Source organism: Ensifer sp. EB106-05-01-XG146 (assembly GCF_058791875.1).
The window spans coordinates 2,221,599-2,277,752 of sequence record NZ_JBYTDX010000001.1; the positions used below are offsets into that span (position 1 = coordinate 2,221,599).

The following is a 56,154-nucleotide window of genomic DNA, read 5'->3' on the forward strand; positions in this document are numbered from 1 at the left end:
AGCGGATCGGCTTGCCGGTGGCCTCCACCATTTCGAGCGCCCGCACGATCCGCTGGCCGTCACCGGGCTTCAGTGTCACCGCCGTTTCCGGATCCCTGGCTTCGAGGTCGCGATGCAGCGCCTCCGCCCCTTCCGCCTTCAGCCGCTCGCGCAGCCTTTCCCGGATCGCCGCCGGGATCTCCGGCATGTCCGAGAGACCACCGGTCAGCGCCTTGAAATAGAGCCCGGTGCCGCCGACAAAAACCGGCAAGCGTCCCTCGCCCTTGAGCTGAGCGACCAATGCCTGCGCTTCACGCGCCCAGGCACCGGTGGAATAGGCGGATGCCGCCGGCACATGGCCGTAAAGACAGTGCCCTATGCCGCCCATGTCGGCCTCGTCCGGCCGCGCCGTCAACAGCCGCAGCGTGTCATAGACCTGCATGCTGTCGGCATTGACGACCACGCCGCCGTGTCGGCGCGCCAGTTCGACGGCAAGCGCGGACTTGCCGCTGGCGGTCGGCCCGGTTATCAGGATCGCGTCGCTCTCGGTATCAAGGTTGTTGTCCATGGCTCTCGTTGCCACGCTTATCGCCAATCCGTCAAATCCTGTTCTGACGCCAGCACTGGCGGAAGCAGCCGCTGACGCCGTCAAGGCATCCGGCCTCTATTGGCTCGCCGATGGCATCGCCTGCGATATCGCGCTGACCGACGGCACCGATCCGGATGCCGCCGAAACCCTGCTGCGCGGCGTGATCGGCGATGCACCGGTCGATGTCGCCGTGCAAGACGCCGAGAGCCGCCGCAAGAAACTGCTCATCGCCGACATGGACTCGACCATGATCGGCCAGGAATGCATCGACGAACTCGCCGCCGAAGTCGGCCTGAAAGACAAGGTGGCGGCGATCACCGCCCGCGCCATGAACGGCGAGATCGCCTTCGAGCCGGCGCTGATCGAACGCGTAGGACTTCTGAAGGGCCTGCCACTTGGCGTCGTCGACGAGGTCATCGCCAAGCGCATCACGCTGACGCCGGGCGGAAAACAACTGATCGCAACGATGAAGAGCAAGGGCCACTATACCGCGCTCGTCTCCGGGGGTTTCACCGTCTTTACCGGCCCGATCGCCGAGATGCTCGGCTTTGACGAGAACCGCGCCAATACGCTGATCGCCGAAGACGGCATCCTCACTGGCGAAGTCGCCAATCCCATCCTCGGCAAGCAGGCCAAGGTCGATTCGCTGATCGAGATCGCCGACCGCCTCGGCATCTCGACGGACGATGCCCTTGCTGTCGGCGACGGCGCCAACGATCTCGGCATGATCCAGCTTGCCGGCACCGGCGTGGCGCTGCACGCCAAGCCCGTCGTTGCCGAGCAGGCCAAGGTCCGCATCGACCACGGCGACCTCACCGCCCTTCTCTATCTGCAGGGCTATCGCAAGACGGATTTCGCCGGATGATCATTGCCGAGACTGAGCGGCTGCGCATCCGCGCCTGGAAGGAAAGCGATCGCGATCTCTTCTTCGCGATCAACAGCGATCCCAAGGTGATGGAATTCTTTCCCTTCCGCCGCAGCCGCGCGGAATCAGACGCGCTGTTCGATCGCGTCGGCAAGGGCATCGCCGAAACCGGCTTCGGCTTCTTCGCCGTGGCGCTCAAGGCCGACGACAAGCCAATCGGCTTCTGCGGCCTCGCGCTCACGGATTTGGAGCCGCACCTGCCCAAAGGAACGGTCGAAATCGGCTGGCGACTGGCTCCGCCCTACTGGGGCAAGGGCTACGTCACCGAAGCGGCCAACGCCCTGCTGCGCTACGGCTTCGAGGAAAAGGGCTTGAGCGAGGTCGTCTCCTTCGCGGTTCCCGCCAACACCCGCTCGACCGCTGTCATGCAACGGATCGGCATGCACCGCGACCCAAGCCGCGACTTCGACCACCCCCGCGTCCCAACCGATCAGCCGACCCTGGTTCGGCATGTGCTCTATGCGATCAGCGCCGAGGAATGGCGGGCGCATCGTTCAAAGGCCGGGAAATAAGCTGCCGCTTCGTGAGTTGCCCTCTCTGTCTGCCGGACATCTCTCTCCGCAGGCGGGAAGAGAGACGCCAGCCGCACTAGCACTACCCAACCACCTCTGAAGAATGGCGGGCGTTCGCCATATCTTTCCGTCTCCCCGCGTGCGGAGAGACGGTGCCGGCAGGCGGAAGAGGGGCAAGCGCTCGCCCTGAGGATAAGGGCCTCCTCACCGCTTTCGCCCCGCCCCCGGGTAGCTCCGTTCGATCCAGTCGACAAAGGCCCTGGCCGCCTCCGACAGCGCCTCGAAGCGCCGCGCCACGATAAAGAACGCGCCATAGGGCACTGAGGCGTCGAACGGCTGGATCAGCCGGCCGGCGGCGATGTCGTCGCGGGCATGGTCGCGGTCGATGAGGCCGACGCCGCTGCCGCGCAGCGTCGCCTGCAGCACCATCGAGCCATCGGCGAAGATCGCGCCGCGTGCAAGCTTCACCGGCGCGGTGCCGGCCGCCGCAAACCATTGTTCCCAGAGTTGCCGGTTATCCTCATGCAACAATGGATGCTGCAACAGGTCTTCGGGTCGGTCGAGCGGCCGCCCGGCGCCGGCAAGCGCAGGCGTGATCACCGGGACCATCTCCACCTCGGCAAGAGGCCGCGTCTCCACCCGCGACCAGGAGCGCGCGGTCAAGCTGTGGCGGATGGCGATATCGGCCTCGCCGCTTCGAAACTCGGCGAGCCGCGACTCCGCATCGATCACCAGATCGATCTCCGGATGCGCCTCCTGAAATTCCTGCAAATGGGGCACCAGCCAGCAGCCGGCAAAGGATGGCTCGGCGCTGACCTTCAGCGTCTGCGACAACCGCCGCCCCGAGAGCGCGTCGAGGCTTTCGCCCACCATGTCGAAGGCAGACGTCAGCGTGCCGAGCAGCGCCTGACCATCGGCCGTCAACCGCACACTGCGGTGGAGCCTCTCAAACAGCGGCCGGCCGATCAGCTCTTCGAGCTCGCGCACCTGCCGGCTGATGGCCGCCTGCGAGACGAAAAGCTCCGATGCAGCCAGTGTGAAACTCTCCAGTCGCCCGGCCGCCTCGAAACTCCGCAACGCTGTCAGGGGCAGTCGGCCGCGCTTCATGCATAACCTCAAGTTATCCGAAGGAGACTGTAAACTCGTTTGAGGGGTGCCGGCAAGTGGAGTGAAATGCTTGCAAGAAAGGAGGTGCGGCAATGCATACGATTATCGAAATTCTGTTCGAAGCCCTCAGGCTGATGACCTTCCAGCCGGCGCGCAAGCCGTCCCCGCACCCCAGGCAAGCGAGCGACGACTGCTGAAAGAAGTGCACCTCACCACTTCTCGAATGCCCCTCACCCTAACCCTTTCCCCCGCAAGCGGGGAGAAGGTCGCGGCAGCGGGATGAAGGGCCGTGTCTGTGCCCATCATGAGCACGCTGCGGCCCGTCGGCCGGACCGCAGCGTTGAATCAAAACCTGAGCATGTGGATTCAGCCTCTCAGCCCCAGGGGCGATAGCACTGAAAAGATTCAGACAATCGGCGTCGACCGAAAGCGGCGCTGCGGCATCGATCCGATGCCGCAACCGCAACTGCCGGAAGGCGCGATGCGCCCTACTCCACCCGAACGGTGACGAAGCGCAATTCGCCGGACTTGTTGGAGATCAGAAGGGCGGCGTGGCGACGGCCGCTGGATTTCAGCTCCTCGACCCGGTCGGCCACGTCGGCGGGCGTCTCCATCGCCTCCTGACCGACCTCGACGATGACGTCGCCCGCCTCTACGCGCCGCTCTGCCGCGACCGAATTCGGCGCGACCTCGGTGATGACAACGCCGTCCACGTCTTCGGCAATGCCGTATTTCTTGCGCGCCTCTTCGTTGAGCGTCGCAAGCTTCATGCCGAGCACGACGTCGGTCGCTGGAAGCGGCGCAGCCTCCGGCTTGTCAGCCTTCGACCCCTCGTCGCCGGTTGCCGCGTCGGCACTTGCAAGCGCGCCATCCTCGAGGCGTCCGAGGGTCACCTTGACTGTCTGTTCCTTGCCGTCGCGGATCACCACGACATCGACCGCCTTACCGACGGGGCTTTCGGCGACCACGCGCTTCAGGTCGCGCACCTCGCCGACATCATGGCCGTCGAATTTGACGATGACGTCGCCGGCCTTGATCTCGCCGTGCGTGATCGGCCCGCCTTCGATGATGCCAGAGACGAGCGCGCCGCGCGGCGCGTCCATCTTCAGGCTCTCGGCGATATCGTCGTTCACAGGCTGGACGCGCACGCCGAGCCAGCCGCGACGCGTCTCGCCGAAGTCCTTGAGCTGAAGTACCACATTGGCGGCAAGTTCGGTCGGCACGGAGAAGCCAATGCCGATCGAGCCGCCCGTTGGCGAGATGATCGCCGTGTTGATGCCGATCACTTCGCCGGCCATATTGAACAGCGGCCCGCCGGAATTGCCGCGGTTGATCGCAGCGTCCGTCTGGATGAAATTGTCATAGGGGCCGGCGTTGATGTTGCGGCCGCGCGCCGAGATGATGCCGACCGAAACGGAACCGCCAAGGCCGAACGGGTTGCCGATCGCCATCACCCAGTCGCCGATGCGCATCTTGCGCGAATCCCCGAAAGGCACGGCCTTCAGCGGCGCCTTCGGCTCGACCTTCAGCAGCGCGAGATCGGTCTGTGTGTCTTTGCCGACGAGCTTCGCCTTCAGCTTGCTGCCATTGGCGAAGTTGATCTCGATGTCGTCGGCGCCCTCGATCACGTGGTTGTTGGTGACGATGTAGCCAGAGGGATCGATGACGAAGCCGGAGCCGAGCGATTCGACCGTGCGCTGGCGGTTACCGCCCTGATTGCCCTGGCCCTTGAAGAATTCGTCGAAATAGCGCTGGTAGGGCGAGCCCTCCGGCACCTGCGGCGCCGGCGCATCATCGTCGTTCTTGACCTTCTGCGAAGTCGCGATGTTGACGACGGCATCCAGCAGTCCGGCGGCCAGATCGGCGACGGAGGCCGGGCCATTGCTCGGCGGCCGGATCGCCGTGTTCTGGGCGAGCGCGGTGCTGCTGAAGGCGAGCGCGCCTGCGAGCGCCAGAACGCCGAGGGAGGCGCCAAGCGAGTGTACTCGGGATTTTGATCGCGTGGACAATTCGCTTCAGCTCCTCTGGCTGTGTGCGGTGACACCGGCACACCATAGCACTTTGATTCTTCGCATAATTCCGCCTCGACCGAAACCGCCGGCCGGGCTTATGCGGCAGATTTGACAAACGCAAGCCGCAAGACCGCGACGTCCGACTTTCCTCTGAAGATAAGGCGGAATTCGGAAGGGTCCAAACACGATTTCCTGATCCTTGCGCGCAAGGGTGCGAAAGGACGGACGTTCCCTGCCAAGCCTTTACGTCGAGGCCGGGCGTGGCTGATCAGGTGGTGAGCTCGTGACCGTGGTCTTTCAGCGCCTGGACCGCCTTGTCGAGATCGGAGCCGGCAACGAAGATGTAGTCGGTGCTGAAGGTCGAATTGGCAAAGACGCCGACGCCGGCATCCGAAAGCGGCCGGAGCACCGAGGCGAGCACGCCGGGCACGTCAAAGGCAAAATGCTGCTCGACACGGAAGCAGCGCCAGCCGAGCGAACTCTGGACGCTGGACGGCACGCGGGCGGCCCGGCAGACCAGCGTCATCTCCTCGCGCGAGCTCGACACGGTCCAGAAGCCCGGCCCCGGCAGCCATTCCGGCATGCTGGAGCCGATATTAAGGCGGGTGATGGCGTATTCGGCATCGACCAGCCGGATCAGCAGTTTATGTGGCATTTCGCATTATCCTCGAAGCAACCATACAAGTCCGACCCCGGCAGCCACGCAAACGAGCCCCGCCAGTCGAAGCTGATGTTCGGGGACATACGGCAAACGCTTCGCCATTTCCACCAAAACCAAAGGGGCCAGTGCGTACACCAGCCCCTCGATGATCAGGAAGAAAGCGAATCCTGTCAGAAAGTCTGACATCGCCCGCCTAGTTTCCGGTCGCTGCTTGAGGTGCCGCGGCCGGCGGAGTGCCTTCCGAGTTATTGAAGTAACGGAAGAATTCCGAATGCGGCGAAAGCACCAGCGTCGTGTCCGGGCTACCGATCGACTGCGTGTAAGCGGTCATGGAGCGATAGAACTCGAAGAACTTCGGATCGCGCGCAAAGGCGTCAGCAAAGGTCCTTGTGCGTTCGGCTTCGCCTTCACCGCGCAGGATTTCCGAATCGCGCTGGGCTTCGGCCACGATTTCGACGACCTGACGGTCGGCAATCGCGCGGCGGCGCTGGCCCTCTTCGTTACCGCGGGCGCGGATCAGTTCGGCTTCCGCCAGACGCTCGGCCTTCATGCGGTCGTAGGTCTGTTGCGAGACCTCCTGCGTCAGGTCGGTGCGACGGATACGGACGTCCTCGATGTTGAGGCCGAGCGACTCCGCGTCGGTTTTGAGGTCGGCGCGCACTTCGCGCATCATCGACGCACGCTCGTCCGAAAGAGCAGCCTCGAAGCCACGCAGACCGTAGACACGGCGCAGCGACGCGTCGAGACGGGTCCTGAGACGCGATTCCGCCGAGTCGCGATCGCCCGAGACCGTCTCGCGGAAGCGGCGGGGATCGGAGATCTTGTAGACGACGAAGGCATCAACTTCATAGAACTTGCCGCCCGAGACCTGGACACGGATGTTGTCGAGGTCGAAGCGCAGTGCCTGGTCTTCGACGTACTGGACGCGGTCGGCATCCATGAAGGCGAAGGGCAGCTTGAAGTAGAGGCCCGGCTGGCTCTTGACGTCCTTGATCTGACCGAAGCGAACGACGATCGCCTGCTGACGCTCGTTGACGACGAAGACCGAGGAATAGATGCCGACGAAGACGACGGCGAGCAGGATCAGGATAACGGAGGTACGATTATTGATCACTGGCCTGCTCCCGAAACTGCTGCGGCACCCGACGTCGTCGGACGACCGATTTCATTCAGCGGCAGATATGGCAGTACGCCCTGCCCGTTCTTCTCGTCGATGATGACCTTCTTCGACTTGCCGAGAACGCCCTGCATGGTTTCGAGATAGAGACGCTTGCGGGTAACGTCAGGCGCCTTGGAGTACTCGTCATAGACGGAGATGAAGCGCTGCGCCTCACCCTGTGCTTCCTTGACGACACGGTCCTTGTAGGCGGCCGCTTCTTCGCGGATCTGCGCACCCTGACCGCGTGCCTTACCGAGCACCTGGTTGGCATACTGGTTGGCTTCTTCGACGAAGCGATCCTCGTCCTGCTCGGCGCGCTGCACTTCGTCGAACGCATCGGCCACTTCGCGCGGCGGTGCGGCGTCCTCGATGGCGACCGTGTTGACGGAAACGCCGGTGCCGTAGGTGTCCATCGTTGCCTGGATCGTGCTCTTCACGTCCGCGGCGATCGCCTGACGGTTGTCACGGAAGATGTCCTGCGCCGGACGGCGACCAACGACTTCGCGCATCGCGCTTTCGGCCACCTGCTGCAGCGTGTCGGACGGGTTCTCGACGTTGAAGAGGTAAGCCTTCGGATCGGTGACCGAGTAAAGAACCGAGAACTGGACGTTGACGATGTTCTGGTCGCCGGTGAGCATCAGGCCGGAATTCGACTGGCCGCTCGAGCGCCCGCCGATGTTCTGCTGCTGCTCGGTGATCTTGACGAATTCGACGGTCTCGAATGGCCAGAAATGATAGTGCAGGCCAGGCATCGAGATCTCGTCCTTCGGCTTGCCGAAGCGCATCTCGACGCCGCGCTCGTCCGGCTGCACCGTGTAGATCGAATTGATCAGGACAAAACCGACGATCAGCAGGCCGATAATGGCGAAGACGCCACCATTGAAGCCGCCGGGAACGACGTTCTTGAGCTGGTCCTGGCCACGGCGAATGATCTCTTCCAGATCCGGCGGGCCGCCCTTGCCGCCACGCGGCCGGTTTGGCCCCTGGCCCCAGGGACCCCCCTGATTGCCGCCGCCACCGCCGCCGCCCCATGGGCCACCGCCGCCGCCATTCTGATTGCTCCAGGGCATCAAAACCTCTCTTTTGAATACTTCCCACGCTGAACGGCCGCGCCACCGCACGGTCGTTCATGATGTGAAACCGTTATAGGTATCACCCGCACCGCTTTCAACGCGATAGACCCGAGTTCACCGTAAATGGTTCAAAATAGTTGACGATCCGCCGCGTCAGGCTGTCGCACGCCGCTTAAAGGTGACGAAATGCATGGCGTGGCTGTCCTTTTCACCCTGCGGCAGGTCCTCTTCGAAGACCTTCTCGAAAATGCCGGGATCGATATCGGGGAAGCGCGTGTCGCCATCCACGGTCGCCTGCACCTCGGTCACATACAAGATATCGGCACGCGCGATCGACTGGCGGTAGATCTCGCCGCCACCGATCACGCAGATCTCGTCCACGCCCGCGGCCTCCGCCTCTCGGCCGGCAAGCGCTACCGCCGCATCGAGCGACGGGACGACGCTTGCCCCTTCCGCCACAAAATCCGCGTTGCGGGTGATGACGATGTTGGCGCGGCCGGGAAGCGGACGCCCGAGCGACGCCCAGGTCTTGCGCCCCATGATCACGGGCTTGCCGATCGTCAGCGCCTTGAAGCGCTTGAGATCGGTCGAAAGCCGCCAGGGCAGATCGCCGTCGCGGCCGATGACGCCGTTTGCGGCAACGGCGACGACGATCGATATCTTCGGGTGGGTGGTCTTCGTTTCAGTCATGGAACCCGTTCGGTTTGCTGTCGATTTCTCTGGCGCGGTCATAGGCTGCCCGGTCCGTCACCACGCGGATGTAGCGATCGACGACCGTGCTTTCCGGCAGGATCTTGCGCATCCACTGCAGCGCGCTTGCCAAGAGCAGATCGGCGGCACTCATCGTCTCGCCGAGCAGATAGGTCCGTCGGGTGAGCACGTCGATCACATGGGCGCACATTTCGCTGTAGAGCCGCGCCTGTGCCGGGTTGTTGATGGTGGCGCCGGAGATATGGGCAAGCGCCGTCGGCTCGATCACCCCCGCGTAATAGGCAAGCCAGGAGAGATAGGCGCCACGCTCCTTGTGGCCGGGCGGCCGGCCGAGGCTGCAATCGGGATAGAGGTCGGTGAGATACTGCACGACGGCGGCCGACTCCCAGATCACCGCGCCATTATGGATGAGCGCCGGCACCTGCTTGTGCGGATGCGGGTTGTTGTCGTCGGGCTCACCCGAGCCGTCCCAGCGGCGGATCGAGACGTAGCGGATCTCGTATTCCGCGCCCAGCTCCTCAAGCAGCCAGACGATGCGCGAGGATCGCGACAGCGGCGCATGAACGAGTGTGAGCATCGATACCTCCCTTGGACGACAGCCCTCCCCGGCCGCCCCTCACCTTGGATTGCCGGCCCCTGCGCGTGCGGGCGACGGAAGCTCCTGCCTCGCCCGAAGGGTGGCGCGGCATCGGCATCGAGAAGAATTCAGAAATGCGGACCGGCCACCCGCAGCATCAGGATATGTCAGACGGCGATCGGCGCCTTGATGGATGAATCGGCTTCGTAGCCGACGAGCGTAAAGTCTTCGAAACGGAAGGAAAAGAGATCTTTCACGTCTGGATTGATTTCCATCCGCGGCAGCGCCTTCGGCGTGCGGGTGAGCTGCAGCCGGGCCTGCTCGAAATGGTTGTGGTAGATGTGCGCGTCACCAAGCGTGTGCACGAAATCACCCGGCTTCAGGCCCGTCACCTGCGCCACCATCATCGTCAAGAGCGCATAGGAAGCGATGTTGAAGGGCACGCCGAGGAAGATGTCGGCCGAGCGCTGGTAGAGCTGGCAGGAGAGCTTGCCGTCGGAGACGTAGAACTGGAAAAGGCAATGGCAGGGCGGCAGCGCCATCTCGTCAACGAGCGCCGGGTTCCAGGCCGAGACGATGTGGCGGCGGGAATTCGGGTTGGTCTTCAGGCTCTCGACGAGGCCGGCAATCTGGTCGATATGGCGCCCGTCCGGCGCCGGCCAGGAGCGCCACTGGTAGCCATAGACCGGGCCGAGGTCGCCGTTCTCGTCTGCCCATTCGTCCCAGATGGTGACGCCGTTTTCCTTGAGATAGCGAATATTGGTGTCGCCCTTCAGGAACCACAGCAGTTCATGGATGATGGAGCGCAGGTGCAGCTTCTTGGTCGTCAGCACCGGGAAGCCCTCGGAGAGGTCGAAGCGCATCTGGTGGCCGAAGACCGAGCGCGTGCCCGTTCCCGTCCGGTCGCCGCGGTCGGATCCGTTGGTCATCACATGGTCGAGAAGGTCGAGATATTGCTGCATGATCTGGCGCCGCCGATTCGTACTTTCGCTAAATTTAGGACGAAGCCGGCGGCGAACCAATGACCACGGGACGATTATCCCGGATAATTCGGCGGGGAGCTACAAGGTCTGCAGCTTGCCGAGGTTCTTGGCCACCAGATAATAGAAGGTGACGCGCGATTTCGACCGGTCCGCCGACATCGCCTTGACGGTGGCGTCGATCGCGCTGTCCGCATCGGCGCCGCTGATGCCGAGCTTCTTCTCGCACCATTTCTCCTTGACCCGCTCGAGCTCTTTCGGATCCGACGCCGAAACGAGCGAGGAATCCCGGTTGCGAAGCGCAATGCCAAGGTGACGCACGATCTTGTTCACGATCGCTTCGTCGGCGCCGCTGTCGTATTTCTGCACATCTGCGAGGTAGTCCGTCATGAGGCCTCCAGCTTGCTTTGCTTTTCGAAACTGCGGCCGGAGATTGCCGGCCGCGTGGCAGCAGCGGGAGTTTTTCATGGATGTCGGTCAAGTCAAGGCGGTTCGGCACCGGGCAGTCCGGGAGAAAGTCATATATCCGACACATCCCCCTTTTCTTGGGGCCCGGAAAGACCTATATGAACTCTGCCGTCTTCGGGCGGCTATGGCAATAAACGGGCGATGAAATAAACCCATTGGACCCGGGGGCGGTACCCGGCGCCTCCACCAAAAACCGATCAGAATCGATCGGCTTTTGATGGGGGCGAAATAGGATCGACAAGGGCGTAAAGATCGACTTTTTGCTCGGCATTGTACCACCGTTATCGGGCTAAACTTATAGTTGCAAACGACAACTATGCTGAAGCACGTCTCGCTGCTTAATCGCGGTGCGACACTTCAAATCAAGTCCTTCCGGGTAGCACCGTAAGGCGGGGTCCGAAGGCACCTGGCAACAGAAGCCTTCACCTTCTCCCCCGCTTCGAAATGGTCTATAGATGCTTGAATAATTGACTCGTCTGCTTCAGACGGGCAATGAAAAGCTGACGGCTTGACCTCCAAGCCGGCAGCAGACAGTAGATTGAGTTCGAGGAAAGACGGGACGCTCATGGGCCAGGACCACATCCGCTACGACATTCTGGCACAGGACGCACTGCGCAGCGTCATCCGAAAGGTCCTGACGGAGGTTGCCACCACCGGTCACTTGCCGGGAGAGCATCACTTCTTCATCACCTTTCTGACCGGCGCGCCGGGCGTGCGCATCTCGCAGCACCTGAAAGCCAAGTATCCCGAACAGATGACCATCGTGGTCCAGCACCAGTTCTGGGAGCTGAAAGTCACCGAAATCGGCTTCGAAATCGGCCTCTCCTTCTCCGACACGCCCGAACGGCTGGTGATCCCGTTCAACGCCATCCGTGGCTTCTACGACCCGTCGGTCAATTTCGAACTGGAGTTCGACGTGGCGGCCGGCGAGGAAGAAGAACAGGAATCGGCGGAGATCACCGCCTATCCCGTTCCGGAAGACAATGCCGAGACCTCGGCCAAGGACGACAAGCCCACCGAGCCGAAGAATGGCGGCGGCTCCGTCGTCTCGCTCGATTCCTTTCGCAAGAAGAACTGATCCGAGGAGCCGCGGCTCATGACCGGAGACGTCGTCAATCTGCGCCAGTTCCGCAAGCGTCGCGAGCGCACGGAAAAGGACAAGCAGGCCGAGCAGAACCGCATCTCCTTCGGCCGCACCAAGGCCGAGAAATCCCTGACGAAAGCGCTGAACGACAAGGCGGAGACCCGCCTTGACCAGGGCCGCATCGAGCGCCCTGCCGAAGGCGACGTCGACAAGGACTGAGCCCGCAAAAGTGATTCCGGAGCAAGGACTTGCGGCAGCTTCCGGACTCGAAATGCCAATTCCTTGAATCAGTCTCTAAGGCCGGGCGATGATCCGTAAGCATTCCGCAACGCTCCACGGCCACCGCACCAGCTTCTCGCTCGAAGACGCCTTCTGGCAGGAACTGAAGACGATCGCCGAAACGCGGGCGGTGCCGCTTGCCCAGCTGATCGCCGAAATCGACGACCAGCGCACGCCTGACAGCAACCTCTCCTCGGCACTGCGCGTCCATGTGCTCGAATGGCTGAAATCGCAACGCTCGACGCTCTTGCCCGACGAGACCTGAGCTCCCGCCGTCGATGGCCAGCACGGCCAGAATTCGCGGCCAGAACTCGCCCAAGGCCTTTCACATCAAAGGGCTAGTCGCGAGACCTTGAGCCCTTGTTCTCACGCCGTTGCCGCACGAGCGCTGTACAGTGTCGGGCGACAGGCATTGGCGGATCCAAGGCAACTGTGTGGCCGATGCAACAGCGCGCGGCATTTGGCATGTCCCGCTTCGCCGTTTCGGGCCAAAACAGTTGTATTCGAATAAACTTATATAACAATACCCACATCGGGAGGCGGCGACTTTCCGCTGCCCTTGTGTTCGAGAGTCTGTAGTGCGCAATTCCAGACGGGCCCGTCTCTCGTTTCAGGGATTGTCTCAAGCGGGAGGCGTTTCATGAGTATCCCTACACGACTGGGCCTCACGGCCTGCCTTGGCCTGTTGTTCGCCCTGCCGACCCACGCGGCCGACATCACGCCGCTGATGGCGCCCGCGGCCCCCGTGGAAGAAACCGAGAGCGGCTGGCAATTCACCTTCGCGCCCTATTTCTGGATGGCGGGCCTCTCCGGCGACACAGCGCAATTCGGGCTCCCGACCGTTCACATCGACTCCAGCTTCAGCGACATCTGGAGCAATCTCGACTTCGCCGCCATGGCCACCGTCGAAGCGCGCAAGGACCGCTTCAGCGTCTTTGGTGACTTGATCTATACGAAGCTCTCCGGCGACGGCAAAGCGCGCGGCGTCTTCACCGATACGGTCGATGTGGAATCGGAGACCTTCGCCGGCCTCATCGGCGTCGGTTACACGGTGTTTGAGGATCAGAACTCGCATCTCGACGTGGTCGGCGGCGCCAGGATCTGGTCGGTCAACACCACCATATCCTTTCAGGGCGGCCCGCTCGACGGTATCAGCCGCGATGACCGCAAGACTTGGGTCGACGGCATGGTGGGCGTGCGCGGCAACTACTTCTTCACCCCGGAGATCTACCTGACCGGCTGGGGCCTGGTCGGCGCCGGCGGCGCCGACATCGACTGGGACGTCGGCCTTGGCCTCGGCTACCGTTTCAACGACACGATCTCGGCGATCGCCGGTTATCGTGCGCTGGGCGTCAACTACGACAATGACGGCTTCATCTTCGACGTGGTCCAGCAAGGTCCAATCCTCGGACTGTCCATCCGCTTCTGAAGGCAAGGCGCGCCTGGACACCGGCAAGCGATCACGCCGCCGGCCCAACGGCCGGAGGCAAGACGCGTCCGTCATTATCGCACCAGCCGGATCGCGCCGGGGTTGTTGATCGTGGTGTTGGCCAGCACCGCCTTGCAATCCAGCTTGAAGCTGCTGTTGCCGATCATGGTGATTTCCTGGGCGACGATGCGCACGCATTCACCGCCGGTCGATCCGTTGCCAGCATACTGGATCTCGCGCGACGCCGGCATGTAGATGATGCCGGCGAGCGACGAGGCGCTGTTGCCGTTGATGGTGGCGCTGGCCGTGTTGTTGCGCCCGGCGACGATCGAGAAGCCGGCCCAGTCGCCGGTCGTCGGCGCGCTGACCTGGAAGGTCGCCCCGCCGTGAATGTCGAGCTGGGCGCCGTTCAGGAGGAAGAAGGTTACCCCTTCGGCGCTCACCACCGACTGGCTGGTGAACTTCAGGCTACCGCCGTCGATGATGTAGTTGCCGGGTCTCAGAAGAACCTTGCCCTTGATTTCGAGATCGCCATAGGTGCCAGGCTTCAGCTCGACGCGGTAGGTGTCGGGCGCGTTGTTCGGCGTCTTGCCGGTGCCGTTGCAGTCGCCGTTGCCGCCACCGCCGCCGACGAAATTCTGCCCGCAGCCAGCAAGGCTCACCCAGCCTGCCGTGGTCGGCATCTTCTTCGACCGGAAGGGGTCGGCAATTGGCGTCACCTCCTCTACCGCCTTGCCACAGGCAAGCTGCAGGTTGGCGAGCGTCGCGGACACCTTGCCGGCGGCGTAGAGACACTCGGCCTTGAGCGTGGCCGAGCCGCTGAGGTAGATCGACTGCGCGTCGGTCGAGTTCGACGTGATCGTACAGCCGGATGTGTCGACGCTCGCCCCGCCGCTGACCTCGAAGGCCCGGCTCGCCGTCGGGTGCAGCGCCAGAATGCAGGCCTCTCTCCCGGGCATGCGCGCGGCAACACTTTCCCGGTCGATCGTATAGGGCTGCAGCCCGAAGAAGAGCGGATTGTATTTCAGCGCGTAGGCCGCGGTCGCCGTGGTCTCGACGCCGGCGGCGCCGAAGGCGATCTGCACCGGCGTGGCCGCCACCGCCACACCGCTCTCCGGGCCGAGCTGATCGACGATCTCCGGCTGGCCGAAATTCGCAAAGAAGACGTTGTTGGCGAGATCCCTGGCACTGGCCTCGGTCTCGCCCTCGCCGTAGGATTTGACCGCCGAGAAGGCAGCGGCATCGAGCGCCGTCTGCATCTTCGCGGCCTCGAGATTGATCCGCGCCAGGTTGATGGCGATCGACGCGGCACTCAACAACGGCACCGCTATCAGCGCGGTCAGAACGGTAAAGTTGCCGCGCTCGTCCGCAAAGATACGGGCGGCTCTCTTCCTCAAATTGTAGCGCATCTCTGATCGTTGCCCCCTCAGCAGACGGCGACGCGCCGCTCGGGTCAATCCGGAGCGATCGACGTCGTCCTTCCCATGCGCCGATTAAAGACGCGGCCCGCAAGCCGCACCCCCTGCCCCATCCAACGCAAATTGCTAATTTAGCGATCAATAGTGGAGGATGTGCTTCAGAATTCGTTAAAACTCTGCCGATCCCGTTCGCGCGCCACGATGCGCCGGAAACCAAGAGAATGCCGCCCGATAAAGGTACGTTCAAAATCTGAAGCCAGAGCATGTCGCGCAAAAGCGCGCAGCGGTCTTGGGATATCGACATGCGAAAAATCAAAAGCGCAGAGAGCGAAGCTGAAAGATCGCGACGCTCTTCAGGGGGCACAAGCCAAGGATGGGATCATGGCCGGATGCGAAATTGGAAGCGCATCTCCGGCCCCGAAAGCCAGGGAGCGTCGTGCTCCGGCATAGTCGCCGGCTACTGTACGGTAACGTCGGGCAGGACGTCGAAGTTGAGCCTCTGTCCGGGAGGGGTGCCGGTGGCACCGTCCGGTACGGTCTGGGGGGTCGGTCCCGTCTGCGGGATCGGCTGGCCCTGTCCGGCGCTGCGCGCTGCCTCTGCCGCCCGACGCGCGGCTTCCGCCTGTCGCTCCGCTTCGGCCTTGCGCTCGGCCTCTGCTCGCGCATCTGCTTCCGCCTTGAGGCGGGCGGCCTCGGCAGCGCCGGCTGCGCGCCGGCGTTCCTCGGCAACGGCGCGTTTGCGCTCCAGTTCTCTTGCCTCCGCCCGCGCCTTGTAAAGCGCAAGTTCGCGGCGCAGACGCTGCTTCTCCAGCACGTTCGCCTGCAGGATCTCGACCCGCCGGCGCTCGCGCTCGAAGGCGCGAAGCGACAGGAAGTTCGCGAGATCGGCAACGTTGAGATCGACGCCCGGTGCTTCCAGCAGGCCGGCATAGCCGATGCGCACACGCGGCTCGGCACCGGCAAGCGCCTCGTCACCCGGCCGGAAAGTCAGATCGATGCCGGCGTCGATCCGGCCCGCCGCAAGGTCCAGCGAAGCCTCGCCGGTCATCGCGGCATTGCCGTCGCCAGCCGTCACGTTCTGCGCCCGGAGCACCCCGCCGGCGATGCTGAAGGGTGCCTTGACGACGCCGACCAGCGATTGACCCGAGAAGATCGTCGCCTCCGCCGCACTTCTGATCGCGTCCGCCGAGATCTGCGTCTTCAGCGCATCGGCTGCCGCGATCAACTGCGGCAGAGCTGCGCTGTTGATGCCGGCGAGCGTCATGCCGTTGAAGGTCGTGGTACCCGAGCCGCTTGCCGAATGCGCCATCGCCTCGGGCGTTGCACCCGATGCCTCAAGTGCTACCGAAAGATCGAAAGTCCCGGTCGCGACCGGCGTGCCCGCATGGGCCCAGCCCGCCTGGGCAAGGTCGCCGCCCTTGACGTCCAGGCGCGAGCGCAGGAAGCCCGAGCCATTGGCATTGCCGATCTGCACCCGCCCGGCGAGCTTGCCGCCCAGCCAGTCGCCGGCCGCATCGGTCAGCGCGACCTCGTCGCCCTTCCATTCCATCTTGCCGGCAAAGCTCGTGACCGCGCCATAGACGCCCGGCCAGAATTTCTGCGCCTGCACGTCCAGCGCCACGTTGAGCCCGGTCCAGGCAGGCTGCGCCAGAGCCCCCTTCGAGAAGGCCCCGTTCGTATCCTCGATCGGTCCGAGGACGCCCTCGCCGAGCCAGGCGAGATCGAGCGCGTCGAGCGTCAGCTGTCCGCTGGCCGCCCCCGGTGTCTTGCGGTCGATCGTCAGATTGCCGGTAAAGCCGTTGTGGTCGGCCTTGCCCTCGACAGTGGTCAGCGCAATTGTTTCGGGCGTCGTCGCGATATCGGCAGAGACGGTCAGCGGCAGGCCGCTGCCCATCTGCGGCAAGGCCACGCCCTGGAGCAGAAGATAGGGCTCCAGGTCCTGGGTCTGCAGCGTCACCTTCGCCTGACCTTCGAGGAAATGATCGCGGGAAAGATCGACGCTGCCCTTGGCGGCGAGCGACGTCTTCTCGGTCGTAAAGGTCACCGTGCCGTTCGCCGTCGGTCCGTCGGTGCTTTGCAGCTTGACGGAGAGAATGCCGTTGGCATCCGCATCGAAGGGCAAGGGATCGAAACCCGTCTGGCCGAGCAGGAGCCGCGTCTCGGGATTTTCGAGCGTCGCTTCCAAAAGCATGGCCTTGCCGGTCAGCGCCTGCGCCATGTCGGGCGCCTGGTAGCTGGCGGCGATCTTGGTACCGTTCGCGGTCCCGAAGATGCCGAAGGTCGCGGGCGCGTTGCCTTCCTTGTTGCCGGCCGTCAGCGTCACGTCGAAGGCCGTGTCGCTGTAATAGGGACCGGCCTTGATCAACTGCCGGAGCGCTGGATGATTGACCGCGTGGCGGCCGATCATTTCCAGGAACGGCGTCAGGTTCTTGGCGGCAAGCTTCATCTTGGCCGAGACGACGGGCTTTTCGAGGTCGCCGCTGGCCCGGCCGGAAAAGGCGAGCTGTGCGCCGGCGAGCGAGCCGATCGCCACGCGTTCGGCCTGGAGCTGGCCGTTCTTCAGCGTCAGCACCGCCTGCACGTCCTGCGCTTGCTCGCCGAAGGCGGAAAACTCGTCAGCCGAAAGATCGGCGGCAATCGCGTGCTGCAGCAAGGTGTCGGTGGAAGCGTCGCCCGCCACCAGCCCGGTCAGCGCCTGCAAGGCTTCGAAGTCGATGCGATTACCCTTCAGCTGCAGCGAAAGGTTCGGCTGCTGGTCGGCGAAGGACTGTCGCTCCAGCCGCCCCTTGAGGCTCGCCTCGTCGGCCGCCACTTCGAGGTTCTCGAACTGCTGCAATGTATCGGTGAGGTTCACCTTGGCGGAAAAGCCGGCGGTCCTCAGCTTGCGGATCGCCGGATCGACCGAGCCCGCCAGCCAGTTGGCAAGGCCGGAAGGCTGGTTGGAGGCCAGCAGAAGGTCGCCGCGGAAAGTGCGCTGTCCCTTGAGGTTCAGCCGCCCCTTGGCTTCGAGCTGCGTGCGCCCCGGCAGCAGCGCCACGACATTGTCGATCACCCAGCCGGCGCCATCGGGCTGTACGTCGATCCGCACGTCGCGGACCGTCGTATCGCCGACGACGATCGCCGGCAGCTTCAGGCTGGCGCGGCCGGGCACCTGCGGGATGGGAATTTCGCCGGCGATCGCCAGCATGGCTTCGAGCCGCTGGCGCATCGAGATCGCCGGATCGCGGCCGGTCTTGTTGTTGCGGCTCGGGCCGATGCGGCTGACGTCGATCTGCTGGCCGTCGGCGATCAGCAGGAACTTCTGGTCCTTGCCGGTATCGAGCGTTGCCTCGCCGGTGACCACATAGGGATCATCCGACGGGCCGATTTCGAAGCGATATTCCGGGACGCGGATGCTCTCGTTGGTCAGCTGGAAGTTGCCGTTTATGCGCAGCGGCGCCCGCCCATCCGCATCCTTCGTCTCGGCGTGCGGGCGGTTCTCCGTCAGCGTGAAGCGGCCGCTATAGACCGGCCTGAAATCGACGATGCGCAGCGAACCGTCGGTCTCGACGCCGAAGGGACGCTTGTCGGGCGTTACCCGCGCCTTCAGGCTGAGCGTACCCGCCTCGTCCACTTCGTTGCTGGTAAAGGAGAAACTGCCGGCTTCGCCATCGAGCGCGGCGCGCCCCTCAACCTTCCAGGGCCCGGCGAGCGTGCGGGCCGAAATGTCTGCGGCAAGTCCGCTCACGCGGCGGGTGCGGCCGGTCTGCTCGTCGACGAATTCGACCTGGCCATTGGTGATCTCGACGTTTTCAAGCACGACGGTCTTGGCCGGGATCGAGGCCCGGCGGCCCCTCGCCCAGTCGAGCGTACCGTCGGGCAACAGGCGCACCTTGGCCCGCGGACGATCGAGCTTCATGTCGAAGATCAATGCCTCGCCGCTCAGGAACGGCGCAAGCTCGGCGCTCATCGAGAACTGCGCCACCTGGATCAGCGGGTCGCCGTCCTCGGCGGCGCCGACGCGCACGTCGTTGAGCGTCACGGTTGGGAATGGGATCAGCCGCGCATCGACGCTGCCATGCACGACGACGGGCTTGCCCATGATGCGGCTTGCCTCGCGCTCGAACTCCTTGCGGAAACCCGTCCAGTCGATGAACCACGGGGCGATCAGCGCCGCAAAGAGCGCAACGACCACAAGTCCGCCGACGGCAAGAAGAATTCGCGAAAGCACCGTGCCTATATTCCCATTCCGTTCATCGGCGCATCCGCGCCGCAAATCGATTTAAGCGCCAGAAACCGGCGCCCGGCTGCAGCGCCGTTGATGGCGCCGTAGCATCTTTGATTTGCCGCATAATTCCCGAGGGGTCGATTCCGACTTTGAGAATTATGCAGTATCACACTTTGTCGCCGGCGCATTGTCCCAAAAAACGGCCCGCCGCGCGTATCTCTCCTCAAGCGAAAATCTTGCCCGGGTTGAAGATATTGTCCGGATCAAGCGAGTGCTTGATCTGGCGCATCAGATCGAGCGCGTCGCCGAGTTCGGCCTCAAGGAACGGCATCTTGCCCTGGCCGATGCCGTGCTCGCCGGTGCAGGTGCCGTCCATGGCGAGCGCCCGCGCGTTCAGCCGCTCGACAAAGGCCTCGGCCCGCGCCACGTCCGCCGGATCCTTGTCGTCAAACAGCAAGCCGACATGAAAGTTTCCGTCGCCGGCATGGCCGACGATCGGCGCCGTCAGCCCGTGGGCGGCGCTATCTTCCTGCGTTGCCGCCACGCATTCCGCCAGCCGCGAGATCGGCACGCAGACATCGGTCGACAGGATCGCCGCGCCCGGGATCAGGCTTTTTTGCGCCCAATAGGCATTGTGCCGCGCCTTCCAGAGCCGCGCCCGCTCCTCCGGATTGGTGGTCCAGAGGAAGTCGCTGGCCCCGAACTCCGAAGCGATCTCGCCAAACTGGCGCGCCTGTAATTCGACACTCTCGGGGCTGCCGTGGAATTCGACGAAGAGCGTCGGCGTCTCCTGATAGGAAAGGCCGGAATAGCCGTTGCAGGCCTTCATCTGCAGCGCATCGAGCAGTTCGATGCGCGCGACCGGAATGCCCGACTGGATGGTGAGGATCACCGCGTTGCAGGCGTCCTCGATCGTCGGGAACGGGCAGACGCCGCCGGAAATGACCTCCGGAATACCCTGCAGCCTGAGCGTAATCGAGGTGATGATGCCGAGCGTGCCTTCGGCCCCGACGAAAAGCCGCGTCAGGTCGTAGCCGGCAGACGACTTGCGCGCCCGATGCGCCGTGCGGATCTCGCGCCCGTCAGCGGTCACCACCGTCAGCGCCAGCACATTGTCTTTCATCGTGCCGTAGCGCACCGCATTGGTGCCCGACGCCCGCGTCGAGGCCATGCCGCCGATCGAGGCGTTGGCGCCGGGATCGATCGGGAAGAACAGGCCGGTGTCGCGCAGGTAGGTGTTGAGCTCCTCGCGGGTGATGCCCGGCTCGACGCGGCAGTCGAGGTCCTCGGCATTGACCTCGAGCACCTTGTTCATACGCGAGAGATCGACCGAGATGCCGCCATGGGGCGCGTTGATATGACCTTCGAGCGAAGAGCCGGTGCCGAACGGGATCAGAGGCACCTTGTGTCGAGCGGCGATCTGGACGATCTCGCGCACGTCCCCGGCGCTTTCGGCAAACAGCACGCCGTCGGGAAGCTGTGCCGGAATATAGGTGGTGGTGTGGGCATGCTGGGCGCGGATCGCCTCGCCCGTCTGGAACCGGTCGCCGAAGCGGGCGGAAAGGTCCGCCTTCGCCGCCGCAATCCCCGCCTCGTTTCTCGCGCCAGCCCTGATCGCCTTCAATGCCACGGAAAACGCCCTTCCTCTTGCATTCGCCACGCCGCCTTTTCGATGTTCGGGAAGCGCAGTCATTTCAAGGCGCTACTGTGCAAATCGGAATCACTTTGTCCAGACGCTCGCGCACTTCCCGGTCACAGTAGCGCAGGAAAACGCCTGACGTGAGACCGGAGTGTCACAAGACTGTATGACAGCGTGGAAAACACCAACGCTGAAAAGCCGACACGATATGTCCCCGTTTGCCGAAATGTCATCTCCACACCGCGCCGCGCGGTGATCCGCTCGGGAAGTCCTTGCGTATAAAGGCCGAGCGGAAGGACGTGTGACGTGCTTGGAGAGATCGGCAGAAAGCGACCGATGATGCGGTTGCCGCACTTGAGGGGCAGCATCGCGTCGGCATCGTCAGATTGCATGATTGAGCTGTTCTGCAGTTATGAACTCGCGGTCAACATGCGGGACGCACTCGTGTTGGGCGGCGGCCGCCCGGATCTCGCTGACGAGTACCGGCAGATCTGCCTCGAACTCGAAGAAGAGGTGGAGGTCGTGCTCTGCGCGACGGCGCTGGCCGTGCGGCGTGACGGCACATAGGGCGGGCGGGCCCGTAGACAGAGGGCCTTGCAAACGGGCAAGCCGCGTCGCACCACATTTGCTGCTGGCAAAAGTCACGCCTCAGACCGACCGAACTCCGGTACTGCTACGTATGAGAGCGAAACGGCAGAAAACACCTGCCGTTTCGTGAGCCTTGGATTATGATGGAGGCGTGAAGGAAGGAGAGGCAAATGCTGGGTCTAACCGCTTTGCTCACCGCGTCGGTTTTCTTCGGCGCCGCCATCTACATCACCTGGGCAGAACAGCCCGCACGGCTGCATCTCGATGATCGCGCCGCACTCGTGCAGTGGGTGCCGTCCTATCGGCGCGGCTTCGAGATGCAGGCGACGCTCGCGCTCGTCTCGGGCCTGTTCGGCGCCGGTGCCTGGGGACAGACCGGCCATGTGCTGTGGGGGCTGGGGGCCGCGATCATCATCCTGAACTGGCCCTATACGCTGCTCTTCGTGATGCCGGTCAATCGCCAGCTGGAGGCAGTCCGGCCGGACGACGCCGGCCCGGAAAGCCGAGATCTCCTCGGTCTCTGGGGCAGGCTTCACGCGGGGCGCAGCGCGCTCGGCGGGCTGGCGGCAGCGATCTTTCTCGTTGCCGCCGGGCTCGAATAATAAGCCGTCGCGCGACGGCCGTTCCGCCTAGCGCACCTCCAGCGCTGCCGCCGCATCCATTTCCTCGTGCAGCTTGCGCTCCTCGTCCGCATGCGGCTTGGTGAAGCGTGCGATCACCAGATAGGCGACCGGCGTCAGGTAGAGGGTGACGATCACCGCAAGACCGAGACCGCCGACGAGCACCCAGCCCAGCGCGATGCGCGCCTCGGCGCCCGCGCCGCTGGCAAGCACCAGCGGCACCGCGCCGACGATGGTGGCGATCATCGTCATCATGACAGGGCGCAGGCGGATGTTGGCGGCATTCTCGATCGCCGAGCGCACGTCCTGGCCGCGGTCGCGCAGCTGGTTGGCGAATTCGACGATGAGGATGCCGTTCTTCGCCATGATACCGACAAGCATCACGAGGCCGATCTGGCTGTAGATGTTCAGCGTGTTGCCGGTCATGATCATCGCAAAGACCGCGCAGGCAAGCCCCAGCGGCACCGTCGACATGATGATCAGGCCGCTGACGAAGCTTTCGAACTGGGCCGCCAGCACCAGGAAGATGATGACGAGCGCGAAGCCGAAGGTGACGAAGAGGCCGTTGGCGTTTTCGTTGAGCGTTGCGGCTTCGGCAAGCGGCATGATCCGTGAGCCCGGCGGCAGAAGCGGCTCTGCCATCTGCTCGACCATGGTCAGTGCCTCGCCGAGCGCCAGATCGGACTTGAGGCCGGCCGAAAGCGAAACGGCGCGAAGCTGCGATTCCCGCGACAGCTGCGGCGCCACCGCCATCTCCTCGACGCTGGCGATCGTCGACATCGGCACGATCTTGCCGTCACCGGCCTTGAGGAAAATGTTCTGCAGATCGGTCGGGTCGTTGACCGGGTTGGTCGAGGACAGAAGCTTCACCGGATAGGATTCGCCGTCGACATAGACGTCGACGACGCTGTTGCCGTCGAGCATGGCCTGCAGCGCCCAGGCAAGGCCGCCGATATCGACACCCATGTCGGAGGCGCGCTCGCGGTCGATGGTGATCGAAAGCTGCGCCTGGTTGGCCTCGTAGTTGAGGCGGACGTTTTCGAAGCGGCCGGTGTCTTCCATCTGGCGCACCAGCTTTGCCGCGGCATCACCGAGCTTGTTGTAGTCGTTGCCGACGAGCGCCACCTGCAGGCCGCTGCCGGCGCCGCGAATGCCGAGACTGTTCGGTTGCATGGCAAAGACGCGAACCGAGGGGATGCGCCCGGTCACCTTGTTGATGTCGGTGACGATCTCCTGCTGGGTGCGGTCACGCTTGTCCCAGGGAGCGAGCGTCAGCACCATGAAGCCGCTGTTGACCGAACCGCCCTGCCCGGAGATCGAGAAGATGTTGTCGATCTCGCCGGATTTCACCAACGGCTGCAAACCGTCCTCGATGCGGCGCATCTGGGCCTGGGCGTATTCGAGCGAAACGCCCTGCGGCGCGTTGATGCGCATCATGATCTGCGAGCGGTCTTCCGTCGGCGTCAGCTCCGATTTCAGCGTCAGGAAGCCGGCAGCCCCCATGGCGGTGAAGAAGCCCGCGACGACGAAGACGATCAGCGGCGAGTTGAGGCAGGCGCGCAGCGTCACCCGGTAGAACCCGGCCGCCCGCGCACCGAACCGCGCCATCGGCCCCGGCACCGTATGCGTATCCTTCGTCAGCATGCGCGAGGCGAGCATCGGGCAAAGCGTCAGCGACACGAAGGAGGACAGGAGGATCGCGAAGGCAAGCACGAAGCCGAACTCGCGGAAGAGACCGCCGGTCTGGCCCGGAAGGAACGAGAGCGGCACAAAGACGGCGGCAAGCGTCGCGGTCGTCGCCAGCACCGCGAAGAACACTTCGAGCGTGCCGTGAACGGCCGCCGCGCGTGGTCCAAGCCCCTCGGCGCGCCTTCGCACGATGTTTTCGAGCACCACGATGGCGTCGTCGACGACAAGCCCGGTCGCAAGCACGATCGCGAGCAGCGTCAGGATGTTGATCGAGAAGCCCGCGAGATAGATCGCCGCCACCGTGCCGATCAGCGCGATCGGCATCGAGATCGTCGGGATCAGCGTCGCCCGCCAGTCGAGCAGGAACATGTAGATGACCAGCGTCACAATGAAGACCGCGACGATCAGCGCGATTTCCACCTCGTGGATAGCGCCGTTGATGAAGACGGCGTCATCGCTGGTAATGCGGAGCTGCGTGCCCTCGGGCAGGATCTGCGTCTGGATCGTCTCGACGACCTTGCGCACGCCCTCGGAGATATCGACGGTGTTGGACTGCGCCTGGCGCACGATGCCAAGGCCGATGCCCTGGCGGCCGTTGGAGCGCAGCGCCGTCGTGCCGGTGTCGGGACCGAGCGTGACGGTCGCCACGTCGCGCAGGCGCACATTGTTGACGAGGATCAGGTTTTCGAACTGCTCCGGCGTCTGCAGGTCGGCCGTGGCGCGCACCGAAATGTCCTGGCTGGCGCTCGTCAGCTTGCCGGCCGGCACGTCGTAGGAGGCGTTGGCAAGCGCGGTCCTGAGGTTGGCGACCGTTACCCCGCGCCCGGCGAGCTTCGCCTGGTCGAGGTCGATGCGGAAGATCTTCTCCTGGTCGCCATAGACGGCAACGTCGGCCACGCCTTCAACGGCGGCGAGCCGGTCGCTGATCTCGTTTTCGACGAGCAGCGTCATGTCTTCCATCGACATCGTATCGGAGGTCAGCGCCAGCCGCATGATCGGCTGGCTGTCGGCATCGGCTTTCACGATGCTCGGCTCGTCGACATTGTCGGGAAGCTGGTTGCGCACCCGGCCGAGCGCGTCGCGAATGTCGTTGGAAGCCTGGCCGATATCGGTCGTGTCGGAGAACTGCAGCGTCACGCGGCTGCGGCCGAAGGACGAGGTCGAGGAAATGTCGCGGATGCCCTGCACGCGCGAGACCGCCCCTTCGACGACCGACGTTACTTCGCGGTCCATCGTCTCGGGTGCGGCACCATCGAGCGTCGTCGTCACCGAGATGACCGGCTGGTCGACCTGCGGCAGTTCGCGGATCTCGATGCCGTTCCAGGCCGCAAGGCCGGCAACGACGATCAGCGTGTTGACCACCAGCGCGAAAATCGGCCGGCGGATGAAGAGTGCCGTAAAGCCGGTCTTGCCGCGTTCGCGGGCCGACATCTGGCCGCCGGCGCTGCCTTGGCCGGCACCATGGCCGCTTGCCTGACTGTCGCCGCCGCTCACTTGGTTTCCTCCGCAACCTTCTGCGGTTCCTGCTTGTTCTCGCGGCCGGCGATGCGCACGGCGCCGCCGTCGCGCAGGCGCTGCACGCCTTCGGTGACGATCTCGTCGCCTTCCGACAGTGCGGCGTCCACCAGCACCTTGTCCGGGTTGCGCTGAATGATCTTCACCGGCACCTTCTCGCTCTTGTCGCTGGAGACGCGCCAGATATAGGAGCCTTCCGAACTCCACTGGATCGCCAGCGGATCGACCGTCGGATAGGTGTCGCCGTCAAAGGCCACGGTGACCGAGAAGGACATGCCCGCCCTCAGCTTGTCGTCGGGGTTTTCAAGCCGTGCGCGCACGCGCAGCGTCCGGCTCGCCTGATCGAGGCGGTTGTCGATCGCGTGGATCGCACCGTCGAGCTGGTTGCCCGGCTGGGCGATGGCGAAGGCGGTGACGGGCTGGCCGACGAAGATCTTGTTGGCGAAGCGCTCGGGCACCCAGAAATCGACGAGGATTTCCGAGCGGTCGTCGACGACGGCAATCGGCGTCGTGGTCGTGACGTAGTCGCCGACATTGACGGTGATGATGCCGACGACGCCCTTCGACGGCGCCACGATGTCGCGGCGCTTGAGGTCGAGCTCTGCGGTCTTCAGCGCCAGCTCGGCGGTCTGCATGGCGATTTCGGCGTCACGCACGTCCACGGCTGTCACCGCGCGGGCGGTGCTCAGGTTGCGGTAGCGCTCGACCTTTTCGCGTGCGCTGTCACGTGTCAGCCTCGCCTGGTCGGCAGCAATCTTCTGGTCGTCGCTGTCGAGCTTGGCAATGACCTGACCCTGCGACACCTTTTCGCCGGAGCGCACGAGGATTTCGGTGAGGTTGCCGGTTGCCGTCGGCGTCACGGTGACGGAATGGATCGCCTCGCCGTTGCCGATCGCGTTCAGCCGGTCGTTGACAACAGACGTGCCCGAAGGCCGGACCATGACGAGAATGGCGTTGTTGCCGCCCTGCCCGCGGCCATTGCCGCGTTCGCCGCCCTCGCCGCCACCGGCGCCCGGCTTGGACAAGGCATCAATCAGCGGATGCGAAACACCAATCGCCGCCAGCGTTTCACCAGCACCAGGCACAAAACGCACCCAGACGGCTGCGCCCACGAGAAGCACAGCGGCGCTCACCGCAAGCTGTTTCCAAACCCGCATTCAAGTCTCCGAATTAAACATAAAACACGCCCCAGCGCGGCGCGGCCGGCGGTTCGTTCCGATTGTGCGCGGAGTATCCCTGTTCGCGCGTGTCGGGGCAACGACAGAATACCATCATTACGCAATTGTAATAAAAGCGAATTTGTTGGCGGGATGATGACGCACGGGGGCTTCGCTCGACGCCTCGCAGCTTTGTCCAGAAATTCACTAGAGAATTACCGTTTACAGCCGCCGACACTGCGCTATCCTGCAACCGCCGGCAGCGTGTTTCGGCCGGCTTTGCGCCTGTCTTCAGGCCTCTTGGGGGAGAGAAGTCGATGTGCGATGCCTGTGTTATGGAAACGGTGAAAGAGCGCATGCTCTCGCGCCGCAGCTTCTTCAAAGCCGCCGCGGTCGGAACCGCGGGTCTTGCCGCCGCAAGCGTGGGCGCGGCCCCGCCGGCGCTGGCGCAGGGGCATTCAAGCGTCACCGACCTGACCCACGAGTTGCACGAAGATTTCCCGACCTTCTTCGGCCAGCAGCAGTTCTTCCGCGAGGAGAAGTTCAACTACGCAAAAGACAAGTTCAACATGTTCGAGCTCCGGGTGAACGAACACACCGGCACCCATGTCGACGCGCCCCTGCACTTTTCCGCCGATGGCCTCTCGGTCGCCGAACTGCCCGTCGACAAGCTGGTGGTGCCGCTGGTGATTGTCGATATCAGAAAGAAGGCTGAGGCCGATGCCGATGCGCAGGTGACGCCCGACGACCTCAAGGCCTGGGTCGCCGCCAATGGCGAGATCCCGGAAAACGCCTGCGTCGCCATGCTGTCGGGCTGGGGCGCGCATCTGGGCACGGACAAGTTCCGCAATGCCGATGGCGGCGGCAAGCTGCATTTCCCCGGCTTCCACGTCGAGGCGGCCAAATATCTGATCGAGGAAAGCAAGGCAGCCGGTATCGCCGTCGATACGCTGTCGCTCGACCATGGCCCCTCGCCCGATTTCGCCACGCATTACGCCTGGCTGCCGGAGGGTCGCTGGGGGCTGGAGGCAGCAGCCAATCTCGACAAGCTGCCGGTCAAGGGCGCAACCCTCATCCTCGGCGCACCGAAGCACCGCGGCGGCACCGGCGGCCCGGCCCGCGTCTTCGCGCTGGCCTAGGTCACCGACCTATAGAGCACAACCAGGTTTTGGCTGAAGCTAGACTGACGAGAGCAAGGTCGTTTACGCTTCGACGGCAACCACATGTCCCCGACCGTCAACCGGTTCCGCACCGGCTGCGCCACCATGGGTCATGGTGCGCCAAAGCACCCTACCCTCCAACGACTTCGCTGATCTGCACGATGGGCGCGATGTCCGTATAGTTGGCGACATCCGCGGCAATCTCGGCGCGGTGGGGACCTAACGCCTCCTGGAATGTCTCGAGGCTCGGCGAGTAGACGTGGCACGCCGCGACGAACCCCGGCGCGCTTCCAGGCTCGCGACCCGCAAGGCCCTTATCGATCTCGTAGCGCAGGCAGGCATCGCCGAGCCGTTCCTGGATCAGTGGCATGTGGCGGGTGCGGTAGTAGTCGTGATCGAACTTCGAGCCGCCATCGGCCGGATAGTAGACGCTCATCTTGATCATGGTCGGGCTCCTGCCTGAACGCCGCTCCGAGCGTTCGAGGCTTCTTCTAGGTCACCGACCTATAGAGCACAACCAGGTTTTGGCTGAAGCGAGTTTGACGAGAGCAAGGTCGTTTTCGCTGTGCTTGTCGAAGCCGGTGACGACGGCACGGAAGTGCCTGAGTGCTGACGAAGCGTTCGACGAGGTTGCGATAGCGACAGAGGAAGGTGCTGAAGGACGCGCATCGTTTGTGGACGGCAACGATGCCGCGGGGTTGATCGAGCGCGGCAAAGGAAGGCGCTTGTTTGCGGGCAAAAGTCTTCGGGAGTATCTTGGGCAGCGGTACGGACAATGGCGGGGGTCGTCATGGGGCCGCATGCATTTTGCCTGACATTTGCGCTCGTCTCCATGGGCCTGCTTCTTGCGGGGTGTCAGACCGTGACTGTCCAGGCGGACGACAAGACCGGCCCGACCACGAAACTCGAGATCACCGGCATCCTGGATGACCATGGCAATCCCGACCCGGTCTTCAACGACAGCAGCTGCTGCAACCGCCGCCGAAGTGTTCCCGACCTGGCGCCGCTCACCATCGCGGCTTCGGCCGAAGACCCCGAGAGCGGTGTGCGCGACATTGCCGTCTGGATCTGGGCCATCAAGCGGTGCCGCTACGACGACAGCACGGCAGATTTTCAGATCACGCAATCGACCGTGGCCGCTGCAGGCACGGCTTCGGGCACATACCCACCCGGCAGTTCCGCGCCGCTCAGCCGCAGCTCGACGGCAACCGTTCGCATGGCCGACACGCCCTATGGCGCCTGCAACCCCAAGACCGTCACTGACGCCAGTGGCCAGACGCGCGTGGTTGCCGCGCAGCCGACGGGCTTTTGCGGCCGCAGGGTCTTCATCGTCACGCAGAACGGCAACGCCTATCAGGGCTCGAGCAAGGGCGTGCTGTTTACGACCGGACCCTTCGGCTCGAACAATCAGCCCTGCAACGAAATCCCCAACTGAACGCATCGGCGACGGCTTCCCCAAAACGCAGCGCTGGCAATCGCCGCGACGTCGGCTATCGTCACCGCTTCAGGCGACCGGCCGGCCCGCACACAACCGCCGAGAACAACAGCGAAGGAGCCCCATGAGCACCGTATCCCCGCCTCAGAACCCGGAAGCCGATCCGCGTGTCAAAGCCGTGTTCGACGACATTCGCACCACCCGCAAATCCGACTTCATCAACAATATGTGGCTGTGGCTCGCCTTCGATCCGGAGCTCCTGGAACAGACCTGGCGCGACGTGAAGGCGGTGATGGCAACGCCCTCGGCGCTCGATCCGCTGGTCAAGGAGATGCTCTATATCGCCGTCTCCGTCACCAATGGCTGCGGCTACTGCGCCCATTCCCATACGGCGGCGGCAAGGGCGAAAGGCATGACCGACGCCGAGCATGCGGACCTGCTCAGGGTGATCTCGCTTGCCGCACGCACCAACCAGTTGGCGACGGCGCTGCAGGTGCCTGTGGATACCGCCTTCGACAAGACAAAAGAATAGACCGCGCGACCAAGAATAAGCGGTCTCGAAATCGCCTGTCTTTCCACAGGCTTGGTGCGGCTGGCGCAGAAAACGGAATAAAAGAAGAACATCCTTTCTGGCCTTTCCCCACCGAATCACTACATTGAGCCGCATGATGAGTGGTTTCGACGATATTCCCTTCTTCGACGAGGAGCCGGCGCCGCGCAAGCAGCAGCCCGCCCCCGCAGGTATTCCGGCAACGGGCGGCATCGCCGCGCGCGCCATGGCGGCGCGCGATCGCGCCCAGCCGCGCCCGGACTATCTCTCCGGCCTCAACCCGGAACAGTCCGAAGCGGTCGAGACGCTCGATGGCCCCGTGCTCGTGCTTGCCGGCGCCGGCACCGGCAAGACCCGGGTGCTGACGACCCGCATCGCCCATATCCTTTCGACCAACCGCGCCTTTCCCTCGCAGATCCTGGCGGTGACCTTCACCAACAAGGCGGCACGCGAGATGAAGGAGCGCATCGGCGTGCTCGTCGGCCATGCGGTCGAAGGCATGCCCTGGCTCGGCACCTTCCACTCGATCGGCGTCAAGCTGCTGCGCCGCCACGCCGAGCTCGTCGGCCTGCGTTCCGATTTCACCATTCTCGACACAGATGACGTGGTGCGGCTGATCAAGCAGCTCATCCAGGCCGAAGGCATCGACGACAAGCGCTGGCCGGCCAAGCAGTTTGCCGGCATGATCGACGGCTGGAAGAACAAGGGCCTCGATCCCGCCCAGATCCCCGAGGGAGACGCCCGCGCCTTTGCCAACGGCAAGGGCCGCGAACTCTATGCTGCCTACCAGAACCGGCTCTTGACGCTGAACGCCTGCGACTTCGGCGATCTTCTTTTGCACCCGATCCGCATCTTCCGCATGCATGCGGATGTGCTGAAGGACTATCACGACAAGTTCCGCTACATTCTCGTCGACGAGTACCAGGACACCAACACGGCGCAGTACATGTGGCTGCGGCTGCTTGCCCAGCGCCCCAAGGGCGTACCGCAGAACGTCTGCTGCGTGGGCGACGACGACCAGTCGATCTATGGCTGGCGCGGCGCGGAAGTGGACAATATCCTGCGCTTCGAAAAGGATTTCCCGGGCGCCAAGGTGATCAAGCTTGAGCGCAACTACCGCTCGACCGAGCACATTCTGGGCGCTGCCGGTCACCTGATCGCCCACAACGAGGGCCGCCTCGGCAAGACGCTCTTTACCGACCGCACCGATCCGGATGATGAGAAGGTGCAGGTGCACGCCGCCTGGGATTCCGAAGAGGAAGCCCGCGCCGTCGGCGAAGAGATCGAGCAGTTGCAGCGCAAGAGCCACAAGCTCAACGACATGGCGATCCTTGTGCGCGCCTCGTTCCAGATGCGCGAATTCGAAGACCGCTTCGTCACGCTCGGCCTCAACTACCGCGTCATCGGCGGCCCGCGCTTCTACGAGCGCCTCGAAATCCGCGATGCCATGGCCTATTTCCGCCTCGTCTGCCAGCCGGCCGACGATCTGGCCTTCGAGCGCATCGTCAACACGCCGAAGCGCGGTCTTGGCGACACCACCGTGCGCACGCTGCACGACTATGCCCGCGCCCGCGACATCCCGATGCTGGCGGCGGCCTCCGAGATCATCGAGACCGACGAGCTGAAGCCGAAGGCGCGCAAGGCACTGTTCGACGTCGTCACCGATTTCCGCCGCTGGCAGAGCCTGCTTGAAACGACCGTGCACACCGAGCTTGCCGAGCAGATCCTCGACGAGAGCGGCTATACGGCCATGTGGCAGAACGACAAGACGGCGGAAGCCCCCGGACGGCTGGAAAACCTGAAGGAACTCATCCGCTCGATGGAAGCCTTCGAGAGCCTGCGCGGCTTCCTCGAACACGTCGCTCTGGTCATGGATGCCGAGCAGAACGAGAACCTCGATGCCGTCTCGATCATGACGCTGCACTCGGCCAAGGGCCTGGAGTTCGATACCGTCTTCCTGCCCGGCTGGGAGGAAGGCCTGTTCCCGCACCAGCGCGCGCTTGATGAGGGCGGCCGCTCCGGCCTTGAGGAAGAACGGCGCCTCGCCTATGTCGGCATCACCCGCGCCAAGCATCGCTGCCACATCTGGTTCGTCTCCAACCGCCGCATCCACGGCCTCTGGCAGTCGACCATGCCGTCACGCTTCCTCGAGGAGCTGCCGCTCGCCCATGTGGACGTGGCCGAGAATGAACAATCCTATGGCGGCTATGGTCGTGGCGGCTACGGCCAGTCGCGCTTCGACAAGGCTGATCCCTTCCAGAACAACTACTCCACGCCCGGCTGGAAGCGCGCCCAGCAGCACCGCTCCGACGCCACCCGCGACAACTGGGGCACCCGCTCCGGCCATGCGGTCGAGCGCATCGGCTACGGCGAAAGCGGCCCGCGCGGCCGCACGATCGACGGCGAGCTGGTGGCGAAATCGACGGCCACCGAACCCTCGCGTTTCTCGGTCGGCGACCGCGTCTTCCACATGAAGTTCGGCAACGGCAACATCGCCGCCATCGAAGGCAACAAGCTCACCATCGACTTCGACCGCGCCGGCCAGAAGCGGGTGCTGGATGGATTTGTGGAGAAGGCGTGAGGAGGTCGAAGCCCTCCTCACGTGCACTCCCTATGGACTGCACAACCATCGATCTCATGGCGCCAACCGGCGAAGTGCAATAATATTGCGGGCACAATTCTCGCGTTTGAACGAAACCATGTACCGATCTCCCTCGACGCAAAGTGGGTGGAGACATGTCCTGGACGAGCGCTGTTCGCAGCCTGCTGGAGCTGGGCGCCGCAAATGTTGCGGAGGGTGACCGTGAAGGCATCCTCGTCGCGAATGTCGCGGCCTGTGTGATCGTCGTCACCACCACGAGCTTTGCGCTCATCTACGCACTCTATGGCGAGCCGAGCCTCATCCCCCTCGTCTATGCCAATCTCGCGCTAGCCGTCGCGGCAGCCATGACTCCGCTTTTTCATCGCTTCGGCCGCGTCGCGTCAGGGCTTTGGGAATTCGGTATCTGTGTGGTGGTCCTCGTCTGGATCGCCTCCTATGTCGGCCGGGACTCCGGCGTCCTGCTGACGCTGCTCGGCGTGACGCCGGTCGCCTTCGCGATCCTCGGGTTTCAAAACATCGCACTGGTGACGGTCCTCAGCGCCATGGCTGCAATCACGGTCATCGCCGCATCCATCGCGTTTCCTCAGGCGCGGGCGGGTGTCTATGACGACACCCGTTTCCTGCAACTCCTCCATTCGTCGTCGATCATCACCCTCACGCTCATGTGCTTCGCAACGATCTACTATGCCTTCCAGATGGCGAGAGAGGCGCAGGGGCGGCTCGCCCGCCTGATGACGTCGATCATGCCGGACGAGATCGTGGCGCGCCTGCTGAGGAACGAGCGTGAAACGATCATCGACGAATTCGAGCATGCGACTGTTGTCCTGATCGACATCGTCCAGTTCGTGGCCCTGTCAAACAGCCTGGGGCCGGAACGGACGGTCAACCTGCTCAACGAGCTCTTCAGCGAGTTCGATCGCCTGGCCGCAGCAACCGGTGTCGAAAAGATCAAGACCGTCGGCGATGCCTATCTTGCGGTGGCGGGCGTGCCCGCCCGGCACCCCACGCCCGAGAAGGCGGCGGCAGTGTTCGGCTTCGGCGCCATCGCCGCGGCCCGCGAGATCGGCGAACGCCATGGCGTCGTCCTCAAGCTGCGCGCTGGCATGGCCTCGGGATCGGTAACGGCTGGCGTGCTTGGGCGAGCGAAATACGCCTATGATATCTGGGGTGCACCCGTGAACCTTGCCGCGCGCCTGGAAGCGATCGGCAAGCCCGGCTGCATCACCACCACCGCAGAAATCAGGCAGCGACTAGGCGAGTCTTTCCTGTTCATTTGCTCTGGCCGCGAGGACATCAAGGGCTTCGGCCCGACCGAGATCTGGACCACGCGGATGCCGGATCCCGATGCATGTGTCCCTGGCATCCGCGCGCACACGGCGACGTAAGCAGCCGCAGGGAGAGCCCTCAGACCGCCTTGCGATAAACGAGAAACCCCGACTTCTCCGCCACCTTGTCGTAAAGTGTCATCGCCGTCTCGTTGGTCTCGTGCGTCATCCAGTAGACGCGTGGCGCGCCGACGGCACGTGCCGCCTCATAGACGCCCTCAATCAGCGCTCGTCCGACGCCCTTGCCGCGGGCTTCCGCATTGGTGAAGAGGTCCTGCAGGTAGCAGTTCGGCTGGATCATCGTCGTGCTGCGGTGGAAGAGGTAGTGCGTAAGCCCGATCAGCCGCCCTTCGCTCTCCGCCACCAGCGCATGCACCGGCTCGTAGGCGTCGAAAAAGCGCGACCAGGTCATGGCGGTGATCGCCGGGTCCAGCGCGGTTTCGCCGGAGCGGCCGTAGAAGGCGTTGTAGCCGTCCCAGAGCGGCAGCCATTGTTCGTAGTCGGTCCGGGCTATCGGGCGGATGTGAAGCTTGTCGGTCATTTGTCGGTCCTGTGATCGATTGGATGGAGCGGCACTGCGGCCCCTAGTGTTTGGTCATCGCGGCGGTGATTGCCTGAACGTCGGTCATGATCGCATCGCCCATGAAGGCGATGTTTTCCATCGCGCGCTCGCCGGCCTCGTGGTGGCCTGCCCCGCAGGCGTCGCGCACGACGACGGGCACCAGGCCGAGATCGGTCGCATGGCGCACGGTCGGGTCGATGCCGATTTCCGTGGCGATGCCGCAGATGGCGAAGGAAGTAAGCCCGAGGTCGCGCAGGATCATGGCGAGCGGCGTGCCCTCGAAGGCGGAAAACGTGATCTTGTCGAGGATCGCCTCGTCGTCACGGGGCGCAAGTTCTGGCACCAGCTCGAAGCCCGGCGTGCCGCGCAGAAACCAGGGGTGCACCGCATCCGGATCGTCTGTCCGCTGCCAGGCCATCGCCTGGCGTAGCTGGAAGGCGCCCATCAGCGGCCTCGGCATCGACAGATGCCGGAGAAAGATCACCGGAAACCCGCCGGCCCGCGCAGCGTCCAGCACCTTCAGCACCTTGGAAAGCACCGCCGGGCCGTTCTTGACCTGATTGGTAATCCCCACCTGCATGTCGTAGACGATGAGCGCCATCCGCTCCGGCCGGCAGAAATCCTCAAGCGTCTTTCCGATTTCCAGTTTCGCGGCCATGACATCTCCTCCGGGCGCCTCCTCCGGCGCCCTCTCCCGGCAACATCGCGCGCCGGGAATGTGGCGCGGGAGAAGGAGGCTTGCAAGACGGTTTCGGCCGCCTCGCGCAACTATTCGGATGCCTGGCGGAAATCGCGGCAACCGGAGCCCGGCTTGCCCGGAACATGGATCAATTGCGCTCGTTGCGCAGCCGCGCCTTCTCCATCAGCGCCAGCACCTCTTCGTCTGCCGTCTGCTCGAAATTGCGGTAGTACAGGCCGACGGCACGGAAGGCGAAGGGCGTGGCGAGGCAGACGATGCGATCGACCTGGCTGCGCAGTTCGGTAAGTTCGCTTTTCGGCGCCACCGGAACAGCAAGCACGAGGCGCCCCGCCCCCATTCGCCGCAGCGCCTTGATCGCCGCCCGCACGGTGCCGCCGGTGGCGATACCGTCGTCGACGAGGATTACATCACGGGCTCGGGGCGACGCCGGCGCGCGGTCGCCGAAATAGAGCGTGCGGCGGCGCAGGATCTCGGCGCGCTGGCGCTCCGTTTCGGCCTCCAGATAGCCTTTCGGCGGACGGACCAGCCGGATCGCCCGACGGTTGAGCACCAGTTCCGGCTCCTCGCCATCGACCAGAGCGCCCAGACCGAATTCCTCATGCCCAGGCGCGCCGATCTTGCGCACGATCAGGATTTCCAGCGGCGCCGCAATATGGACGGCGATTTCATAGGCGACCGGAACGCCTCCGCGCGGCAGCGCCATGACGAGCGGATCGTCAAGACCCTTGTTTTCGACCGCGCGCGCCAGCTGGCGCCCGGCATCCGCCCTGTCCTCGAAGAGCCACGTTGCCGTGAACATGTCGCCTCTCCCGGTTCGTCCTACTGCGTGAGTATCGGGCCCTGAAAACAAGGCGCGCGCATGCCTGGCCGGAGGCTCGGATCGCGCCGCCCGAAGGGCCTCACCCCGGGGCTGCGGGCGGTACCGTTCATGCACGCCTCTTCGCCTGCCGGCGTGCCGCCCCACGGTTGATCGGGCGCCGCTGTGAACAACCGTGCCAATCCCGACCAATCGCTAAAATTGCAACGGATTTCGCCGGGTTTCGTTAAGGCGCCATCGCTACCAATTGGCGTCACATATCTGGCTGAGACGCAAGCCGCCTTTGTTGATTTTAGCACGACAGGCCGTTTCGAAATGAGCTTTCTCCCTGCCATATCGATCATCGCTCTTCTGGCGATGCTCCCGGTGCTGATTTCCCTGCGCGCCTCCATGGTCGAGGGGGGCACGGATTTCGCAGCCGCCTGCGCCGTCGCAGCGGCGGCAACGCTGTTTCTGATGCTATCCGAGATCCCGGCGCTGCGGCCGTTGTCGCTGATCGGCATCGTCTTTCTCATTGGCGCCTGTCTTTTCGTGCTCTCGGGCTTTCACCGGGCGCTCGGTGTCCTCCGGCCGATGTCGACGCCGCTGGTCGCTGCCGCCTCGATTTCGGCCGTGGTGGTGCTGATTGCCGCCTTCGGCCCGCACAGCGCGACATTGCACGCACTGTCGGCCGTCGGCATCGCCGCCGCCTTCGTGCTGATCATCGCCGTCTGTTCGCAGCACCGTCGCGCAGCGCCCGGGCCGATCGAGCGCCTCTGCGTCATCGGCTGCGCCGCCATCGGCTGTTCCGCCCTGATTGCGGTCACGATTTTCTCGCCGATCGCCCACGGGACCGCCGAAACCCCGCTTGCGTCAGCCAGCTGGGACTTCGCCTGCGTCGTGCTTAGATATTTCTACCTGCCTGTGCTGTTCCTTGGCGTGATCCTGATGATCCAGAACCGAGTGATCACGGACCTCAAGAGCGCCATTGCCCGCGACGAGCTGACGGGCGCCCTGTCGCGCCGCGCGCTGCTCGACCTCGGACAGCGGGCGCTGGCAGTGGGTTTTGCGCGCCAGAGACCCGTCACCTTCCTGCTGCTCGATCTCGATTATTTCAAGCAGATCAACGACCGCTACGGCCATGCGGTCGGCGACACGGCGCTCGGCCACTTCGCCGGCACGGTCGCCGCCTGTCTCGGCGGGCGCGGCACACTCGGGCGCATCGGCGGCGAAGAGTTCGGCATCGTCCTGCCCAATCACTCGGAAGATGCCGCCTTTGCGGTGGCCGAGGAGATCGGCCGCACGGTGCGCGATACGCCGATCGGCCGCTTCGACCGCCCGATCCGGCTGACAGTGAGCATTGGCCTTGCCGAGGCCGAGCCCGGCGATACGATCAGCGACATCATGATCCGCGCCGACATGGCGCTCTACGACGCCAAAGCCGACGGCCGCGACCGCTGCACCATCGCCGGCCGCTTCCAGCCCGAGGCCAGCGCACGGGCTCTTGCCGCCGCCGCCGCGCAAATGCGCGCTGCCGACCACCGAAACCTCGAGCCGCAGCTTCTTCGCGGCACCGGTTGAGCCGGCACGCCTTGTAAAGCCAATTCCCGAACCTATGTGAACCTGGCTGCCCGAGCGCATGCCTTCCCGGGGATTGCCTCGGCAAAAACATGCGTCAATTCAAAATGCTACGGCGACCTTGCGTGAGACGTCAGGCGCTGCAGGAGGACATCCATGTCGCGTTCGCTTCGTGCGCTCTTTTTTGCCGGCCTTGCCATAGCCGCCACAGCCCTGCCCGCTCGCGCCGAAACAGTCGGCGAAGTCGGGGTCGACTGGCTCGGCAACGACATCATGATCGATGCCGTGAGCGACCCGAAGATCAAGGGTGTGACCTGCCACGTGACCTATTTCGACCGCAGCGTCATCGACCGGCTGAAGAACGGCAACTGGTTCGAGGATCCGTCGAACAATTCGATCGCCTGCCGGCAGACCGGCCCGATCGAAATCGGCGACATCGATCTTTCCAAGGAAGGCGAGGAAGTGTTTCGCGCCGGCTTGTCGCTCGTCTGGAAGAACCTGCTCGTCACACGGATCTACGACAGAAGGAACGATACGCTGATCTATCTGGCGCATTCGCGCGAATTGACGGATGGCTCTGCCAAGATGTCGATCACCACCATTCCGCTCTACGGCCAGACGGTCAATTGGCAGAACGGCAAGCCGCAGTAGGAGCGGTCCCTGCCGCCGGCATCGGCGTGCAAGGCGATCGGTCAAAGGTTGAAAGCGCCCGCCGCTTTGCGGGCGCTTCCGAAACCTCTTCGGTGCGAAACAGGGAGAAGTCTGGGAGCAACCCGTTCCGCTTTTGTAAGCACCTGACGTTCCGTGCGTTCACACGAACCTACGTGAACTCCCTGCGCATTCATGCCAAATCGAATTTCCGCTTTCAACGTTTCCACTTCAACGCGGGATGATCTAGTAGGCCGTCGGCGGAACGATGCCCTGGTAGTAGTCGCCATCACCGCCCTGGTATCCGCCATAGGGGTTGCGATCACGGTAGACCGGCGTCGGCGCCGGCGCCGACATTCTGTTGATGCTGCCCGTCGACATCGTGTCAACCGAAGCGCTCGGCCGCTTCATTGGCGTCATCATCTTGTGTGTGTTCTGCGTTCCGGGAGGATTGTTGACGTCGATGCCCTGGTAATAGCTGTCGGCCAAGGCCGGTCCGGCGATGACCATCGTAACGGAGAGCACGGCGGCGAGTTTCCTGAGAGAGATTGTCATAGGTTCAACTCCTGTTGACGGGACCAGGCACCCGGCCTCCGTTCGGGCACCCGGCAACACCGGTAAAGTAGTACAAGTAACCCGCCCAGCCACTTGACGTTTTGTCACAATGGCATCGCCCAAGCGTGAAGTTCATTGCCGAAGTTTAACTTGACCGTATCGTTCCAGTACGTGCGGAAACGGTCTGAAAACACGCCGAAACGCAAGAAAGCCCCGGCGCCGATGCACCGGGGCTTTCTCAGATAAGGAACAAGCTTGCGTCAGGCGGCCTGGGCCAACTCGTCGGCAATGACGGTATCGAGGTTGAGGAAGCAGACCATGGTCTTTTCCAAAGCGACGATGCCGCGGCAGAAGGCGCGCTGCGCTTCCGGGATGATCTCCGGCGCCGGCTGCAGCGCCTCGCTCTTGATCGTCATCATGTCCGAGACCTGCTCGACCAAGAGGCCAACGAGCTTGCCGGCGATGTCGGTGACGATGATCGCCGAGCGCTCGGACGGCTCGGTCATCTTCATGCCGAGGCGGGCCGCCATGTCGATGACCGGGATCACCGCGCCGCGCAGGTTGATGAGGCCGAGCACGTAGGGCGGCGTATGCGGCATCGGCGTTACCGGCGCCCAGCCGCGGATTTCGCGGATCGCCATGATATCGATGCAAAATTCCTGGTCGCCGAGGTGGAACGACACGATTTCGAGATAGGCGCCGGACTGCTTGATTGCGTTGCTCATGTTCAGAATTCTTCCCAGTTTTCACCGGAGGCCGTCGTCGACGGCACCGAGCCCGGTTTGTTGCCGAATGCGCCCGCAAGCTTGCCCATCAGGGCCTTGGCGGGAGATGGAGTTGGAAACGAGGCCATTTTGGCAGCGCCGATCTTGCGCAGCGGCACCGCTTCGCTGGTGCCCTTGGCTGCCGGCCGCTGAACGGCTGAAACCGCAGGTGTTTTCGTCTGCACCGGCGCAGCGGTCCTCGCCGCGGGCGTCACAGGCGCCGGCGCCGCCGTCGGCATGGCGCGCTGCATCGTGTGCCCTTCGCGGAACTGGCCGACGAGGTCCGTCAGGCGTTCGGCGTCCTGCGCCAGCGTGTGGCTGGAGGCATTGGTCTGTTCGACCATGGCGGCGTTCTGCTGCGTCATCTGGTCGAGTTGGCCGACGGCCGTGCTGATCTCGTTGAGACCCGTCGACTGTTCGCGCGCCGCCATCACGATCGCGGTCATCAGTTCGTTGATGCGCGCGACATCGGTGCCGATCCGCCCGAGCGCCTCGCCGGTCGCCTGCACCAGCTTGACACCGGTGCCGACCTCGCTGCCGGAGCGGCTGACGAGCGCCTTGATGTCCTTGGCGGCACCGGCGGCGCGCTGCGCCAGCTCGCGCACTTCCTGCGCCACGACCGCAAAGCCCTTGCCGGCTTCGCCCGCGCGCGCCGCCTCGACGCCGGCATTGAGCGCCAGAAGGTTGGTCTGGAAGGCGATCTCGTCGATGACGTTGATGATCTTGCCGATTTCGTTCGAGGCACCCTCGATGCGGGCCATGGCGGCGATCGCCTGGCCGACGATGCGGCCGGACTCCTCGGCATTGGTGCGGGTCTGGTCGACCATCTGGCTCGCCTCTTCGGCGCGCTGGGTCGCGGTGCGGACCGTCACGGTGATTTCGTCGAGGGCTGCCGAGGTCTGCTCCAGCGAAGCGGCTTGCCGCTCGGTGCGGCGCGCCAGGTCGTCGGCCGCCGTGCGCATCTGCCGCCCGTTGGATTCGATCGAAAGCGCATTGTCCTTGACGCTCGAAAGCACCACGCGCAGCCGCTCGACCGTCTGGTTGAAGTTCTGCCGGAGCTGGTCAAGATTGCCGTCGAACGGTCGGTCGATGGCAACGGCAAGGTCACCCTCGGCAAGCTGGGTCAGCGCGCGGCCGAGATTGTCGATCGCCGCCTGGATGCGGCGCACCGCCTCCTCGCGCTCCTGCTGCTGCTGTTCGCGTTCCTTCTCGATCTCGCGGCGGCTGTGGGCAGCACTCTGTTCGAGAGACTGCTTTTCGATTGCCGACAGGCGGAAGAGGTCGACGGAGCGCGCCATGGCGCCGATTTCGTCGCCGTGGTCGAGCGCTTCCAGCTTGGTCGAAAGTTCGCCCTTCTGGATCCGCTGCATGCCATCGCGCAGGGAGAGAATGCCGCGCCTGAGCGTGCTGCCATGGAACCAGAGCAGATAAAGCAGCGTCGCCATGGCGATGAGGCCGGAGGCGAGCTGAAGCTGGAACGCCTCGTCGGAGGTGGCGCGCGCCTCGGCAACGCGCGTCTGAACCAGCGTCGTTGCCGCTTCGGAAAGGCCGGCGAGCGCCGTGGCGACCCGTTCGCCGGCACCGTCGATCGCGTCGTCGATCTTGCCGAAGTCGTCAGCCGAAGCCTTGCCTTCGATCAGTGCCTTCAGGTCCGTTCCGATCGCCTGGCGCAGTTCCGCCACATCGGCGTCAAAGGTCGAAAGCGCATCGCTGCCGCCAATGAGGCCGGCAAGCGCCTTGATATCGGTCGATTTCGTCTCAAGCAGTTTCAGGATCTCGGCGATGCTGGCGGCGCGCGCCGGCTGGATCGCGCCCTCCTCGCGGTCGATGATGCTGTCCATCGCATTGAGCACGAGATTGGTGGTCGCAAGCCGGACCTCGTCGACCGTGGTCAGCCCGTTCTGCGCGGCGAGCGCGCCCTGCAGGGCATCGTTCGCCTGCCGGCCCTCGTACCAGGCGACTCCGAGCACGGAGCCAAAACCGACGAAAGCGGCACCGGCAAGCGTTGCCAGCCGCTGGCTTACGGAAAGATTGCGCTTCAATGGGGAAGATGCGGCGGTCATAGACATTCCATGCTCACGGACCCGGCGCGGGCCGGATCCTCCGTTAGGATCGATGCGGAAAACCGGGCTCGATCAAACCGGATGACCTCATGTCATGTCGGAGCACAACGCTCCCCCGCGCTGAAAAAACACTGTCAAACAGACCTTAAACATTCGCTAAGGCGCCTCGCCGATCCCCAGGGAAAGCGCCTTATTTTCGAGATCGCGCATATTTACTGCAAGCGCCGGTTTTCCCGGCATTTGAGGGCACAATCCATCAGCTCGCCGGGTGCCGGTTTTGACACCGATCTCGTGACAGGCCCAGACAGACCCACGGTCCGCCGGCAGCGCGCCCGCTTCCCCTTGCCGCCCGAACTGTTATGATGACGCCATGAACACGAAGACCGAGCGCTCGATCCGCCTTCCTCTCGTCGCAACCCTTGCGGCCGCGATCGCCGTCGTGCTGCTGCTTGCCTTCCGCGGCTGGATGGAAAACGGCGCCGAGATGTTCCTGGCACTCGCCCAGTCCGGCCTTTCCTGGTGTTTTTAGCGCGGACACGCTTCTAAGTTTTGCCCCTTACCCTTACCCTCTCCCTGCTTGCGGGAAGAAGGGACGAAAGCGAGCGAAACGTCGCCGTGCGGTTCTTCTGCGGTGGGTGTTGGCGCACTGAGGCTCATTGTCGGAGCGGGAGGTGGCCGTGCGGTCCCTTCTCCCCGTCACGACGAAGGTCGCGGCAGCGGGATGAGTGGCAGCCGCCCGACAAAATGCTCACCCCGCTGTCACAACCTGCGGCAATTGTCCCATTTGCGCGGGGTCCGTGAAGGCGGTATCAAGGGCCTATCAACCGGACACGGCCGTCTTCGGCCCCAACAAAATCGGTAGCACGCATGAAAACCATCCGCATCGTCCTCTGGGCCGCCGTCGTCGTCATGGCGGGCATCCTGGGCTGGCTGACCTATGAAATGACCCAGTCGAAAGAGCAGGCCGCCTCCGGCCCGTTCGGCGTGCCCTTCACGCTGGTTGCCCAGGACGGCAAGGAAATCACCGAGAAGGCCTTCAACGGCAAGCCGACCGCGCTCTTCTTCGGCTTTACCCATTGCCCCGAGGTCTGCCCGACGACACTGTTCGAACTGAACGGCTGGCTGGAAAAGGTCGACCCCGAAGGCAACAAGCTGCAAGCCTATTTCATCACCGTCGACCCTGAGCGCGACACGCCCGAAATCCTCGGCCAGTACGTCTCCAACGTCTCCAAGCGCATCACCGGCATTTCCGGCCCGGCCGACAAGGTCATGGAGATGGTCAAGGGCTTCCGCGTCTACGCCAAGAAGGTTCCGGTCGACGCCGCAAAGCCCGACGGCGACTACACCATGGACCACACCGCATCGGTGTTCCTGCTCGACGCCAACGGCAAGTTCTCCGGCACCATCGCCTACGAGGAAAACCCGGAGACGGCGGTAAAGAAGCTGGAAAACCTGACCAAGGGCTGAGCCCTTCGATCCTGACCTGAAGATGCAAGCGCCGGCCCCGTCCGGCGCTTTGCCTTTGTAGGGCAATCGTGATAGCGCACAGCACACGATTGCCGACGCTTGAGCGCACCCCTTTCAGGGCTTGGTGCGGGCGGCGGATTTGCCAGCCGAAGGACGGACCCTTGAGCGAGATCAGACTTTTCGTCACCACCACCGAGAAGCAGGCGGAAGCCGTGCTCGACCGCATGAGCGAGGTCTTCGGCGAAGAGGACTATGCCATCGGCACGACGGAAGTCGACGAGAAGCGCGACATCTGGGAAGCCTCGATCTACATGATGATGGTCGACGAGGAGAGCGTGGGCGAACGTCTCACCGAAGCGCTCTCCGAAAACTTCGCTCATCTCCCGATCGAGCGCGAAGTGCTGCCGGATATCGACTGGATCGCCAAGTCACTCGAGGGCCTGGCGCCGGTGCGCGCCGGCCGCTTCGTCGTGCACGGCTCGCATGACCGCGACAAGGTCAAGACCGGCGAAATCGCCATCGAGATCGACGCCGGCCAGGCCTTCGGCACCGGCCATCACGGCACCACCGCCGGCTGCCTCGAAGTGCTGGCGACCGTCGCGCGCACCCGCACGGTGCGCAACGTGCTCGATCTCGGCACCGGCAGCGGCGTGCTGGCGATCGCCGCCTGGAAACTGATGCACGTGCCGGTCCTTGCCACCGACATCGACCCGATCGCCACCCGCGTCGCCGAAGAAAACGCCCGGGTCAACGGCGTCGTTACCGGCATGACCTTTGCGACCGCCCCTGGCTTTCATTCGACGGCCTTCAGCACCAACGGCCCCTTCGATCTAATCATCGCCAACATCCTCGCCCGCCCCTTGATGAAGATGGCGCCGCAGCTCGTCGCCAACCTCGCCCCCGGCGGCTCGGTGATCCTCTCGGGCATCCTTGCCGAACAGCGCTGGAAAGTGCTCGCCCATTACAACGGCCAGCACCTGCGCCACGTGCGCACCATCTGGCGCAACGGCTGGGTGACGATTCATCTGGAGAAGTAAACCGCTCCACACGGAGGTGACACATCGACGGCAGACTTCAATGAGAAGCTGCCGACACCGAGGTGCGTGGCCTACCCCTTTGCCGGACCGGAGGACGGAGCGATAAGCGCTCCTGCTTTGCGGAAGCCACTCAGCCAAAGTTCCGCATCTTCAGGCAAGGCGCACATCTTCGCCGTGTTTCGAGCATAGACTTCCGTGTCAAACGCTTGCGGCATTGCGTGCATTATGGCTGCCGCCTCCTCGGCTCGGCCAAGCTGGGCCAGACACGCCGCCTGGTTCAGCCTGAAGAAGATCGGCGGATCGATAAGGCTTCCGTAGGCTGCCAGCGCCGCATCGAACCGGCGCACCAGATAGTGGCAATCGCCGAGACTGGAGAGGAACGCCGGCGGCAGGAGCGGCTCGAACTTGCAGCCCCGTTCGACAAGAGCCAACCCTTCTTCGTGTAGCCCCGCATAGGAAACGATCATGCCTCGGGCAACGAGACCGTTGATATCGCGCGGGCTCATCGCGATCGCGATGCCCGAGTAGCGCATGGCGTCGTCAACTCTCCCGACCAACAGCAAGCAGGCGGCAACGGTGGAAAGCACGAATGGATCGTTCTTGTCGGCAGCGATTGCTCGCGCTGCGAACTCCTGGCACTCGGCCTCAAGCTTGGCATCCGTCGCCGCGTTCGGCTCGCTGAACCGCCAATAGGCATAAAGCAGCGCCAGCGAGGCGAGTGCGGGCGCATAGGCCGGGTCGAGGACAATCGCCTGCTGCATGTGTTCGCGCGCACCCGGTTCGTCTCCATTGCGCCAGGCGGCCCCTGCCCGCAGCCACGATGTATAGGCAGAGATGTTCGTCTTGGCGCTCCTGGCACGAACGACACCCGCAACCTCTTGCAGATTGAAGAACAGCCGCGCGACGATCGCCTCCACGATTTCATCCTGAACCGCAAAGATGTCGGCCATTTCGCGATCGAACCGCTCGGCAAAGACGTGTGCACCGGTCTGTGCTTCGATCAATTGCACCGAGGCGCGCAGGCGCTGGCCGGCCAGCCGGACACTGCCTTCAAGCACGAAGTCTGCGCCAAGTTCTTGCCCCACGTTCGCCGCGTTTACCGATTGCCCCCTGTAACTCGAGGTGGTGTTTCTGGCGACGACAGAGAGATTTCGGAATCGACTCAACTCGGTGATCATGTCCTCGGTAATGCCGTCGGCGAAGTAGTCCTGGTCCGCATTACCCGACATGTTTGTGAGGGGAAGAACCGCGATGGTGGTAAATTCCTTGCCGCGGGAAGGCGGCACCCCCGCGAGCGGACGTGCCGTTTCCATCCCGAAGGTCCGGACGGGTGCCGCAATGTTCTTGAGCTGCACCAGTCCCAGATCCTTCATCACGACGGGGATTTTGCCTTGAATCTCATTGTGAACCTTTTCCGACATGCAGAGGCCACCGGGCTCGGCCAACGCCTCCAGCCGAGCGGCGATGTTGACGCCCTCGCCATAGATGTCGGAGCCCTCGCCGATCACATCGCCCATGTTGATGCCGATGCGGAGCAAGATCTGGCGAGATTCGGAAACGCCGGCATTCGCCTCCTTCATCTTTCGCTGGAGTTCAATGGCCGCCTCAGCGGCGTCCACCGCGCTGGCGAACTCAACCAGTACACCGTCACCCATCAATTTGACGATGCGTCCTCCGTGCGCCTTAACAACGGGATCGAGCACGTGGTTTCGTCGTTGCTTCAACGTTTCGTACGTTCCGGCCTCGTCGGCTTCCATCATGCGGGAGTAGCCGACCACGTCGGCAACGAGGATCGCAACCAAGCGACGGTGGATGGGCTTCTTGACCACGCTCCCAGCTCTCCTCCGGGTGATGCACCCCGTTCGGAAATCGAACGTCTCCCACAATATCGGATTATGACGTGCAGCTAAATCACCCCGCCGCACGCACGCGAATGCGGCGCGTCAGCCGCAAGGCAAAGTGGGAAAAACGAAAAGGCCGCCTCGTCCATCATGACGGGCGGCCTTTCGAAACTAAGGCGATGCCAGAGGCATCGCCTGCTGGTTGGCTTGTGGCCAACCATGCCCGCGAGCCTGAGGAGGAGGAGTGCTCGAGCGGGCGTCTACCGTTCCGAAGCTGACCACCCTTGAGGGAGGAGGAGAACAGAGTGACCAACTATTCTCGGAACCGCAGCTTTTTGAACCACCGGATGTTCGTCCGTGTTCGTTGAGGCGGCTTATAAACTATTATTCCGATAGAGAAAGAGTTTTCTGAGCATGGGTGCCATGCGCTGAGCGCATATGTATGGTAAATGAGCAATTGCCCTCCTATTAGGGTGCAACCGCAGCGTTGCGCGGACCGGGGATCAGGCCACCATGCAGGATATCGCCTCTTTCCCGGCAAGGGCGATTTCCGCTAACATAGCCCATCTTTTCCCGCGGTTTGCCGCTCAATCTACCGGAATTCCCTCATGTTTCAGTCATTTGAAGTCACCTCCACGCCGCAGTTCGGCAAGGAGCGCACCGAAGCCCTGCGCGCGTCCTTCGCAGCCCTCGGCATCGACGGCTTTCTCGTGCCGCGCGCGGACGAGTTCCAGGGCGAGTATGTGCCGGCCTCCTCCGAGCGCCTGTCCTGGCTCACCGGTTTTACCGGCTCGGCCGGCGTCGCCCTCATCACGCAGCGTGAAGCGGTCGTCTTCGTCGATGGCCGCTACGTCACGCAGTTGAAGGAGCAGGTCGACGGCTCCGTCTTTACCGGCGGCGACCTCATCGGCGAGCCGCCGCATCTCTGGTTGGAAAACCATGGAGCCAAGGGCTTCAAGCTCGGCATCGATCCCTGGGTCCACACCGGCGCCGAAGTGCGCCGGCTGGAAAAGGCGCTCGCTTCCCTCGGCGGTTCGCTCGTCTTCCTCGATCACAACCCGCTCGACAGGATCTGGACGAACCGTCCGGCTGCCCCGCTCGGGAAGGTGACGATCCAGCCGATCGAACATGCGGGCACGCTTGCCAAGGACAAGATCGCGACGATCGCAGCCGGCCTTTCCAAGACGGGCGCCGAAGCCGTCGTGCTGACCGACCCCTCGTCCGTCGCCTGGACATTCAACATACGCGGGTCCGACGTGCCGCACACGCCGCATCCGCTGGCCCGCGCCATCATCCACGCCGACGGCCGCGCCGAACTTTTCCTCGACAAGCGCAAGACCGGCATCGAGCAGGAGGCCTACCTCACCCAGATCGCCGACATCGTCGCACCGTCGACCTTCGACGACCGTCTGCGGGCTCTCGGCACCGCCGGCGCCTCCGTCATGATCGATCCCGATCTCGCCTCCTTCGCCATTTCCGAACTGATCCGCGCCAAGGGCGGCAAGGTCGTCGAAGCGGTCGATCCCGCCCGCCTGCCCCGCGCCCAGAAGAACACGGCCGAGATCGAAGGCTCGAGCCGCGCCCATCTGCAGGATGGTGCGGCCATGGTCGAGTTCCTCGCCTGGCTCGACAGCCAACAGCCCGGCACAGTCACCGAGATCGGTGCCACCAACCAGCTGGAAGCCGCCCGCGCCACCGTCGGCGAGCGCATGCAGAACCCGCTGAAGGACATCTCCTTCGACACGATATCCGGCGCCGGCGCGCACGCGGCGATCATGCACTACCGCGTCACCACGGCCACCGACCAGGCAATCGAAGCGGGCACCATGTTCCTGATCGATTCCGGCGCGCAGTATATCAACGGCACCACCGACATCACCCGCACGGTGGCCGTCGGCGCCGTGCCTGAAGAGCAGAAACGCTTCTTCACCCTGGTGCTGAAGGGCATGATTGCGATCAGCACGGCGCGCTTCCCCAAGGGCTCGCGCGGCGTGGATCTCGACCCCTTGGCGCGCATCGCGCTCTGGAAGGCGGGCGCCGACTATGCCCACGGCACCGGCCACGGCGTCGGCTCCTATCTCTCGGTGCATGAAGGCCCGCAGCGCATCGCCCGTCTTTCGACGCAGGAACTGCTGGCCGGCATGATCCTTTCCAACGAGCCCGGCTACTACCGCCCCGGCGCCTTCGGCATCCGCATCGAGAACCTCATCGTGGTGCAGCCGGCAACGATGGTTGATGGCGGCGACCTGCCGATGCTCGGCTTCGACACGATCACCTACTGCCCGATCGATCGCCGCCTGGTGCTGCCGGCGCTTCTGACCGACGAGGAACTCGCCTGGCTCAACGCCTATCACGCCGAGACGCGCGAAAAGCTGATGCCGCTGCTGGCGAGCGACGAGACGCGCGCCTGGCTGAAGGCCGCAACGGAAGCGCTGTCACGCTGAGTCATGCTCTCTGCTGGGCTCCTGCTGTCGCGGGAGCCCATAAAACGAGCCGTCGCGCAGCCGATAGCGTGCTGCGCCCTCACCCGCCAGACCTTGGCTCCGGACGTCCTGGTCTCTCGTTCAGATGCCCAGAAGCTTCTTCGCTTCGCCAAGCGTTGCCTCCGAGGCGGCGTGATCGCCAGCCTGGTGCTGTGCCTCACCCTTGGTGCGCAATTCCTTGACCTTGGCCATGTCGGCATCGGACAAGGAAGCGGTCTGCATGGCCGCATCGATCGCCTTCATCATGGTCGGGCATTGATTGGCAAAGGCCGTTGCCGGCGCGAGCGCCAGCAAAAGGGCAATAGAGATCCTGGTCAACATGGTCGCTCCTCCACTGCCGGGAGGCTTCATGCTGCGGTGACGTCGTACGCCACCTAACGAGAGGGGATATGTCCTGCCTCTCCGGCAACGGCAGAGATGATAGTCCAGGATGCGCGCGCCGCCAATCGAAACGGGCGCAACACGTCCGTCCACGGCTTCGCACACCACCGCGGACGGGCGTCCTACATCACCAGATGCCGGATCACCATGACCACCACCCAGCCGATGACGAGCATGCGCAGTGTTGAGAGATTCAGCCCAAGCGCGATGGCAAAGGCGACGAACATGGCGATCGTCACGTCGAGCCCGCCATAGACGAAGGCCGGCGCCACCAGCGTCGTCAGAACGGCTGCGGGAACGGCGTTGAGCGCCGCCTCCAGCCGGGGCGGGATCTCTTTCATCTGGGTGATCAGGATATAGCCGCCGACACGCGTCAGGAAGGTCGCAACGGCCGCCGCGATGATCAGGTAGATGAGGTTGAGGTGTTGCGGATCCATGTTCACGCCTCCTTCTCGACACCCGTCGGTGCCACTGCGCGCTCGCTTGGCGGCAGACAGGCGGCAAGAATGATGCCGGCTAGTGCTCCGATGCTGACATGCCATGGCGAGCCGACGAAATGCATGCCGGCGACGGATGCAAGCCCCGAGACGATGACGATCGGCAGGAACCGGTCACGCTTGCGGAAGCCCATGACGAGCCCCATGAAATAGACCGGCAGCAGGACATCAAGGCCGATCGCCTTGGGGTCACCGATCATCTGCCCGAAGATCGCGCCGACCAGCGTGTTGATGATCCACGGGATGTAGATCACGAGACCGAAGCCGAGATACCAGGCAAAGGTGATCGGCAAGCCGCGCTCGCCGCGCTTTTCGGTCTCGGCATATTGCGGATCGACCAGCAGGAAGAAGGCGAGGAACTTCTGCCCGAAGGTGAAGTGCCGGACATATTTGGCGATCGAGGCCGAATAGAGCACGTGGCGGAAGTTGACCGCAAAGACGGAGAGCACCACCAGCCAGGGCTGGACGTGATTGCCGAAGAGCTCGATGCCGACCATCTGGCTAGCGCCGGCATAGACGGTCGCGCTCATGAACACCGCATCGGCAATGGTGAAGCCATTGTCGACCGCAAGCGCCCCGAACAGCGCACCGAAGGGCGATGCTGCCAGCATGATGGGAAAGCCGCCGCGGACCCCTTCCCAGAATTCATCTTTTTTCATGGAAACCTCCGCCGGCCGAGGCGATGACGCGCCATGCGGCCGGTGCCGGACTGATAGGCGCTTGCGCCCCCGGCAACAATTCAAATGCGCTGATACAATGATTGAATTTTATGATGCCTCGGCGAACGAGGCTTGAACAAAAGGCGCACCGATCAGGAAAACGATGCGCTTTATCGCTTGGAATAAGCGCCGGCGCGGGCCAGCCGCCCCTTACTTCTTGACCTGGAACGTATGCTCGATGCCGGGGAACGTGCGCGCCTTCACCTCGTTCGCATACTCCTCGGCAGCCTTCGAGATCGCCGGCGCCAACTCGGCAAAATGCTTGACGAAGCGTGGCTTGAAGTCGTTGAAGAGGCCGAGCATGTCGTCGGAGACGAGGATCTGGCCGTCGCAGGCAGGCGACGCGCCGATGCCGATCGTCGGCGAGCGCAGCTCCGCGGTAATGTCGCGGGCCACCGGCTCGACCGTGCCCTCGATGACGATGCCAAACGCTCCGGCATCGTCGATCGCCTTGGCGTCGCGGCGGATCTTTGCCACTTCCTTGTCGTTGCGGCCGACCGAGCGATAACCGCCGGTCGTGTTGACGAGCTGCGGCATCAAGCCGACATGGCCGAGCACCGGAATGCCGCGGCTGACGAGAAACTCGACCGTCTCGGCCATCTCCGCCCCGCCCTCGAGTTTCACTGCGCTGCAGCCGGTTTCCTTGAGGATACGCGCCGCACTGCGGAACGCCTGCTCCTTCGATTCCTGGTAGGAGCCGAAGGGCATGTCGATGACGACGCAGGCCTGCTGCGAGCCGCGCATGACCGCCTGGCCATGGGCGATCATCATTTCCAGCGTCACGCCGACGGTCGTGTCGAGGCCATAGAGCACCATGCCGACGGAATCGCCGACCAGCAGAAAGTCCACATGCGGATCGAGCAGCCGCGCAATCGGCGTCGTATAGGCCGTGAGGCTGACGATCGGGCGCTCGCCCTTCAGCGCTTCGATGTTGGCGGGGCTGAGCCGGCGCTTGGCGGTCTGAACGCTCATGTCAGGCAACCTTTGCAAATGATGCGGATTTCGGGGCGATCACGCGATTGTCGAGCAGCTTCGTCGTGCCGAAGCGGACGAAGAGCAGAAGCAGCACCGGCCGGTCGCCGATCGTTTCGATCGTCTCCAGCGTCTCGGGATCGCGCACCGCTACGACCTCGGGCTTCGCCAAGGGCTCGCTCGCCAGAAACTCGGTCACGGCCTTTTCGAGTGCGGCGACATCGCTGACGCCGGAGGCGACGAGGTGCTGCGCCTCATCCAACGCCTTCGGCACGATCGCCGCGGCACGCCGCTCTTCGGCCGTCAGGTACACGTTGCGCGACGAGCAGGCGAGCCCGTCGGCCTCGCGCACCGTCGGCACGCCGATCACGGTCACCGGCTGGGCGAGATCGTCCACCATGCGGCGGATGATCTGCAGCTGCTGGAAATCCTTCTCGCCGAAATAGGCGCGATCGGGCCCAACGATGTTGAAGAGCTTGGTGACGACGGTGGCAACACCGGCGAAATGACCGGGACGCACGGAGCCCTCGAGCTCGCTGCCAAGCGTCGGCACGTCGACGACCGTTTCCATCGGTCGCGGATACATGTCGGCAACACCGGGGGCAAAGAGATAGTTGACGCTGCCCGCTTCGAGCATCGCCTGGTCGCGGGCGAGATCGCGCGGATATTTGGAAAGATCCTCGTTGGCGCCGAACTGCAGCGGATTGACGAAGATGCTGGCGACGACGACGTCGTTTTCCTCGCGGGCCCGGCGCATCAGCTCCATATGGCCGACATGCAGGTAGCCCATGGTCGGCACGAAGCCGACCGTCTTGCCGGCGCGTCTATGCTCGGCAAGCGCTGCACGCAGCTCGGCGATGGTGGTGAAAGTCTTCATCTCCGGACCCTCCAATCCGCGCCGGCGCCCTGCCCTTTGGGATGCTGGCGCGCTGCCTTCGCAGATGGCCGCGACCTGCTCCGCGAAAAGGCATTTGCATAAAATTCGGCTGCAATCCTCTATCTTGTGCAGCGCAAAAAAACAATCGGATAGATGACAGCTTGGTGACGCTCAGCCGCGCTTGACTTCCACCGGCAGCCTGTCACGGTTGGCGATCGATGCCACCTGCAACCCACGCTGGAGAGCAAGATGAAACCCTGCCTGCGCCTTCTCGGCGTTCTCGTCCCGACGCTTGCCTTCGCCGCTGCGGCCGAAGCAAAAATCCCGCTGGTCAACGCCACCTGCCCCGGCAAGATCGAGGTCCATGCCGACGAAGGCGGCCCGATCTACATCAACGGCAAGGAAGCCAAGCTCAAGGTGTTCAACGAGAACTACTACGAAGCGCACGGCGCCGGCGTCACCATCTCGCTCAGCATCAATCCCGACGGCTCGCCGAGCGTGTCCTACACCGGCAAGGGCGGCGCCAACGGCGTGTGCACCGTGAAGTGACAATAACATCGAGCAGCGGCGCGCGCCCTTGGGGCCGCTCGCAGCCGCTAGCACCGTCGATCCTATTTGCAGCATCGAAGCAGGTCTCGCTCCGCTTGAAGACCTGTAGTTGCACCCCACATCAGCCCGGCTCAAAAAATCTTTGAGCCGGTGTCGGGATCGTCGACCGGCATTCGTCCTTAGGGCAACTCCAGGAAAAGTGCGACGCAGTTTTCCGTCTGGAGTTGCGTCAATCAAAGAGTTGGATCGCTTCGTGGTTTCGCCGAAACAACGAAGTGATCAGATCCGTAAAACACGAAATCCATTCCAAGGAGCATTTCATGCGCATGATTTTCGTAAACCTGCCGGTCAAGGATCTGAAGGCCTCGCGCGCATTCTTCGCCGCCCTCGGCTTCACCTTCAACGAGCAGTTCTCCGACGACACCGCCGCCTGCACGGTGATCTCGGACAATATTTTCGTCATGCTTCTGACCGAGCCGAAGTTCCGCGACTTCATCACCGGCGAGATCAGCGACGCCCGGAAAGGAACCGAGGTCATTACCGCCCTTTCCGCGTCCAGCCGCGCTGAATGCGACGACATGCTCGCCAAGGCGCTCGCTGCCGGCGCCAAGCCCTGGAAGCCGGCTCTCGACTACGGCTTCATGTACGGCATTTCCTTCCAGGACCTCGACGGTCACGTCTGGGAATTCATGTGGATGGACCAGGAAGCCGCCCAGCAGCAGGCCTCCTGATCTCGCGCAGTGCCCCGAACTTTGCGCCTGCCGCCAAAAGCGGCGGGCCTTTTTGTGTGATGGAATGATCGCAGTGCCTGCCAAAGCTTCCGGTCGGCGCCCGATTTGAGAAGAAAGCGACCGGTGAATCCGATAGTTGGGACGGGATACGAATGGCGAGCGACGCGCAGCTTCGCTTGCAAGCATTGAGAATGAGGAACCCCATGTCCACGAAGGTCGAAGCCAAGCATTGGTCCAAGGTCGAGCTCTTGCATGAGACAGTGCGCAACCCGAACATTCACGTGCGCGGCAGCAACAGCTACTACAGCAACGCCTGGACCGGATCCTTCGAGGAAAGTGTCGTTCGCTACCTCTATGGCGACGACTACAGCCTCAGGGCCTGGGAACCGCAATGGCCAATCGATCAACTGCTGATCGGCGACTATGTCGCGATTGGCGCCGAGGCGGTGATCCTCATGGGCGGCAACCACACCCATCGCACCGATTGGGTGAGCCTCTATCCCTTCCTCGATGTGATCGGCGAAGCCTATGTCGGCAAGGGCGACACCGTCATCGGCGACGGCGCCTGGATCGGCATGCGCGCCATGATCATGCCGGGTGTGACGCTCGGCGAAGGCGCCGTCATCGCGTCGGGTGCCATCGTGACGAAGGACGTTGCGCCCTACACCATCGTTGCGGGGAACCCTGCCCGCCCCGTGCGCCAGCGTTTCCCCGCGACCGATGTTGCGACGCTGATTGCGCTCGGCATCTACCAGTGGGAACGGTCAAAGTTCGACGCGCTGCGCCGTTTCATCTGCGCCGACGATATTGCCGCCCTGAAAGCCGCCTCCGAAGAGTACGACAGCAGGCAGGCGTAACGACGCTCTGCCGATTGCATGCAACCGGCGGGGATTACCCGCCGATCAGCGCCAGCCACTCGTCCTCGTCCATGGTCGCGACGCCGAGTTCGCGGGCCTTGTCGAGCTTGGAGCCGGCACCCGGTCCGGCAACGACGATATCGGTCTTCTTCGACACGGAACCTGCCACCTTGGCGCCGAGGCTCTCGGCCTTGGCCTTGGCTTCATCGCGCGTCATCTTTTCGAGCGAACCGGTGAAGACGACCGTCTTGCCGGCGACCGGGCTGTCGCTCGCGACCGGCGCTTCCGCTGCCTCCGGCGTCACCTCCGACAACAGCCGGGTGACGACTTCGAGGTTGCGCGGCTCCTTGTAGAACTCGACGATGGCACGGGCGACCACCTCGCCGATGCCGTCGATGCTGTTGAGTTCATTCCAGGCGTCGCCCGTAAACGTCGACGCGTCGCGCATCGCTTCGCCGAAGTGCTCGTAGGTGCCATAGGAACGCGCCAGCAGCTTTGCCGTCGTCTCGCCCACATGGCGAATGCCGAGCGCATAGATGAAACGCTGCAGCGCGATCGAACGGCGCGTATTGATGGCGTCGTAAAGCTTGCGCACGCTGACGCGGCCGAAGCCGTCGATGTTTTCGAGCTTGGTGAGCGACGACGCCTCCTGGCGTTTCTCCAGCGTGAAGATATCCGGCGCCGTGCGGATCATCAGCGTCGGGTCTTCGCTTTCGAAGAAGAACTCGATCTGCTTCGAACCGAGGCCCTCGATGTCGTAGGCGTTGCGCGAGACGAAGTGCTTCAGGTGCTCGACGGCCTGCGCGCGGCAGACGAAACCGCCGGTGCAGCGGCGCACCGCATCTACCTTGCCGGTCTTCTCGTTGATGTCGCGCACCGCACGGCTGCCGCAGACCGGGCATGTGGTCGGGAAGCGATAGGGCTCGCTCCCCTCCTTGCGCTCGTCCATGACCACGTCGACGATCTGTGGAATGACGTCGCCGGCGCGCTGGACGATCACCATGTCGCCGATGCGGATGTCGCGGCCCTCGCGGATCGCCTCGCCCGAATTGCCGAGACCCTTGATGTAATCCTCGTTGTGCAGCGTCGCATTGGTGACGACGACGCCACCGACTGTGATCGGCTCAAGGCGTGCCACCGGCGTCAGCGCGCCGGTGCGGCCCACCTGGATGTCGATCGCCGTCAGCCGGGTGAAGGCTTGCTCGGCAGGAAACTTGTGCGCGGTTGCCCAGCGCGGCGAGCGCGAACGGAAGCCGAGGCGGGCCTGCAGGTCGAGCCGGTCGACCTTGTAGACGACGCCGTCGATATCGTAGTCGAGATCCGGCCGTTCGCGCTCGATGTGGTGGTAATGCTCCAGCAGCGCGTCGGCCGAGGAGAGCCGCTGCATCAGCGGGTTGACCGGGAAGCCCCAGCTCTTGAACACCTCGACCATGCCCATCTGCGTGTCGGCGGGCATTTCCGAGATCTCGCCCCAGGCATAGGCAAAGAAACGCAGCTTGCGGCTCGCCGTCACCTTGGCGTCGAGCTGGCGCAGCGAGCCCGAAGCGGTGTTGCGCGGGTTGACATAGAGCGGCTTGCCGAGCGCCGCCATCTCGGCGTTGAGCGCGGCAAAGTCCGATTTCGCCATATAGATTTCGCCGCGTACCTCGACGACATCGGGCGCACCTGCCGGCAGCGTCTGCGGGATCATGCCGATGGTGCGGATATTGGCGGTGACGTTTTCGCCAGTCGTACCGTCGCCGCGGGTCGCGGCCGTCACCAGCCGGCGGTTCTCATAGCGCAGCGACATGGAGAGCCCGTCGATCTTTGGCTCGGCGGTAAAGGCGATGGAGTTGTCCGGCAGTTGGCCGAGGAAACGATAGACCGAGGCGACGAAATCGCGCGCGTCCTCGTCGGAAAACGTGTTGTCGAGCGACAGCATCGGCCGGGCGTGCACGACGGGCTGGAAGGTGACGGAGGGTGCAGCACCCACCTTCTTCGAGGGGCTGTCTTCGCGGATGAGCGCCGGAAAGCGCTGCTCGATCGCGTCGTTGCGCCGCTTCAGCGCGTCATAGTCCGCATCCGAAATCTCCGGCGCGTCCTGGCCATGATAAAGCGCGTCATGGCGCGCAAGCTCGGCCGCGAGAAAGGCAAGCTCTTCGGCCGCTTCCGTTTCGTTGAGATTCTCGACGGGTTTCAATTCTTGGGACATGCGCGACGACTCCGGATTCGAAGTCGTTTTGTAGAGCAACTGATGGGAAAGAAAAGACCGTCCGGCGCCGTCGGCTCACGCGCCAGTGGCATTGACGGCCCCCGGCGCGAGCCCGGCAAGCGACCTGACATCCAGTTCGCACCAGCGTTCATAGCGCCTCTGATAACGGCAGCGGATGGCCTCGAGATCCTTTTTCTGGACACCACGCTTGCAGTAGATCCATTTGCCTTCCGCCTGGCCACGCATCACCCGGCTCACCGGCTGCAGGCCGAACATCTTCAGGATCGCGGCCCCGCCCTTGTCCCAGCCGATGCTGTAGATGTCGATGCCGTCGGGCGGGAACGTGTGGTGTTCGAGGATCGCCGAAACCGTCGCCCAGACGAGAATGCCGTTCTGCCTGCGGCGCTCGGCGCGCATGGAATCGAGCAGGAAGCTC

At 63.7% G+C, this 56,154-nt stretch carries 53 protein-coding genes and 1 other RNA gene (2 of these 54 running past the window's edge); 23 read left to right on the forward strand and 31 right to left on the reverse strand.

Annotated elements, in window-relative coordinates:
- Positions 1 to 547, reverse strand: partial view of a tRNA (adenosine(37)-N6)-dimethylallyltransferase MiaA gene (gene miaA, locus AC3WVQ_RS11100; RefSeq protein ID WP_034792634.1) — the 5' portion only. Its footprint begins 365 nt before the window's first position; only the first 547 of its 912 coding nucleotides appear in the window; the start codon lies at positions 545 to 547; the stop codon falls past the left edge of the window.
- Between miaA and serB the strand changes: the two genes are divergently transcribed.
- Complete coding sequence (serB, locus tag AC3WVQ_RS11105; protein WP_110818673.1) at positions 546 to 1,433, forward strand: phosphoserine phosphatase SerB; 888 nt, start codon at positions 546 to 548, stop codon at positions 1,431 to 1,433. The genes miaA and serB overlap by 2 nt on opposite strands.
- Positions 1,430 to 2,005, forward strand: a complete 576-nt coding sequence (locus AC3WVQ_RS11110) for a GNAT family N-acetyltransferase (protein ID WP_060515966.1) — start codon at positions 1,430 to 1,432, stop codon at positions 2,003 to 2,005. Before serB ends, AC3WVQ_RS11110 begins: the two co-directional genes overlap by 4 nt.
- A gap of 204 nt (positions 2,006 to 2,209) precedes the next feature.
- Here the strand turns inward: AC3WVQ_RS11110 and AC3WVQ_RS11115 are convergent, their stop codons facing one another.
- From AC3WVQ_RS11115 to AC3WVQ_RS11160, 10 genes are all read right to left on the reverse strand, one after another.
- A complete protein-coding gene (locus AC3WVQ_RS11115) occupies positions 2,210 to 3,112 on the reverse strand; it encodes a LysR substrate-binding domain-containing protein (protein WP_090294296.1) in 903 nt (300 codons plus the stop codon).
- A 488-nt stretch (positions 3,113 to 3,600) separates the two neighbouring features.
- The gene (locus AC3WVQ_RS11120) at positions 3,601 to 5,121 is read right to left on the reverse strand and encodes a DegQ family serine endoprotease (RefSeq protein ID WP_051659253.1); all 1,521 of its coding nucleotides are present in this window, start codon (positions 5,119 to 5,121) and stop codon (positions 3,601 to 3,603) included.
- Between the two features lie 271 nt (positions 5,122 to 5,392).
- On the reverse strand, positions 5,393 to 5,779 hold the full coding sequence (locus AC3WVQ_RS11125) for an ACT domain-containing protein (protein ID WP_034792627.1): 387 nt from the start codon (positions 5,777 to 5,779) through the stop codon (positions 5,393 to 5,395).
- 6 nt (positions 5,780 to 5,785) lie between these two features.
- Positions 5,786 to 5,971 carry a DUF2065 domain-containing protein gene (locus AC3WVQ_RS11130; protein WP_034792618.1) on the reverse strand — a complete coding sequence of 62 codons (186 nt, stop codon included), beginning with the start codon at positions 5,969 to 5,971 and terminating at the stop codon, positions 5,786 to 5,788.
- Positions 5,972 to 5,978: 7 nt separating this feature from the next.
- Positions 5,979 to 6,899, reverse strand: coding sequence for a protease modulator HflC (hflC, locus tag AC3WVQ_RS11135; protein ID WP_060515963.1), 921 nt, complete (start codon positions 6,897 to 6,899; stop codon positions 5,979 to 5,981).
- Positions 6,896 to 8,014, reverse strand: a complete 1,119-nt coding sequence (gene hflK, locus AC3WVQ_RS11140) for an FtsH protease activity modulator HflK (protein WP_034792611.1) — start codon at positions 8,012 to 8,014, stop codon at positions 6,896 to 6,898. The genes hflC and hflK overlap by 4 nt, the downstream gene beginning before the upstream one ends.
- Positions 8,015 to 8,170: 156 nt before the next feature.
- Complete coding sequence (locus AC3WVQ_RS11145; protein WP_492382723.1) at positions 8,171 to 8,707, reverse strand: dihydrofolate reductase; 537 nt, start codon at positions 8,705 to 8,707, stop codon at positions 8,171 to 8,173.
- On the reverse strand, positions 8,700 to 9,305 hold the full coding sequence (locus tag AC3WVQ_RS11150) for a glutathione S-transferase (RefSeq protein WP_060515961.1): 606 nt from the start codon (positions 9,303 to 9,305) through the stop codon (positions 8,700 to 8,702). The genes AC3WVQ_RS11145 and AC3WVQ_RS11150 overlap by 8 nt, the downstream gene beginning before the upstream one ends.
- Before the next feature lie 167 nt (positions 9,306 to 9,472).
- Positions 9,473 to 10,267 (reverse strand): thymidylate synthase, encoded by a 795-nt coding sequence (locus tag AC3WVQ_RS11155; RefSeq protein ID WP_060515960.1) that lies wholly within the window; start codon positions 10,265 to 10,267, stop codon positions 9,473 to 9,475.
- A gap of 99 nt (positions 10,268 to 10,366) precedes the next feature.
- Complete coding sequence (locus AC3WVQ_RS11160) at positions 10,367 to 10,675, reverse strand: DUF2853 family protein (RefSeq protein WP_034792600.1); 309 nt, start codon at positions 10,673 to 10,675, stop codon at positions 10,367 to 10,369.
- Between the two features lie 146 nt (positions 10,676 to 10,821).
- On the opposite strand from AC3WVQ_RS11160, the gene ssrA reads away from it, so the two are divergent.
- From ssrA to AC3WVQ_RS11185, 5 genes are all read left to right on the forward strand, one after another.
- Positions 10,822 to 11,180: a transfer-messenger RNA gene (ssrA, locus tag AC3WVQ_RS11165) on the forward strand.
- 138 nt (positions 11,181 to 11,318) lie between these two features.
- Positions 11,319 to 11,831, forward strand: a complete 513-nt coding sequence (locus tag AC3WVQ_RS11170) for an SspB family protein (protein ID WP_090294299.1) — start codon at positions 11,319 to 11,321, stop codon at positions 11,829 to 11,831.
- A gap of 18 nt (positions 11,832 to 11,849) precedes the next feature.
- A complete protein-coding gene (locus AC3WVQ_RS11175) occupies positions 11,850 to 12,056 on the forward strand; it encodes a DUF4169 family protein (protein ID WP_034792596.1) in 207 nt (68 codons plus the stop codon).
- An 88-nt stretch (positions 12,057 to 12,144) separates the two neighbouring features.
- Entirely contained in the window at positions 12,145 to 12,381 is a 237-nt protein-coding gene (locus AC3WVQ_RS11180; protein ID WP_034792594.1) for a ribbon-helix-helix domain-containing protein, read from the forward strand.
- A gap of 375 nt (positions 12,382 to 12,756) precedes the next feature.
- A complete protein-coding gene (locus AC3WVQ_RS11185) occupies positions 12,757 to 13,545 on the forward strand; it encodes a hypothetical protein (RefSeq protein WP_034792592.1) in 789 nt (262 codons plus the stop codon).
- Positions 13,546 to 13,619: 74 nt separating this feature from the next.
- Here the strand turns inward: AC3WVQ_RS11185 and AC3WVQ_RS11190 are convergent, their stop codons facing one another.
- From AC3WVQ_RS11190 to AC3WVQ_RS11200, 3 genes are all read right to left on the reverse strand, one after another.
- Positions 13,620 to 14,954 carry a TadE/TadG family type IV pilus assembly protein gene (locus tag AC3WVQ_RS11190; RefSeq protein ID WP_060515958.1) on the reverse strand — a complete coding sequence of 445 codons (1,335 nt, stop codon included), beginning with the start codon at positions 14,952 to 14,954 and terminating at the stop codon, positions 13,620 to 13,622.
- 466 nt (positions 14,955 to 15,420) lie between these two features.
- Complete coding sequence (locus AC3WVQ_RS11195) at positions 15,421 to 19,137, reverse strand: AsmA family protein (protein WP_492382924.1); 3,717 nt, start codon at positions 19,135 to 19,137, stop codon at positions 15,421 to 15,423.
- A gap of 256 nt (positions 19,138 to 19,393) precedes the next feature.
- A complete protein-coding gene (locus AC3WVQ_RS11200) occupies positions 19,394 to 20,800 on the reverse strand; it encodes an FAD-binding oxidoreductase (protein WP_162731974.1) in 1,407 nt (468 codons plus the stop codon).
- A 315-nt stretch (positions 20,801 to 21,115) separates the two neighbouring features.
- Here AC3WVQ_RS11200 and AC3WVQ_RS11205 point away from each other — a divergent pair, with 315 nt between their 5' ends.
- Positions 21,116 to 21,376, forward strand: coding sequence for a hypothetical protein (locus tag AC3WVQ_RS11205; protein ID WP_492382724.1), 261 nt, complete (start codon positions 21,116 to 21,118; stop codon positions 21,374 to 21,376).
- 191 nt (positions 21,377 to 21,567) lie between these two features.
- Complete coding sequence (locus AC3WVQ_RS11210; RefSeq protein ID WP_034792578.1) at positions 21,568 to 21,999, forward strand: anthrone oxygenase family protein; 432 nt, start codon at positions 21,568 to 21,570, stop codon at positions 21,997 to 21,999.
- 27 nt (positions 22,000 to 22,026) lie between these two features.
- Here AC3WVQ_RS11210 and AC3WVQ_RS11215 read toward each other — a convergent pair whose 3' ends face one another.
- Positions 22,027 to 25,137, reverse strand: a complete 3,111-nt coding sequence (locus AC3WVQ_RS11215) for an efflux RND transporter permease subunit (protein WP_060516170.1) — start codon at positions 25,135 to 25,137, stop codon at positions 22,027 to 22,029.
- Between the two features lie 59 nt (positions 25,138 to 25,196).
- Positions 25,197 to 26,378, reverse strand: coding sequence for an efflux RND transporter periplasmic adaptor subunit (locus tag AC3WVQ_RS11220; RefSeq protein WP_060582713.1), 1,182 nt, complete (start codon positions 26,376 to 26,378; stop codon positions 25,197 to 25,199).
- Positions 26,379 to 26,695: 317 nt separating this feature from the next.
- On the opposite strand from AC3WVQ_RS11220, the gene AC3WVQ_RS11225 reads away from it, so the two are divergent.
- A complete protein-coding gene (locus AC3WVQ_RS11225; protein ID WP_034792573.1) occupies positions 26,696 to 27,517 on the forward strand; it encodes a cyclase family protein in 822 nt (273 codons plus the stop codon).
- Positions 27,518 to 27,668: 151 nt separating this feature from the next.
- On the opposite strand, the gene AC3WVQ_RS11230 is transcribed toward AC3WVQ_RS11225, so the two are convergent.
- Positions 27,669 to 27,983, reverse strand: coding sequence for an EthD family reductase (locus AC3WVQ_RS11230; RefSeq protein ID WP_034792570.1), 315 nt, complete (start codon positions 27,981 to 27,983; stop codon positions 27,669 to 27,671).
- 345 nt (positions 27,984 to 28,328) lie between these two features.
- Between AC3WVQ_RS11230 and AC3WVQ_RS11235 the strand changes: the two genes are divergently transcribed.
- The 4 genes from AC3WVQ_RS11235 (at position 28,329) to AC3WVQ_RS11250 (ending at position 33,510) form a co-directional block, all read left to right on the forward strand.
- Positions 28,329 to 28,973 carry a hypothetical protein gene (locus AC3WVQ_RS11235; protein WP_090294305.1) on the forward strand — a complete coding sequence of 215 codons (645 nt, stop codon included), beginning with the start codon at positions 28,329 to 28,331 and terminating at the stop codon, positions 28,971 to 28,973.
- 124 nt (positions 28,974 to 29,097) lie between these two features.
- Positions 29,098 to 29,505, forward strand: a complete 408-nt coding sequence (locus AC3WVQ_RS11240; RefSeq protein WP_034792561.1) for a carboxymuconolactone decarboxylase family protein — start codon at positions 29,098 to 29,100, stop codon at positions 29,503 to 29,505.
- A gap of 133 nt (positions 29,506 to 29,638) precedes the next feature.
- Positions 29,639 to 32,104: an ATP-dependent helicase gene (locus tag AC3WVQ_RS11245; protein WP_034792560.1), complete on the forward strand. Its 2,466-nt coding sequence runs from the start codon at positions 29,639 to 29,641 to the stop codon at positions 32,102 to 32,104.
- Between the two features lie 155 nt (positions 32,105 to 32,259).
- On the forward strand, positions 32,260 to 33,510 hold the full coding sequence (locus AC3WVQ_RS11250) for an adenylate/guanylate cyclase domain-containing protein (RefSeq protein WP_090294306.1): 1,251 nt from the start codon (positions 32,260 to 32,262) through the stop codon (positions 33,508 to 33,510).
- 19 nt (positions 33,511 to 33,529) lie between these two features.
- Here the strand turns inward: AC3WVQ_RS11250 and AC3WVQ_RS11255 are convergent, their stop codons facing one another.
- The 3 genes from AC3WVQ_RS11255 to AC3WVQ_RS11265 all read right to left on the reverse strand — a co-directional run bounded on the left by AC3WVQ_RS11255 (position 33,530) and on the right by AC3WVQ_RS11265 (position 35,511).
- Complete coding sequence (locus AC3WVQ_RS11255) at positions 33,530 to 33,991, reverse strand: GNAT family N-acetyltransferase (RefSeq protein WP_034792558.1); 462 nt, start codon at positions 33,989 to 33,991, stop codon at positions 33,530 to 33,532.
- 43 nt (positions 33,992 to 34,034) lie between these two features.
- On the reverse strand, positions 34,035 to 34,670 hold the full coding sequence (locus AC3WVQ_RS11260) for a cysteine hydrolase family protein (protein ID WP_089043453.1): 636 nt from the start codon (positions 34,668 to 34,670) through the stop codon (positions 34,035 to 34,037).
- 169 nt (positions 34,671 to 34,839) lie between these two features.
- A complete protein-coding gene (locus AC3WVQ_RS11265; RefSeq protein WP_492382725.1) occupies positions 34,840 to 35,511 on the reverse strand; it encodes a phosphoribosyltransferase in 672 nt (223 codons plus the stop codon).
- A 333-nt stretch (positions 35,512 to 35,844) separates the two neighbouring features.
- Here AC3WVQ_RS11265 and AC3WVQ_RS11270 point away from each other — a divergent pair, with 333 nt between their 5' ends.
- A complete protein-coding gene (locus AC3WVQ_RS11270; RefSeq protein ID WP_162731973.1) occupies positions 35,845 to 37,089 on the forward strand; it encodes a GGDEF domain-containing protein in 1,245 nt (414 codons plus the stop codon).
- A 153-nt stretch (positions 37,090 to 37,242) separates the two neighbouring features.
- Positions 37,243 to 37,737 (forward strand): CreA family protein, encoded by a 495-nt coding sequence (locus AC3WVQ_RS11275; protein ID WP_034792543.1) that lies wholly within the window; start codon positions 37,243 to 37,245, stop codon positions 37,735 to 37,737.
- Between the two features lie 243 nt (positions 37,738 to 37,980).
- Here the strand turns inward: AC3WVQ_RS11275 and AC3WVQ_RS11280 are convergent, their stop codons facing one another.
- The 3 genes from AC3WVQ_RS11280 to AC3WVQ_RS11290 all read right to left on the reverse strand — a co-directional run bounded on the left by AC3WVQ_RS11280 (position 37,981) and on the right by AC3WVQ_RS11290 (position 41,116).
- Positions 37,981 to 38,289: a hypothetical protein gene (locus tag AC3WVQ_RS11280; RefSeq protein ID WP_034792540.1), complete on the reverse strand. Its 309-nt coding sequence runs from the start codon at positions 38,287 to 38,289 to the stop codon at positions 37,981 to 37,983.
- 260 nt (positions 38,290 to 38,549) lie between these two features.
- Positions 38,550 to 39,014 (reverse strand): chemotaxis protein CheW, encoded by a 465-nt coding sequence (locus AC3WVQ_RS11285; RefSeq protein WP_034792537.1) that lies wholly within the window; start codon positions 39,012 to 39,014, stop codon positions 38,550 to 38,552.
- Positions 39,015 to 39,016: 2 nt separating this feature from the next.
- Positions 39,017 to 41,116, reverse strand: coding sequence for a methyl-accepting chemotaxis protein (locus tag AC3WVQ_RS11290; RefSeq protein WP_246812724.1), 2,100 nt, complete (start codon positions 41,114 to 41,116; stop codon positions 39,017 to 39,019).
- Positions 41,117 to 41,486: 370 nt separating this feature from the next.
- On the opposite strand from AC3WVQ_RS11290, the gene AC3WVQ_RS11295 reads away from it, so the two are divergent.
- From AC3WVQ_RS11295 to AC3WVQ_RS11305, 3 genes are all read left to right on the forward strand, one after another.
- The gene (locus AC3WVQ_RS11295) at positions 41,487 to 41,645 is read left to right on the forward strand and encodes a hypothetical protein (RefSeq protein ID WP_034792531.1); all 159 of its coding nucleotides are present in this window, start codon (positions 41,487 to 41,489) and stop codon (positions 41,643 to 41,645) included.
- Between the two features lie 338 nt (positions 41,646 to 41,983).
- Complete coding sequence (locus AC3WVQ_RS11300) at positions 41,984 to 42,583, forward strand: SCO family protein (RefSeq protein ID WP_110818678.1); 600 nt, start codon at positions 41,984 to 41,986, stop codon at positions 42,581 to 42,583.
- A 161-nt stretch (positions 42,584 to 42,744) separates the two neighbouring features.
- On the forward strand, positions 42,745 to 43,620 hold the full coding sequence (locus tag AC3WVQ_RS11305) for a 50S ribosomal protein L11 methyltransferase (RefSeq protein WP_034792526.1): 876 nt from the start codon (positions 42,745 to 42,747) through the stop codon (positions 43,618 to 43,620).
- A 71-nt stretch (positions 43,621 to 43,691) separates the two neighbouring features.
- Here AC3WVQ_RS11305 and AC3WVQ_RS11310 read toward each other — a convergent pair whose 3' ends face one another.
- A complete protein-coding gene (locus AC3WVQ_RS11310; protein WP_492382726.1) occupies positions 43,692 to 45,545 on the reverse strand; it encodes an adenylate/guanylate cyclase domain-containing protein in 1,854 nt (617 codons plus the stop codon).
- 524 nt (positions 45,546 to 46,069) lie between these two features.
- Between AC3WVQ_RS11310 and AC3WVQ_RS11315 the strand changes: the two genes are divergently transcribed.
- Positions 46,070 to 47,905, forward strand: a complete 1,836-nt coding sequence (locus AC3WVQ_RS11315) for an aminopeptidase P family protein (protein ID WP_110818680.1) — start codon at positions 46,070 to 46,072, stop codon at positions 47,903 to 47,905.
- A gap of 120 nt (positions 47,906 to 48,025) precedes the next feature.
- On the opposite strand, the gene AC3WVQ_RS11320 is transcribed toward AC3WVQ_RS11315, so the two are convergent.
- From AC3WVQ_RS11320 to panC, 5 genes are all read right to left on the reverse strand, one after another.
- Positions 48,026 to 48,265 (reverse strand): PA2433 domain-containing protein, encoded by a 240-nt coding sequence (locus AC3WVQ_RS11320; protein ID WP_034792522.1) that lies wholly within the window; start codon positions 48,263 to 48,265, stop codon positions 48,026 to 48,028.
- Between the two features lie 182 nt (positions 48,266 to 48,447).
- On the reverse strand, positions 48,448 to 48,762 hold the full coding sequence (locus AC3WVQ_RS11325; protein ID WP_034792520.1) for an AzlD family protein: 315 nt from the start codon (positions 48,760 to 48,762) through the stop codon (positions 48,448 to 48,450).
- A gap of 2 nt (positions 48,763 to 48,764) precedes the next feature.
- A complete protein-coding gene (locus AC3WVQ_RS11330; protein ID WP_034792518.1) occupies positions 48,765 to 49,481 on the reverse strand; it encodes an AzlC family ABC transporter permease in 717 nt (238 codons plus the stop codon).
- A 210-nt stretch (positions 49,482 to 49,691) separates the two neighbouring features.
- Positions 49,692 to 50,513 carry a 3-methyl-2-oxobutanoate hydroxymethyltransferase gene (gene panB, locus AC3WVQ_RS11335; protein WP_034792516.1) on the reverse strand — a complete coding sequence of 274 codons (822 nt, stop codon included), beginning with the start codon at positions 50,511 to 50,513 and terminating at the stop codon, positions 49,692 to 49,694.
- A 1-nt stretch (position 50,514) separates the two neighbouring features.
- Positions 50,515 to 51,390, reverse strand: coding sequence for a pantoate--beta-alanine ligase (panC, locus tag AC3WVQ_RS11340; protein WP_089043446.1), 876 nt, complete (start codon positions 51,388 to 51,390; stop codon positions 50,515 to 50,517).
- A gap of 249 nt (positions 51,391 to 51,639) precedes the next feature.
- Between panC and AC3WVQ_RS11345 the strand changes: the two genes are divergently transcribed.
- The 3 genes from AC3WVQ_RS11345 (at position 51,640) to AC3WVQ_RS11355 (ending at position 53,527) form a co-directional block, all read left to right on the forward strand.
- Positions 51,640 to 51,939 carry a hypothetical protein gene (locus tag AC3WVQ_RS11345; protein WP_060515939.1) on the forward strand — a complete coding sequence of 100 codons (300 nt, stop codon included), beginning with the start codon at positions 51,640 to 51,642 and terminating at the stop codon, positions 51,937 to 51,939.
- A 320-nt stretch (positions 51,940 to 52,259) separates the two neighbouring features.
- On the forward strand, positions 52,260 to 52,670 hold the full coding sequence (locus AC3WVQ_RS11350; protein ID WP_060515938.1) for a VOC family protein: 411 nt from the start codon (positions 52,260 to 52,262) through the stop codon (positions 52,668 to 52,670).
- A gap of 203 nt (positions 52,671 to 52,873) precedes the next feature.
- Positions 52,874 to 53,527 (forward strand): CatB-related O-acetyltransferase, encoded by a 654-nt coding sequence (locus AC3WVQ_RS11355; RefSeq protein WP_110818681.1) that lies wholly within the window; start codon positions 52,874 to 52,876, stop codon positions 53,525 to 53,527.
- Between the two features lie 34 nt (positions 53,528 to 53,561).
- Here AC3WVQ_RS11355 and ligA read toward each other — a convergent pair whose 3' ends face one another.
- On the reverse strand, positions 53,562 to 55,718 hold the full coding sequence (gene ligA / locus AC3WVQ_RS11360) for an NAD-dependent DNA ligase LigA (RefSeq protein WP_110818682.1): 2,157 nt from the start codon (positions 55,716 to 55,718) through the stop codon (positions 53,562 to 53,564).
- Between the two features lie 75 nt (positions 55,719 to 55,793).
- Positions 55,794 to 56,154, reverse strand: the 3' end of a protein-coding gene (locus AC3WVQ_RS11365) for a hypothetical protein (RefSeq protein ID WP_110818683.1). The gene runs 584 nt beyond the window's last position; only the last 361 of its 945 coding nucleotides appear in the window; its start codon lies off the right edge, out of view; it ends in the stop codon at positions 55,794 to 55,796.

Bases quoted from the DNA above. Each gene is read 5' to 3' on its own strand.
- hflK (WP_034792611.1), bottom strand. From the start codon at position 8,014: ATGCCCTGGAGCAATCAGAATGGCGGCGGCGGTGGCCCATGGGGCGGC.
- AC3WVQ_RS11320 (WP_034792522.1), bottom strand. From the start codon at position 48,265: ATGTTGACCAGGATCTCTATTGCCCTTTTGCTGGCGCTCGCGCCGGCA.
- AC3WVQ_RS11260 (WP_089043453.1), bottom strand. From the start codon at position 34,670: ATGGCCGCGAAACTGGAAATCGGAAAGACGCTTGAGGATTTCTGCCGG.
- AC3WVQ_RS11270 (WP_162731973.1), top strand. From the start codon at position 35,845: ATGAGCTTTCTCCCTGCCATATCGATCATCGCTCTTCTGGCGATGCTC.
- AC3WVQ_RS11245 (WP_034792560.1), top strand. From the start codon at position 29,639: ATGATGAGTGGTTTCGACGATATTCCCTTCTTCGACGAGGAGCCGGCG.
- AC3WVQ_RS11220 (WP_060582713.1), bottom strand. From the start codon at position 26,378: ATGCGGGTTTGGAAACAGCTTGCGGTGAGCGCCGCTGTGCTTCTCGTG.
- AC3WVQ_RS11235 (WP_090294305.1), top strand. From the start codon at position 28,329: ATGGGGCCGCATGCATTTTGCCTGACATTTGCGCTCGTCTCCATGGGC.
- AC3WVQ_RS11240 (WP_034792561.1), top strand. From the start codon at position 29,098: ATGAGCACCGTATCCCCGCCTCAGAACCCGGAAGCCGATCCGCGTGTC.
- AC3WVQ_RS11255 (WP_034792558.1), bottom strand. From the start codon at position 33,991: ATGACCGACAAGCTTCACATCCGCCCGATAGCCCGGACCGACTACGAA.
- AC3WVQ_RS11280 (WP_034792540.1), bottom strand. From the start codon at position 38,289: ATGACAATCTCTCTCAGGAAACTCGCCGCCGTGCTCTCCGTTACGATG.
- AC3WVQ_RS11225 (WP_034792573.1), top strand. From the start codon at position 26,696: ATGTGCGATGCCTGTGTTATGGAAACGGTGAAAGAGCGCATGCTCTCG.
- serB (WP_110818673.1), top strand. From the start codon at position 546: ATGGCTCTCGTTGCCACGCTTATCGCCAATCCGTCAAATCCTGTTCTG.
- AC3WVQ_RS11285 (WP_034792537.1), bottom strand. From the start codon at position 39,014: ATGAGCAACGCAATCAAGCAGTCCGGCGCCTATCTCGAAATCGTGTCG.
- AC3WVQ_RS11275 (WP_034792543.1), top strand. From the start codon at position 37,243: ATGTCGCGTTCGCTTCGTGCGCTCTTTTTTGCCGGCCTTGCCATAGCC.
- AC3WVQ_RS11230 (WP_034792570.1), bottom strand. From the start codon at position 27,983: ATGATCAAGATGAGCGTCTACTATCCGGCCGATGGCGGCTCGAAGTTC.
- AC3WVQ_RS11295 (WP_034792531.1), top strand. From the start codon at position 41,487: ATGAACACGAAGACCGAGCGCTCGATCCGCCTTCCTCTCGTCGCAACC.
- AC3WVQ_RS11180 (WP_034792594.1), top strand. From the start codon at position 12,145: ATGATCCGTAAGCATTCCGCAACGCTCCACGGCCACCGCACCAGCTTC.
- ligA (WP_110818682.1), bottom strand. From the start codon at position 55,718: ATGTCCCAAGAATTGAAACCCGTCGAGAATCTCAACGAAACGGAAGCG.
- panC (WP_089043446.1), bottom strand. From the start codon at position 51,390: ATGAAGACTTTCACCACCATCGCCGAGCTGCGTGCAGCGCTTGCCGAG.
- AC3WVQ_RS11325 (WP_034792520.1), bottom strand. From the start codon at position 48,762: ATGGATCCGCAACACCTCAACCTCATCTACCTGATCATCGCGGCGGCC.
- AC3WVQ_RS11315 (WP_110818680.1), top strand. From the start codon at position 46,070: ATGTTTCAGTCATTTGAAGTCACCTCCACGCCGCAGTTCGGCAAGGAG.
- AC3WVQ_RS11190 (WP_060515958.1), bottom strand. From the start codon at position 14,954: ATGCGCTACAATTTGAGGAAGAGAGCCGCCCGTATCTTTGCGGACGAG.
- AC3WVQ_RS11330 (WP_034792518.1), bottom strand. From the start codon at position 49,481: ATGAAAAAAGATGAATTCTGGGAAGGGGTCCGCGGCGGCTTTCCCATC.
- panB (WP_034792516.1), bottom strand. From the start codon at position 50,513: ATGAGCGTTCAGACCGCCAAGCGCCGGCTCAGCCCCGCCAACATCGAA.
- AC3WVQ_RS11215 (WP_060516170.1), bottom strand. From the start codon at position 25,137: ATGTCGGCCCGCGAACGCGGCAAGACCGGCTTTACGGCACTCTTCATC.
- AC3WVQ_RS11145 (WP_492382723.1), bottom strand. From the start codon at position 8,707: ATGACTGAAACGAAGACCACCCACCCGAAGATATCGATCGTCGTCGCC.
- AC3WVQ_RS11265 (WP_492382725.1), bottom strand. From the start codon at position 35,511: ATGTTCACGGCAACGTGGCTCTTCGAGGACAGGGCGGATGCCGGGCGC.
- AC3WVQ_RS11150 (WP_060515961.1), bottom strand. From the start codon at position 9,305: ATGCTCACACTCGTTCATGCGCCGCTGTCGCGATCCTCGCGCATCGTC.
- AC3WVQ_RS11175 (WP_034792596.1), top strand. From the start codon at position 11,850: ATGACCGGAGACGTCGTCAATCTGCGCCAGTTCCGCAAGCGTCGCGAG.
- AC3WVQ_RS11110 (WP_060515966.1), top strand. From the start codon at position 1,430: ATGATCATTGCCGAGACTGAGCGGCTGCGCATCCGCGCCTGGAAGGAA.
- AC3WVQ_RS11210 (WP_034792578.1), top strand. From the start codon at position 21,568: ATGCTGGGTCTAACCGCTTTGCTCACCGCGTCGGTTTTCTTCGGCGCC.
- AC3WVQ_RS11155 (WP_060515960.1), bottom strand. From the start codon at position 10,267: ATGCAGCAATATCTCGACCTTCTCGACCATGTGATGACCAACGGATCC.
- AC3WVQ_RS11160 (WP_034792600.1), bottom strand. From the start codon at position 10,675: ATGACGGACTACCTCGCAGATGTGCAGAAATACGACAGCGGCGCCGAC.
- AC3WVQ_RS11290 (WP_246812724.1), bottom strand. From the start codon at position 41,116: ATGACCGCCGCATCTTCCCCATTGAAGCGCAATCTTTCCGTAAGCCAG.
- AC3WVQ_RS11125 (WP_034792627.1), bottom strand. From the start codon at position 5,779: ATGCCACATAAACTGCTGATCCGGCTGGTCGATGCCGAATACGCCATC.
- AC3WVQ_RS11355 (WP_110818681.1), top strand. From the start codon at position 52,874: ATGTCCACGAAGGTCGAAGCCAAGCATTGGTCCAAGGTCGAGCTCTTG.
- AC3WVQ_RS11115 (WP_090294296.1), bottom strand. From the start codon at position 3,112: ATGAAGCGCGGCCGACTGCCCCTGACAGCGTTGCGGAGTTTCGAGGCG.
- AC3WVQ_RS11350 (WP_060515938.1), top strand. From the start codon at position 52,260: ATGCGCATGATTTTCGTAAACCTGCCGGTCAAGGATCTGAAGGCCTCG.
- AC3WVQ_RS11170 (WP_090294299.1), top strand. From the start codon at position 11,319: ATGGGCCAGGACCACATCCGCTACGACATTCTGGCACAGGACGCACTG.
- AC3WVQ_RS11185 (WP_034792592.1), top strand. From the start codon at position 12,757: ATGAGTATCCCTACACGACTGGGCCTCACGGCCTGCCTTGGCCTGTTG.
- AC3WVQ_RS11300 (WP_110818678.1), top strand. From the start codon at position 41,984: ATGAAAACCATCCGCATCGTCCTCTGGGCCGCCGTCGTCGTCATGGCG.
- AC3WVQ_RS11345 (WP_060515939.1), top strand. From the start codon at position 51,640: ATGAAACCCTGCCTGCGCCTTCTCGGCGTTCTCGTCCCGACGCTTGCC.
- AC3WVQ_RS11130 (WP_034792618.1), bottom strand. From the start codon at position 5,971: ATGTCAGACTTTCTGACAGGATTCGCTTTCTTCCTGATCATCGAGGGG.
- AC3WVQ_RS11250 (WP_090294306.1), top strand. From the start codon at position 32,260: ATGTCCTGGACGAGCGCTGTTCGCAGCCTGCTGGAGCTGGGCGCCGCA.